58 protein-coding genes (2 of these 58 running past the window's edge) are annotated in these 57,671 nt (G+C 44.7%); 18 read left to right on the top strand and 40 right to left on the bottom strand.

Features of this window, described 5'->3' with window-relative positions:
• From FFM70_RS07300 to FFM70_RS07380, 17 genes are all read right to left on the bottom strand, one after another.
• Positions 1-659, bottom strand: the 5' portion of a protein-coding gene (locus FFM70_RS07300) for a sulfite exporter TauE/SafE family protein (protein ID WP_137616194.1). The gene continues 58 nt to the left of window position 1, outside the view; the window shows 659 of its 717 coding nt (coding positions 1-659); it begins with the start codon at positions 657-659; its stop codon lies beyond the left edge, outside the window.
• Positions 660-957: 298 nt separating this feature from the next.
• A complete protein-coding gene (locus FFM70_RS07305; protein ID WP_137616195.1) occupies positions 958-1,308 on the bottom strand; it encodes an AzlD domain-containing protein in 351 nt (116 codons plus the stop codon).
• A 20-nt stretch (positions 1,309-1,328) separates the two neighbouring features.
• On the bottom strand, positions 1,329-2,141 hold the full coding sequence (locus FFM70_RS07310) for an AzlC family ABC transporter permease (protein WP_137616196.1): 813 nt from the start codon (positions 2,139-2,141) through the stop codon (positions 1,329-1,331).
• A 122-nt stretch (positions 2,142-2,263) separates the two neighbouring features.
• Positions 2,264-2,761: a GNAT family N-acetyltransferase gene (locus FFM70_RS07315; RefSeq protein ID WP_137616197.1), complete on the bottom strand. Its 498-nt coding sequence runs from the start codon at positions 2,759-2,761 to the stop codon at positions 2,264-2,266.
• 159 nt (positions 2,762-2,920) lie between these two features.
• Positions 2,921-4,255: a D-alanyl-D-alanine carboxypeptidase family protein gene (locus FFM70_RS07320; RefSeq protein ID WP_137616198.1), complete on the bottom strand. Its 1,335-nt coding sequence runs from the start codon at positions 4,253-4,255 to the stop codon at positions 2,921-2,923.
• A 64-nt stretch (positions 4,256-4,319) separates the two neighbouring features.
• Positions 4,320-5,480 carry a sensor histidine kinase gene (locus FFM70_RS07325; RefSeq protein ID WP_137616199.1) on the bottom strand — a complete coding sequence of 387 codons (1,161 nt, stop codon included), beginning with the start codon at positions 5,478-5,480 and terminating at the stop codon, positions 4,320-4,322.
• 15 nt (positions 5,481-5,495) lie between these two features.
• Positions 5,496-6,185, bottom strand: coding sequence for a response regulator transcription factor CroR (gene croR, locus FFM70_RS07330; RefSeq protein ID WP_137616200.1), 690 nt, complete (start codon positions 6,183-6,185; stop codon positions 5,496-5,498).
• A gap of 241 nt (positions 6,186-6,426) precedes the next feature.
• Positions 6,427-7,578: an IMP dehydrogenase gene (guaB, locus tag FFM70_RS07335; protein WP_137616201.1), complete on the bottom strand. Its 1,152-nt coding sequence runs from the start codon at positions 7,576-7,578 to the stop codon at positions 6,427-6,429.
• A gap of 575 nt (positions 7,579-8,153) precedes the next feature.
• Positions 8,154-8,873: a DUF1129 domain-containing protein gene (locus FFM70_RS07340; protein ID WP_137616202.1), complete on the bottom strand. Its 720-nt coding sequence runs from the start codon at positions 8,871-8,873 to the stop codon at positions 8,154-8,156.
• 21 nt (positions 8,874-8,894) lie between these two features.
• Complete coding sequence (ychF, locus tag FFM70_RS07345; RefSeq protein ID WP_137616203.1) at positions 8,895-9,995, bottom strand: redox-regulated ATPase YchF; 1,101 nt, start codon at positions 9,993-9,995, stop codon at positions 8,895-8,897.
• A 29-nt stretch (positions 9,996-10,024) separates the two neighbouring features.
• On the bottom strand, positions 10,025-10,216 hold the full coding sequence (locus FFM70_RS07350; protein ID WP_137616204.1) for a DUF951 domain-containing protein: 192 nt from the start codon (positions 10,214-10,216) through the stop codon (positions 10,025-10,027).
• Positions 10,217-10,236: 20 nt separating this feature from the next.
• Complete coding sequence (locus FFM70_RS07355) at positions 10,237-11,124, bottom strand: ParB/RepB/Spo0J family partition protein (RefSeq protein ID WP_137616205.1); 888 nt, start codon at positions 11,122-11,124, stop codon at positions 10,237-10,239.
• A complete protein-coding gene (locus FFM70_RS07360) occupies positions 11,114-11,881 on the bottom strand; it encodes a ParA family protein (protein ID WP_137616206.1) in 768 nt (255 codons plus the stop codon). Before FFM70_RS07360 ends, FFM70_RS07355 begins: the two co-directional genes overlap by 11 nt.
• 2 nt (positions 11,882-11,883) lie before the next feature.
• Positions 11,884-12,735 carry a nucleoid occlusion protein gene (gene noc, locus FFM70_RS07365; RefSeq protein WP_137616207.1) on the bottom strand — a complete coding sequence of 284 codons (852 nt, stop codon included), beginning with the start codon at positions 12,733-12,735 and terminating at the stop codon, positions 11,884-11,886.
• A 17-nt stretch (positions 12,736-12,752) separates the two neighbouring features.
• Positions 12,753-13,487 (bottom strand): 16S rRNA (guanine(527)-N(7))-methyltransferase RsmG, encoded by a 735-nt coding sequence (gene rsmG / locus FFM70_RS07370; protein WP_137616208.1) that lies wholly within the window; start codon positions 13,485-13,487, stop codon positions 12,753-12,755.
• Positions 13,488-13,884: 397 nt separating this feature from the next.
• A complete protein-coding gene (locus tag FFM70_RS07375; RefSeq protein WP_137616209.1) occupies positions 13,885-14,169 on the bottom strand; it encodes a HigA family addiction module antitoxin in 285 nt (94 codons plus the stop codon).
• Between the two features lie 357 nt (positions 14,170-14,526).
• Positions 14,527-15,810, bottom strand: a complete 1,284-nt coding sequence (locus FFM70_RS07380; protein ID WP_137616210.1) for a NupC/NupG family nucleoside CNT transporter — start codon at positions 15,808-15,810, stop codon at positions 14,527-14,529.
• Positions 15,811-16,341: 531 nt separating this feature from the next.
• Between FFM70_RS07380 and FFM70_RS07385 the strand changes: the two genes are divergently transcribed.
• Positions 16,342-17,190, top strand: coding sequence for an alpha/beta hydrolase (locus tag FFM70_RS07385; RefSeq protein ID WP_137616211.1), 849 nt, complete (start codon positions 16,342-16,344; stop codon positions 17,188-17,190).
• A gap of 125 nt (positions 17,191-17,315) precedes the next feature.
• On the opposite strand, the gene FFM70_RS07390 is transcribed toward FFM70_RS07385, so the two are convergent.
• Together FFM70_RS07390 and FFM70_RS07395 are read right to left on the bottom strand one after the other, a co-directional pair.
• A complete protein-coding gene (locus FFM70_RS07390) occupies positions 17,316-17,780 on the bottom strand; it encodes a GNAT family N-acetyltransferase (RefSeq protein ID WP_137616212.1) in 465 nt (154 codons plus the stop codon).
• Positions 17,781-17,798: 18 nt separating this feature from the next.
• Positions 17,799-18,695 (bottom strand): LysR family transcriptional regulator, encoded by an 897-nt coding sequence (locus FFM70_RS07395; RefSeq protein WP_137616213.1) that lies wholly within the window; start codon positions 18,693-18,695, stop codon positions 17,799-17,801.
• A gap of 139 nt (positions 18,696-18,834) precedes the next feature.
• Here FFM70_RS07395 and FFM70_RS07400 point away from each other — a divergent pair, with 139 nt between their 5' ends.
• The 10 genes from FFM70_RS07400 to FFM70_RS07445 all read left to right on the top strand — a co-directional run bounded on the left by FFM70_RS07400 (position 18,835) and on the right by FFM70_RS07445 (position 27,406).
• The gene (locus tag FFM70_RS07400) at positions 18,835-20,067 is read left to right on the top strand and encodes an aminotransferase-like domain-containing protein (protein WP_137616214.1); all 1,233 of its coding nucleotides are present in this window, start codon (positions 18,835-18,837) and stop codon (positions 20,065-20,067) included.
• Between the two features lie 470 nt (positions 20,068-20,537).
• Entirely contained in the window at positions 20,538-21,356 is an 819-nt protein-coding gene (locus FFM70_RS07405; protein ID WP_137616215.1) for a transporter substrate-binding domain-containing protein, read from the top strand.
• Positions 21,357-21,494: 138 nt separating this feature from the next.
• Positions 21,495-22,307, top strand: a complete 813-nt coding sequence (locus FFM70_RS07410; protein ID WP_137616216.1) for a transporter substrate-binding domain-containing protein — start codon at positions 21,495-21,497, stop codon at positions 22,305-22,307.
• Between the two features lie 76 nt (positions 22,308-22,383).
• On the top strand, positions 22,384-23,091 hold the full coding sequence (locus tag FFM70_RS07415; RefSeq protein WP_137616217.1) for an amino acid ABC transporter permease: 708 nt from the start codon (positions 22,384-22,386) through the stop codon (positions 23,089-23,091).
• Between the two features lie 11 nt (positions 23,092-23,102).
• Complete coding sequence (locus FFM70_RS07420) at positions 23,103-23,864, top strand: amino acid ABC transporter ATP-binding protein (RefSeq protein WP_137616218.1); 762 nt, start codon at positions 23,103-23,105, stop codon at positions 23,862-23,864.
• An 884-nt stretch (positions 23,865-24,748) separates the two neighbouring features.
• The gene (locus FFM70_RS07425; protein ID WP_137616219.1) at positions 24,749-25,066 is read left to right on the top strand and encodes a PadR family transcriptional regulator; all 318 of its coding nucleotides are present in this window, start codon (positions 24,749-24,751) and stop codon (positions 25,064-25,066) included.
• Entirely contained in the window at positions 25,063-25,701 is a 639-nt protein-coding gene (locus tag FFM70_RS07430) for a DUF1700 domain-containing protein (RefSeq protein ID WP_137616220.1), read from the top strand. The genes FFM70_RS07425 and FFM70_RS07430 overlap by 4 nt, the downstream gene beginning before the upstream one ends.
• Positions 25,685-26,611 carry a DUF4097 family beta strand repeat-containing protein gene (locus FFM70_RS07435; protein ID WP_137616221.1) on the top strand — a complete coding sequence of 309 codons (927 nt, stop codon included), beginning with the start codon at positions 25,685-25,687 and terminating at the stop codon, positions 26,609-26,611. Before FFM70_RS07430 ends, FFM70_RS07435 begins: the two co-directional genes overlap by 17 nt.
• A gap of 115 nt (positions 26,612-26,726) precedes the next feature.
• The gene (locus tag FFM70_RS07440; protein WP_137616222.1) at positions 26,727-27,197 is read left to right on the top strand and encodes a DUF2975 domain-containing protein; all 471 of its coding nucleotides are present in this window, start codon (positions 26,727-26,729) and stop codon (positions 27,195-27,197) included.
• Positions 27,194-27,406 (top strand): helix-turn-helix domain-containing protein, encoded by a 213-nt coding sequence (locus tag FFM70_RS07445; RefSeq protein WP_137616223.1) that lies wholly within the window; start codon positions 27,194-27,196, stop codon positions 27,404-27,406. Before FFM70_RS07440 ends, FFM70_RS07445 begins: the two co-directional genes overlap by 4 nt.
• Before the next feature lie 74 nt (positions 27,407-27,480).
• Here FFM70_RS07445 and FFM70_RS07450 read toward each other — a convergent pair whose 3' ends face one another.
• From FFM70_RS07450 to FFM70_RS07465, 4 genes are all read right to left on the bottom strand, one after another.
• A complete protein-coding gene (locus FFM70_RS07450) occupies positions 27,481-28,674 on the bottom strand; it encodes a GGDEF domain-containing protein (protein WP_223877453.1) in 1,194 nt (397 codons plus the stop codon).
• Positions 28,675-28,904: 230 nt separating this feature from the next.
• Positions 28,905-29,990, bottom strand: a complete 1,086-nt coding sequence (locus FFM70_RS07455; RefSeq protein ID WP_137616269.1) for a YdcF family protein — start codon at positions 29,988-29,990, stop codon at positions 28,905-28,907.
• A gap of 75 nt (positions 29,991-30,065) precedes the next feature.
• A complete protein-coding gene (locus FFM70_RS07460) occupies positions 30,066-30,821 on the bottom strand; it encodes an ABC transporter permease (RefSeq protein ID WP_137616224.1) in 756 nt (251 codons plus the stop codon).
• Complete coding sequence (locus FFM70_RS07465; RefSeq protein WP_137616225.1) at positions 30,818-31,468, bottom strand: ABC transporter ATP-binding protein; 651 nt, start codon at positions 31,466-31,468, stop codon at positions 30,818-30,820. The genes FFM70_RS07460 and FFM70_RS07465 overlap by 4 nt, the downstream gene beginning before the upstream one ends.
• A gap of 245 nt (positions 31,469-31,713) precedes the next feature.
• Between FFM70_RS07465 and rlmD the strand changes: the two genes are divergently transcribed.
• Both rlmD and FFM70_RS07475 read left to right on the top strand, forming a co-directional pair.
• Positions 31,714-33,156 carry a 23S rRNA (uracil(1939)-C(5))-methyltransferase RlmD gene (gene rlmD / locus FFM70_RS07470; RefSeq protein ID WP_137616226.1) on the top strand — a complete coding sequence of 481 codons (1,443 nt, stop codon included), beginning with the start codon at positions 31,714-31,716 and terminating at the stop codon, positions 33,154-33,156.
• Positions 33,157-33,180: 24 nt separating this feature from the next.
• The gene (locus tag FFM70_RS07475; protein WP_137616227.1) at positions 33,181-33,621 is read left to right on the top strand and encodes a hypothetical protein; all 441 of its coding nucleotides are present in this window, start codon (positions 33,181-33,183) and stop codon (positions 33,619-33,621) included.
• Between the two features lie 39 nt (positions 33,622-33,660).
• On the opposite strand, the gene FFM70_RS07480 is transcribed toward FFM70_RS07475, so the two are convergent.
• The 8 genes from FFM70_RS07480 to FFM70_RS07515 all read right to left on the bottom strand — a co-directional run bounded on the left by FFM70_RS07480 (position 33,661) and on the right by FFM70_RS07515 (position 42,233).
• The gene (locus FFM70_RS07480; protein ID WP_137616228.1) at positions 33,661-34,395 is read right to left on the bottom strand and encodes a Cof-type HAD-IIB family hydrolase; all 735 of its coding nucleotides are present in this window, start codon (positions 34,393-34,395) and stop codon (positions 33,661-33,663) included.
• A 150-nt stretch (positions 34,396-34,545) separates the two neighbouring features.
• Positions 34,546-34,992, bottom strand: a complete 447-nt coding sequence (locus tag FFM70_RS07485) for a MerR family transcriptional regulator (protein ID WP_137616229.1) — start codon at positions 34,990-34,992, stop codon at positions 34,546-34,548.
• An 83-nt stretch (positions 34,993-35,075) separates the two neighbouring features.
• A complete protein-coding gene (locus tag FFM70_RS07490; protein WP_137616230.1) occupies positions 35,076-35,951 on the bottom strand; it encodes an SDR family oxidoreductase in 876 nt (291 codons plus the stop codon).
• An 830-nt stretch (positions 35,952-36,781) separates the two neighbouring features.
• Positions 36,782-38,782: a PTS sugar transporter subunit IIABC gene (locus FFM70_RS07495; RefSeq protein WP_137616231.1), complete on the bottom strand. Its 2,001-nt coding sequence runs from the start codon at positions 38,780-38,782 to the stop codon at positions 36,782-36,784.
• Positions 38,779-40,449 (bottom strand): alpha,alpha-phosphotrehalase, encoded by a 1,671-nt coding sequence (gene treC, locus FFM70_RS07500; protein WP_137616232.1) that lies wholly within the window; start codon positions 40,447-40,449, stop codon positions 38,779-38,781. Before treC ends, FFM70_RS07495 begins: the two co-directional genes overlap by 4 nt.
• A 173-nt stretch (positions 40,450-40,622) precedes the next feature.
• Positions 40,623-41,273 (bottom strand): endonuclease III domain-containing protein, encoded by a 651-nt coding sequence (locus FFM70_RS07505; RefSeq protein WP_137616233.1) that lies wholly within the window; start codon positions 41,271-41,273, stop codon positions 40,623-40,625.
• 108 nt (positions 41,274-41,381) lie between these two features.
• Entirely contained in the window at positions 41,382-41,639 is a 258-nt protein-coding gene (locus tag FFM70_RS07510) for a hypothetical protein (RefSeq protein ID WP_137616234.1), read from the bottom strand.
• 33 nt (positions 41,640-41,672) lie between these two features.
• Entirely contained in the window at positions 41,673-42,233 is a 561-nt protein-coding gene (locus FFM70_RS07515) for an NADPH-dependent FMN reductase (protein WP_137616235.1), read from the bottom strand.
• 1,150 nt (positions 42,234-43,383) lie between these two features.
• On the opposite strand from FFM70_RS07515, the gene FFM70_RS07520 reads away from it, so the two are divergent.
• Both FFM70_RS07520 and FFM70_RS07525 read left to right on the top strand, forming a co-directional pair.
• A complete protein-coding gene (locus tag FFM70_RS07520; protein WP_223877455.1) occupies positions 43,384-44,628 on the top strand; it encodes a hypothetical protein in 1,245 nt (414 codons plus the stop codon).
• 150 nt (positions 44,629-44,778) lie between these two features.
• The gene (locus tag FFM70_RS07525; protein WP_137616237.1) at positions 44,779-45,261 is read left to right on the top strand and encodes a Fur family transcriptional regulator; all 483 of its coding nucleotides are present in this window, start codon (positions 44,779-44,781) and stop codon (positions 45,259-45,261) included.
• A gap of 31 nt (positions 45,262-45,292) precedes the next feature.
• On the opposite strand, the gene FFM70_RS07530 is transcribed toward FFM70_RS07525, so the two are convergent.
• From FFM70_RS07530 to FFM70_RS07540, 3 genes are all read right to left on the bottom strand, one after another.
• Positions 45,293-45,886 carry an NADPH-dependent FMN reductase gene (locus tag FFM70_RS07530; protein WP_137616238.1) on the bottom strand — a complete coding sequence of 198 codons (594 nt, stop codon included), beginning with the start codon at positions 45,884-45,886 and terminating at the stop codon, positions 45,293-45,295.
• Positions 45,887-46,015: 129 nt separating this feature from the next.
• On the bottom strand, positions 46,016-46,249 hold the full coding sequence (locus tag FFM70_RS07535) for a PLD nuclease N-terminal domain-containing protein (RefSeq protein ID WP_137616239.1): 234 nt from the start codon (positions 46,247-46,249) through the stop codon (positions 46,016-46,018).
• A 64-nt stretch (positions 46,250-46,313) separates the two neighbouring features.
• Positions 46,314-47,159 (bottom strand): metallophosphoesterase family protein, encoded by an 846-nt coding sequence (locus tag FFM70_RS07540; protein ID WP_137616240.1) that lies wholly within the window; start codon positions 47,157-47,159, stop codon positions 46,314-46,316.
• 171 nt (positions 47,160-47,330) lie between these two features.
• On the opposite strand from FFM70_RS07540, the gene FFM70_RS07545 reads away from it, so the two are divergent.
• Positions 47,331-47,882: a GNAT family N-acetyltransferase gene (locus FFM70_RS07545; protein WP_137616241.1), complete on the top strand. Its 552-nt coding sequence runs from the start codon at positions 47,331-47,333 to the stop codon at positions 47,880-47,882.
• A gap of 717 nt (positions 47,883-48,599) precedes the next feature.
• Here the strand turns inward: FFM70_RS07545 and FFM70_RS07550 are convergent.
• The 3 genes from FFM70_RS07550 to FFM70_RS07560 all read right to left on the bottom strand — a co-directional run bounded on the left by FFM70_RS07550 (position 48,600) and on the right by FFM70_RS07560 (position 50,777).
• Positions 48,600-49,019 (bottom strand): CidA/LrgA family protein, encoded by a 420-nt coding sequence (locus FFM70_RS07550; protein ID WP_137616242.1) that lies wholly within the window; start codon positions 49,017-49,019, stop codon positions 48,600-48,602.
• A 9-nt stretch (positions 49,020-49,028) separates the two neighbouring features.
• The gene (locus tag FFM70_RS07555; protein ID WP_137616243.1) at positions 49,029-49,757 is read right to left on the bottom strand and encodes an LrgB family protein; all 729 of its coding nucleotides are present in this window, start codon (positions 49,755-49,757) and stop codon (positions 49,029-49,031) included.
• A 180-nt stretch (positions 49,758-49,937) separates the two neighbouring features.
• Positions 49,938-50,777, bottom strand: a complete 840-nt coding sequence (locus tag FFM70_RS07560) for a DegV family protein (protein ID WP_137616244.1) — start codon at positions 50,775-50,777, stop codon at positions 49,938-49,940.
• An 865-nt stretch (positions 50,778-51,642) separates the two neighbouring features.
• Between FFM70_RS07560 and FFM70_RS07565 the strand changes: the two genes are divergently transcribed.
• Together FFM70_RS07565 and FFM70_RS07570 are read left to right on the top strand one after the other, a co-directional pair.
• The gene (locus FFM70_RS07565; protein WP_137616245.1) at positions 51,643-52,341 is read left to right on the top strand and encodes a zinc metallopeptidase; all 699 of its coding nucleotides are present in this window, start codon (positions 51,643-51,645) and stop codon (positions 52,339-52,341) included.
• Between the two features lie 742 nt (positions 52,342-53,083).
• The gene (locus FFM70_RS07570) at positions 53,084-54,022 is read left to right on the top strand and encodes an alpha/beta hydrolase (RefSeq protein WP_137616246.1); all 939 of its coding nucleotides are present in this window, start codon (positions 53,084-53,086) and stop codon (positions 54,020-54,022) included.
• 46 nt (positions 54,023-54,068) lie between these two features.
• Here FFM70_RS07570 and FFM70_RS07575 read toward each other — a convergent pair whose 3' ends face one another.
• From FFM70_RS07575 to FFM70_RS07585, 3 genes are all read right to left on the bottom strand, one after another.
• Positions 54,069-55,184 (bottom strand): glycerate kinase, encoded by a 1,116-nt coding sequence (locus tag FFM70_RS07575; RefSeq protein ID WP_137616247.1) that lies wholly within the window; start codon positions 55,182-55,184, stop codon positions 54,069-54,071.
• Between the two features lie 12 nt (positions 55,185-55,196).
• Positions 55,197-55,559, bottom strand: coding sequence for a hypothetical protein (locus FFM70_RS07580; RefSeq protein WP_137616248.1), 363 nt, complete (start codon positions 55,557-55,559; stop codon positions 55,197-55,199).
• Positions 55,560-55,689: 130 nt separating this feature from the next.
• Positions 55,690-57,671 carry the 3' portion of a glycoside hydrolase family 38 N-terminal domain-containing protein gene (locus FFM70_RS07585; RefSeq protein ID WP_137616249.1) on the bottom strand. Its footprint extends 622 nt past the window's final position, so only the last 1,982 of its 2,604 coding nucleotides appear in the window; its start codon lies beyond the right edge, outside the window — the gene reads right to left on this strand; it ends in the stop codon at positions 55,690-55,692.

Genomic DNA, 57,671 nt, shown 5'->3' on the forward strand with positions numbered 1-57,671 from the left:
ACCATCAACATATTCATATGTGGCAAAATCCGTCCAGCCAAAGCGGTCCCAAGGATTGCCCCCACCATCCCAACTAAAACGATTGGAATATCAGCTGAAGTCAAAATACCATTTGCGACTCGTATGGTCGTGATATAAATCACATCGATTAGGAAAAAGGCCTGTAAATTTGCAATATAGTCTTCAGTTTCTTTGGACAGTGATAAGAAATATAGTGCCATCAGCGGGCCACCAATTCCGAACAGGCCGTTAAAGAAGCCGGAAATAATCATGAACGCGCCAGCAATATAAAATGGGTAGCGTTGCGTCCCCGCTTGTTTAGAAACGGTGAAATAGATTGCCAAGCCAATCAATAGCCCACCGAGTAACATTCTGAGCAACTGTACATCCAATACCTTACCCAGATGAACTGACCAAGCCGCCACACTGGCATAAATGATAAATGGCATAATAATCCGTTTTAACTGAATATGTCGCCGATAACGAATGACCATCGTTAGCACACTAGCCGCCATAATCATGCCAGCCACACCAGCACTTTGCGCAATCGGTAGTAATTGCGGCAGAAAAATCATCATGATAATGGCTGCGCCAAAGCCAGTTAAGCCTTGAACTAAGCCAGCTAGGAAGCCGGGTAAAATTACGAGTAACCACGTCAATTTTAAAACTCCTTTGAAATCAGGTTGATGGGACTGATGCTACCTTGATTGCTGAAACGTGCTCGATGGCACTGCGGGCTCCGCTTATCCCGGCTAGACAACAACTCGGAAAAACACCTGCTACCTTGATTGCTGAAACGTGCTCAGACCAACTGCCACTTCCGCTTGCTACGCTAAAGCCAGAATGCCAAAACCGCATTATGGCTTTAGCTAGGCAATGCTCAGTGGCAACCCGTTGGCCTGACCACTCTACAAAAAAAGAACCAGCATCCGCTAGTTCCATCGTTAACTTCAATTTTCAAATATGCAGCACTAACACAAATATCATGACCGACACTAACCCAATGACCACGGATAACGTCATTGAACGGGTTCGAAAGGCAATTACCCCAACAATGATTGCTGAAATAATCATCCCTAAATTTCCTGAGGTCATAATTTGATATTTGCTATCAATAAAAACGCTCTTAACGACTAGCGCCGTGAATAACGATACCGGCACAAATCGCATCCATTCGTTGAACCATTCTGGAATTTTGCGCTTCGTAAAGAATAATAGTGGAAAAAAACGTGGAATAAACGCCACGATGGCACAAAAGATGACCAACCAAAAGTGGTCCAAACTACTCATTGAACTGACTGATTGCATAATTAAAACCTCTCTGTGCCCTACTTGTCGGTATCCTCTTCCATAGCCGTTTGACCGGTTGGATCATGGACTTTATACAGTAAATGACTTTCTGGCTTGTGTGCTAATAAATGGCGTTCGATAAAGTAGCCAGTCAACGATGCTAACAACGTTGCCACAACTAACCCTAACGTACTCTTCATCAATACCAAGAAGAAGATTGTTAAAACCCCAGATAAAGCACAGACTAAAATGGTTAAACGACTCTTCGTTTGCATAATTGCCATATAAATAAACAGAGCAGTTAACGCAAAATCGACGACGCTTAAATTAATGGTCAACGCGCTCCCAATTAGACTACCAATAATGTTGCTGACAGTCCAAAATAGTAACGAATAGTGTTCAACTAACATTGCCTGACTCGGTTTCCAGTGCTTGTCCGTCGCAAACTTCAAATAGTTCACGGCATAATTTTCGTCGTTCATTGAGAACGCGAAAAATAAGATAAATGGCAACCGCTGTCCCTTTAAATAACGAGACAAACTAGATCCAAGTAATGCATAGCGTAGTTCCAAGAAAAACATCATCAAAATAATTGTTGTCATTGGTGCATTGATAGTCAACATCGATGCAATCAAAAATTGGGCGCCACCGGAAAAGACCATCACTGAAATTAACGCCGTCAGTAAATGGTTGAACCCGGCCGCATGCAATAAAACCCCACAAGCAAGACCAATGGGAATATAGCTAAGCCCAAGTGGCATCACAGTCCGTAATACCACTAACCAATTTGGCTCGTTCTTTTTCACCAAGAATGCCTCCAGTACCTTACCAGTAAAGAATTCTAGCAACATTGTCTGATGTCTATTTGTTTAGACATTCGGGTTTAATTTTAACATGTTTCACCTGTCAATCCTACCTCTAACGTTAGATTGTTCGCTTATTCACCACTTGATATCGCTTACATCAACGCATTTTAGTCGAAATGCTTGCCGAGAATCACCAAATCATTCGGTCGTTGATCCAATTCAGCGACAGCTGGCAAAAAACCCCACTGGTCATAACCAAATTTCTTAAATAATTTAATACTTGGGAGATTGCTCGAAAAGACATACGCTAGTAACACTTTTAACCCTGCTAAAGTCACTTTCGTTGGCACCATTTCTAAAACTTGGCTCCCAATGCCCTGCCCCTGAACGCTCCGATCTAAATAGATCGAAATTTCAGCCGTTTTCGCATACGCGGCCCGACCGTAAAAGGCTGAAAAGCTTAACCAGCCAACAATCAAATCGCCGTTAACGATGACCCATAATGGATAATGATCCGCTGAATGGGCTAAAAACCAATCCCGCCGCTGATCAACAGTTACTGGCTTCAAATCCGCCGTCACTTGATGGCCGGGAATGACTTGGTTATAAATATCTACAATAATTGGTAAATCTGACATGGTCGCTGTCCGTAATGTTATCCCCATGACTATGACGCCTCCATTTTTATATAAAAGCCCTTTCTTATTATACAATTAATTGCCCAAACCGATATTTCTTTTTGATGTCACTTTTTCTGACAAACTACTAATTGCGCAAAAAAAGCACCCAAGACCGTAGTCTCAGATGCTTCAAAATTTAACGATTTAATTGAACCAGCTCTTAATTCCACGCCACATCCGGACGAAGATATTTGCCTTTTCAATTGACTTCTTAGGCGTGACATTAACCGTCATTTGCTTGCTCTTAGTCCCATCAACGACGCTAACCGCAGTCTTATTGAGCTTCAAGCTAGCCGTCCCAACGGTTTTACCATGCTTAACTGGTGCTTGCAACTTACCGGCAGTCATCGCTGCTTTATTCAAGCTGACCGTCCCTTTGAGTTGTGACGCATCCGTGCCAGTTGGCAAGTAAACTTTCGTTGTCGCAGTATTTGAAACTAAACCAGACGTCAAAACTTTCCCATCTTGCACATTGACCGTTTTGACACCATTAACGGCGTTGTTCTTAGTCACATTGGTCGTCGTGAAGTTATGGTAGACGTACGACATGATCTGGGCCGTTTGCGTGAAACGCTCCGTTCCATTGTCGTTCGCGGAACCGGCATGCATAACAACCGTGATAATCCGATTACCATTGCTAAACTTAACCGTCCCAGTGAAGGCATTCCCAGCCTTAGTTGAGGTCCCAGTCTTCAGCCCATCAACAGGTAAAGCTGAATAATGCTTGACTAAGCCTTTCAACATGTAGTTCCGGTTATCCATCTTAGTCGCAGAACTCGTGCCCTTTTCAAACCAGGCATGCGCGATGCTGGAAGTCTCCAATACTTCTGGATATTTGGCTAATAATTTTTGAGCAACGGTGGCAACGTCTTGCGCTGACATTTCGTTTTCGGCAGAAGCAGCTTCATCGCTGTAGCCAATTTCGCTCCCAACTTCTTTGTTCGTCAGCCCAGAAGCATTGATGATCGTCGCATCGGTAATGCCAAACGACTTGGCCGTCGCACGCATCTTTTCTACGAATTTATGTGGCGTGCCGGCAACCGCATCTCCCAACGCGGTAATGGCCGCATTCGCTGAATAAATTTCAGTAGCGTTGTACAATTCCTTCACAGAATAAGTCTTCGTTGATAGTAATGGCACATTGGCGTAATCCCGATTTTGACTCATCTTGGCAACAGCCTTGCTGACGCTGATCTTTTGGTCCCAAGACAATTTACCTTGATGAATTGCCTGCAGCACTAAATAGGTACTCAGCATCTTGGTCATTGACGCAATCGCCATTGGCTTGGTACTATTTTTGTCATATAAAATCTGACCAGTTCCCGCATCGACCGCAATCGCAGCCTTCGCCGAAATTGATGGCGCAGACGCGGCTTGCGCCGTAATACCGGCCCCCGCAATGCCTAAACCAGCTGTCGTAAACGTCACTGCTGCGACCAGACTGATCATAACTTTCTTTAACTTTCCCGCAACTCTCATTTCTCAATTATCCCTTTCCTGAATGCTAAATCTAAGTTTAATTAATAACCAACCGTGACACAAGCTAATTTAAAACTTTTTGTTTATTTTTCGTCAGTGGATGGTCATGCTTAACTGGCAAATGAATCACAAAGCTAGTGAGCGCATCATCACTCTGCGCGTAAATGTAGCCGCCATGATGCTGGACAATACTTTGCGCAATCGCGAGCCCCAACCCGGAGCCACCAGTAGCTTTAGAACGCGACTCTTCCACACGGTAAAAACGTTCAAACAACATGCCTAACGAATCGGCCGGAATCCGTTGGCCATCATTAGTCACATGGATGACGACCTCATCACCTTGTTGTTCAGCCTGCAGAATCACTTTGTGAGCACCCGTTCCATATTTAAAGGCGTTCGTAATCAAATTATTGAAGACCCGACCTAATTTTTCAGCGTCCGCCTCTAAATAAATCGGCTTAGTTCCACTTTCGACTTCCAACGAGAGATGCTTCTTATTCGCTTCCAATTCAAAACTAGCCGCTAACTGTTCGAGCATCGCGGTTAAATTCAAGCGATTGATATCCAGCGGCGTTTCCGTCTGCCGAACCTTAGTATACTCGAATAAATCTTCAACCAGCGACTTCATCTGGGTCGCTTTCAAATAAGCAATGTGAGCATACTTCACCAAATCTTCTTCGGACTGGTACTGTTGATTCTCAATTAGACCTAGATAGCCAATAATTGACGTCAGTGGCGTTCGGATGTCGTGGCTCACATTAGTGATCAGGGCATCCTTAGAATGCTCAATTTCGCGTTCCTCGTCCATTGAGTGAATGGCTGAATCAACTAATGCATTGACACTTTCGACAACCCGTTGCGTATCCCCGGTCAAATTAAAATTGATTCGATGGTCAAAATGACCCGCCGCAATATAATGGAGCTCACTAATAATATGGCGCAATTGCATCTGTTTGTAACGACGAATTAAGCGCCAATACAACACAAACCCATCTGCAACGACCATTAGCGCAATGAAGAGATTTTCATAACTCCACAGCTGGTAATTATTCGGCCCAATTTTAATCGACCGTTTAATTTGAAAGATCCCGCTTTGCAGTCCTGGGTTGTGCGCAATCGCACTGTTGATCAAAACCACGATCGACAAGTTTAAAAGGAGTAGCAAAATAACGGTTACTACTCCTTCAAAAAATAATTCACTTTTTTCGCGTCCTGTTAATTTCAAAAGCTGACCTCGCTATTAACGTGCTTCGATCTTATAGCCGACGCCCCAAACCGTTTGGATCACTTTTTCGCCATCAGTAGCTTCTTCGATTTTATCCCGTAAATGACTCACATGCACCATGACCGTCTTAGCGGAAACAATGCTTTCTTGTTGCCAAACACGTTCAAAAATATCGTCTGCGGAAAAGACTCGGTTAGGATGACTTGCCAACAAATAAAGGATGCCAAATTCCAAAGCCGTCAACTGGATATCCTTACCCGTCAACGTCTTAACTTCATGTGAATCCTTATTGATGGTCAATGGTCCGATATCCAAAATATCTGGTTCCGTGGTCGTCACATTGTTTTCTGAGCGTCGTAATAAAGACTTCACGCGCGCCATAATTTCTAATGGATTGAAAGGCTTCGTAACATAGTCGTCGGCCCCTGTAATCAAGCCTTGAATCTTGTCCATATCGCCAGTTTTCGCTGATAAGACTAAGATTGGCAATTGGGAATCTTTCCGAACTTCCTTGATGACTTCGATCCCATCCATTTCAGGCATCATGATGTCCAAAATCATCAAAGCAATGTCTGGATTCGTATTTAATTTTGTTAAGGCTTCTTTACCATTATAAGCACTAATTGGTTCGTAGCCTTCGTTTTTGATATAAATTTCTAATAATTGGGCAATTTCTTTGTCGTCGTCGACTACTAAAATTTTCATATTAAATTTTCTCCTTAAGTAATTCTGATTACATTCTACCAAAAAGCACGCCATTAATGGCGGTCAACGGCTTTTTTTAGGGAAAACGCAAAGAATTTACTTGGTGCTTAAAACAATGTCGATTCTACGAAGATTAGTCACGTGAGCGCCTTAGTGAAATCTGTGTCTAATCGTCTCAAATTTGGCCTAAAAAAGGACTGCGAAACAAATTTAGTTTCGCAGTCCCCTTCATAACAGCTAATTACCCGTTAACAGAGTAGTTAGGCGCATTTTTAGTGATTTGAATTTCATGTGGATGCGATTCCTTTAACCCAGCACCAGAAATTTCAACGAATTGAGCGTCTTCGATCAAGGCATGGATATCCTTGGCGCCAACGTAGCCCATCCCAGAGCGTAAACCACCGAGCATTTGGAAGATAATGTCATCGACACTCCCCTTAAATGGCACGCGGCCTTCAACACCTTCTGGCACTAACTTGTTGGCTTCATTAACGCCACCTTGGAAGTAACGGTCAGATGAGCCATGGGCTTGTGACATTGCGCCAACTGAACCCATGCCACGGTAGAACTTGTATTGACGACCATCGTCAAAGACCGTTTCACCAGGTGCTTCAGTCGTCCCAGCTAACATACTCCCAAGCATAACGGCGTTCCCACCAGCAGCTAAGGCCTTGACGATATCACCCGAATACTTGATTCCACCATCGGCGATGATTGGCTTGCCGTATTCACGAGCAACTTCAGCTGAATCATAAACAGCGGTTAATTGAGGGACTCCAACACCGGCAACAATCCGAGTCGTACAGATTGAACCAGGGCCAATGCCGACTTTAACAACATCAACACCAGCATCGAATAAGGCTCGCGTCCCGCCAGCGGTTGCAACGTTCCCAGCAATCAACGTTTGCTTAGGGAAGTGTTCGCGGATTTCTTTAACTTTCCGTAAAACACCCGCTGAATGGCCATGCGCGGTATCAATGACAATGGCATCGGCACCAGCAGCAAAGAGGGCTTCGGCACGTTCAAAGGTATCACTCGTGACCCCAACGGCAGCGACAGCTAACAAATGGTTGTTCGCGTCAACAGCAGCGTGTGGATGATCGGCATCTTTTTCAACAGCTTTGACCTTGCTGACTTCTTCAGCTTGGGCTTTAATGCTAAGGTTCTTATGAATAACTGCTAACCCGCCTTGGTTCGCCATTGCGATCCCCATGGCAGATTCGGAAACGGTATCCATCCCGGCACTGATAATCGGAATATTTAGCTTCAAATTATCGGCGAGTTGCACACCTAAATCAACTTCATTCGGTAATACATGACTTTCAGCTGGAATTAATAGGACATCGTCAAACGTGTAACCTTTTTTTCCAAACTTTGATTCCCAATTAGACATAGAACGTTAGCTCCTTATGATTTTATTTTATCTGTAAAGGTAACAAAACATCGTGATAAATGCAAGGCATCCGACGAATTTTCAGTGACTTTTCATTTAAGCCATTTCCTAAAGAAACTAGACCACTTGATTGTAATCGGCTCAGTCAGTCGTGAGCGGTTGGCAGTTGCTACGCCGTTCCGCCAGCGATGGAACCCGCTGTGTGCGTAAGCCTATAAGAGTAGTGCAAGCCAAGTACGGCCTTGCTGACGCAACATACCGATTCTGACTGATATTGTTAAATCTAACCACTTAACTAATCATTCAAAACAGTTAACTAGCTGTAGGTTGTTGTTGATGGCATCGGCCGTGATGGTGGCGTTTGACCGGCGATTTTCCGGTCTTACACCACGGACCGGCCGGGAGACTTGCGGTTTAGGCAAGGCTTCCGGGCGAGGAGCAAGACGTTCCTAAGGCTTGCTCAGGTCCCTCGGCCGCATGCACTCAACAACAACCGGAAGCGGCAATTACCAACTATCTTTCATATGCTTGTAAAAAAGAAACCTAAGCTCAAGCCTAGATTTCTTTTTTTAACACTAAAACATGCTAGAAGTAATATTAAATTTACGTTTGAGCCATAACCGTGCAAAGAAGACAATGGCAGCAATGACTAAGTAAGCCGCTGCTGGCAAGGCTGGATTCAAGGCTGATGGCAACATTGCGGCCGTCGTAAAGATTAACATCCAAACGACCACGGCTAAAATTGACCATAGAATTTTACGCCACATTGGCACCTTAGGCTTATTCTTGTCTGGTGCTAAATATTCGAATAACTTAGCGACCCCAAGACCACCGACGATGGAAGTCAGCAAGATTGCGGTAATCCCATTGGCGCCTTGTGAATTTTGTGAGGCCTTGGAAATGAAACCCATGACCCCATACATCAAGCAAAAGATCATGAATAACATTAAACCGTTATCCAATGACGTGACCCAATAGTTCGCTTGGGCTTGTTCCCGTGGTGATTTCTTGGGACCTTCGATGATGGCTTGGGTCCGTTCTTGAACCGTACCATACAATTGGCGTGCAGTCGTCCCTTTATGTTGTTCTGCTAACAACGTCGCAGTCATTTCATCGAGAGCTGCTTTTTTCTTTTCGCCCGATAAAGCTGTTGCATTTAATGACTTACGCATTTGGCGCATGTATTCATCATTACGCTTCGTTAGTTCGGTATCATCACGTAATGGCTTTTCCGACGCCTGAATCTGCTTTGCGCCCGCTTGCGCATTGCGTGGCTTGTTTGGCCCTTCACTCATGAGCAGTTCCCCCTTTTTTAATTAGACGTTGAATCGGAATTCAACGATATCGCCATCTTGCATGACGTAGTCTTTACCTTCGAGTCGTAATTTACCGTTTTCCTTAACCTTGGCTTCACTACCAGCCGCATCCAAGTCCGCATATGACATGACTTCAGCCCGAATGAACCCACGTTCAAAGTCAGAGTGAATGATTCCGGCTGCTTGAGGTGCCTTAGTGCCGCGTTTAAACGTCCAGGCACGGGTTTCCTTACCACCAGCTGTAAAGAACGTTTCAAGCCCTAATAGCTTGTAAGAAGCCCGAATAAGCTTATTCAAGCCGGGTTCTTCAACGCCTTCCGCAGCCAAGAAATCGGCTTTATCAGCATCGTCGAGTTCTGCAATTTCTTCTTCGGTTTCAGCAGCGACCCCAATGGCTTGGGCGCCTTCCTTTTTCGCGTAGTCGGCAACGATTTGATAATATTTCGAATTTTCAGGATCCGCCATATCATCTTCCGCAATATTGGCCACGTAAAGGACTGGTTTCGAGGTGAGTAAGAAAAGTCCCCGAACGATAGCTTGGTCATCCTCGTTGAATGTCAATGAACGTACTGGTTGGCCGGCTTCCAAAGCTGGCTTGATCTTTTCCAAGACTGCTAATTCAGCTTTAGCTTCCTTATCGCTCCCTTTAGCTGCCCGTTGGACCTTCGCCAAACGCTTGTCGACAGCTTCCAAGTCGGATAAGACCAATTCCAAATTAATGGTTTCGATATCATCTTGAGGGTCAACTTTACCAGTCACATGGGTGATGTTGTCGTCATCAAAGGCCCGGACAACGTGTACAATTGCGTCAACTTGGCGAATGTTTTCCAAGAACTTGTTGCCAAGTCCTTCACCCTTGCTAGCGCCCTTAACGATCCCGGCAATATCAGTAAATTCGAACGTCGTTGACACGACTTTTTTAGCGGGAATCAATTCTTGAATCCGGTCTAAACGCTTGTCAGGGACTTCAACCATCCCAACGTTTGGATCGATCGTCGCAAATGGATAATTGGCCATTTCGGCGCCCGCCTTCGTAATTGCGTTAAACAATGTGGATTTACCAACGTTTGGTAACCCAACGATACCTGCTGTAAGTGCCATATCGGTTATTCACTCTTCCTTTTAAATAATTAAGCTTGATCGGCTTTCTTTTCCAAAATCTTTTTCATCTTTTTATTGAATTCACGACGCGGCAGCATGACGATGTGGTCGCAGCCGGTACATTTGATCTTAATGTCCGCACCCATCCGAGTAATCTCCCAACGATTGACCCCACACGGATGCGCTTTCTTCATTTCGACAATATCACCTAAATCATACATGCGCAACGCTCCTTCTCAAATTAGTCTAAATTAATGTTTAAAATTTCAAGGATGCGGCTAAGGTCGTCATTCGATAAATAAGGAATTTCAATCTTGCCGGCATCTTTTTTGTTGGCTTTCGCTGAAATCGACACTTGGGTGCCAAATTTCTCTTGCAACTGTTCTTCGCTCGCCCGAATATAAGGTGACTTCTTGACAGCTTTCTTCACTGGTTGCTTTGCGTCGCCATTGATTCGTGCCACAATTTGTTCCAATTGGCGCACCGTCAAGTTATCCTTAACTGCCCGTTTGGCTAATGGTGCCAACTTGGTTTTATCTTTCAAAGATAGCAGTGTCCGGGCTTGTCCCATTGACAGTTGGCCTTTTTGAATCATCGTTTTAACGGCTGTTGGTAAACCCAATAGGCGTAAATAGTTCGCGATATACGGCCGACTCTTGCCGAGGCGCTTGGAAACTTCGGCTTGAGTTAGCTTCAACTTCTTCATCAAAGAGTCGTAGGCTTCGGCTTCTTCTAAGGCGGTCAAGTCTTCGCGTTGCAAGTTTTCCAACACGGCAACTTCCATCATCTGTTCTTCGGTCACATCACGGACAATGGCTGGAATCGTCGTTTGTTTAGCGAGCTTTGAAGCCCGAAAACGCCGTTCACCAGCGATAATTTCATACTTTTTAACTTCGGCATCCGGCTGCCGCACAATAATCGGCTGAAAAACACCGGATTTTTCAATTGAGCTGGCCAATTCTTTCAAGGCGACTTGGTCAAACTTACGCCGTGGTTGATACGGGTTCGCGCGCACATCCGTTAACGCTAAATCCACAACGGCTTCTTCACTGGCTGGTTCATCAACATCGGCAAATAAAGCCCCAATGCCACGCCCCAACGCTTTATTTTGATCTTTTTTACTTGCCATGAGCAGCCAACACTTCCTTTGCTAATGCTAAGTAGACTTGTGCACCCTTGGAACGGGCGTCGTAATCGATAATTGACAGACCATGACTAGGGGCTTCCGACAGCCGCACATTTCGTGGAATAATTGTGGTATAAACAGCATCCTTGAAATACTTGCGAACTTCTTCGTTAACTTGTTGACCCAGATTGGTTCTGGCGTCATACATCGTTAACAAGACCCCTTCAATTTTCAATTCTTTATTAAAATGCTTTTGAACTAACTTGATCGTATTTAATAATTGGCTCAAGCCTTCCAACGCATAATATTCACTCTGCACAGGAATCAAGATCGAATCACATGCCGTGAAGGCATTGATGGTCAAAAGACCAAGCGAAGGCGGACAATCGATCAGAATAAAATCGTAATCCTCACGCACGTCATCGATGGCATCCCGTAACCGGGTTTCCCGCGCCATCATCGGAGTTAATTCGATTTCTGCCCCTGAGAGTTGAATCGTGGCTGGCACGATATCTAACCCTTTGTGACTTGTCGGAATAATTGTTTCTTTAATCGGGGTATCATTGATCAAAACATCATAAATTTCATTTTCAATCGCTGATTTTTGAATCCCCAACCCGCTCGTGGCATTTCCTTGAGCGTCCGTATCAATTAATAGTACTTTTTGACCTTGAGCGACGAGACTGGCACCTAAATTAATACTAGTCGTCGTCTTGCCAACGCCACCTTTTTGGTTAGCGAGTGCAATTACGGATCCCATAATTATTGACCACTCCTTGGTTGATTTTTTGGAATTTCAATCGTGATCCGATAGCTGTCTGCCGTTTGTTCCTCATGGGTTTTTACGGGCAGGCCGGCATCGGTCACCATTTTTATTGATTGTTTAATCGTATTGACCGCGATGCGGGTATCACCAGATAGCCCGCGTGGCCGTTTCTTTTTCGGTTTAGGCGGCAAAGTGGCTTGTTGAACCAACTTTTCAGTCTCTTTGACCGTCAACTGTTGATCCAGCACTTTGACTAAAATCGCGGCTTGCTGGTCAGTTGGGACATTTAGTAACGCCCGTCCATGCCGCTCACTGATCTGACGTTTGAGCAACGCGGTTTGCACCGGCTGCGCGAGCTTCAATAGCCGCAACTTATTGGCGACAAAGGACTGGCTCTTACCGAGTTCTTTCGCCAAAGCCGCCTGCGTTAAGGAATTGAGCTTCATCAATTCTTGATAAGCAGTCGCTTCTTCAATGACCGTCAAATCTTGACGCTGCAAGTTTTCAATGAGCGCCATCGACGCCGTCTCACCATCATCCATTTTCTGGATGATCGCCGGCGCATCCGCCCAATGTAAGGACGTAATGGCACGAAATCGGCGTTCACCGGCAATAATTTCGTATTTTTTCGGCTCGTACTCCCGCAAAACGATCGGTTGTAACAGGCCATGTTCCGCAATCGTTGCCGCTAATTCGTCAATCCCAGCTTCATCAAACACCTGACGTGGTTGGAAACGGTTCGGAATGATTGCTGTCACCGGGATACGCACGATTTGCTGCGTGTGATCCGCCGGTGACTCTTTATTTTTATCTTTATCACGATTAGACCCAAATAAAGAAAATGCCATCTAATTACCTCCCAACCTTATTCAGGTGCCGTTAACGGCTGCTTTGCTGGTGTCCCGGGTTTGCGGGGATACCGCTTCGGCGTTGGCCGCTTCTTATCGATCACGATAATGTGCCGAGGGTCACCAGTTTCAGGTAACTTAAAGGCTTCATCAGTGACCAATTGGCCGCCAAGCTGCTTCACAGCATAATCCCCTTCAGCCGTTTCCGTTCGTGCATTCGAGGCTTTGAGAGCCACCATTTGACCACCAATTTTAACCAATGGCAAGCAAAATTCACTCAACACGGATAAACGGGCGACCGCTCTGGCAGTCACTAAATCGTAGCTTTCACGATGTGGTGACTTTTTACCAGCAAACGTTTCGGCACGGTCGTGGAAAGTTTGGACGCCAGTTAGACCAAGCGCTGAAATCAACTCTTGCAAAAAGTTGATGCGCTTGTTTAACGAATCCACGATCGTAACTTGCAGTTGTGGAAAAGCAATCTTAAGCGGAATCGACGGAAACCCGGCGCCCGCCCCCACATCACATAATGTCAACGGTTGGTCGCGTAACGCCGCCACATAAAAAGCCGGGGTCAATGAATCATAGAAATGCTTCAAATACACTTCCGGCTCGTCGGTGATCGTTGTTAAGTTAAATTGGCGGTTCGTCTCAACTAGCAATTGATAGTAAGTTGCAAATTGGGCCATTTGATGGTCATCAAGTTCGATGCCATGTTTCGCCAAAGCTTGTTTAAATTCAGTTGGATTCATGAATGAACTCCTTAATTAAGGTCGCATTACCCTTACAGTTGTGAAACAACTTGAATGTTTCACGTCACCTCATAACTTTAACTTAAATTCTAGCTAAAATCAATGCTCCGGTTTGGATAATTGTCTGGTGAGAAGCCTTGTTAATAAGCTGTTTTGCGTCGTTTATGGTCGTGACTGTTTTCAGCAAAAAGTTAGCAAGTTTTCAACCAATTTACGACAAGTGCTGATGCCTTGTTCTAACAATCTAGAAATTCCGGTTTATGACCTCAAAACAAACTGGATACCATGTAAATACAACATTAGCAACGTATATGATTTTTATCGTTATAAATATAACTGCTTACGGCAATAATGATTGTTAGGTCAATTAACATTAGTACCCGACAAACACCGCATTCTAACTTTGGTATCGGCGTATTTGATCATCATCAATTTTCCTTGCGGTATTACGAAAATCAATATCTATCTGTAAATTCATAAAATAACGATCAGATACACCAAAGAATCGCCCCAACTTATTAGCGATATCTGGAGTAATTGGCTGATGATCATTTAAAATGGCTTGAACAGTTGCAAGCGAAAGATGACTATTTTTTGCTAACGTATCAGCAGAGAGGTTCAAAGGAATCATAAACTCCGCTTCCAAAATCTCGCTAATTTTTGGCGTCAATATTTTTTTCATTAGTTTTGCTCCTGTCAATGTTAATCAACGACAATTTTAACTTCACTAAAATCATTGCGAGTCTTTTTAAAATCATCCTAACTATACGCGCAAACAGGCGACACACAAACTAACCACAACTTTTTAATTAGGCTATTTTGACTGCCCACGCTCACTTAGCTGGCGGTGTTTTTCCGACGGCTTAGTCAAAGCGCGGCTTTCGAGACCGCCCTTTGGCTCGGAAACGGGCCACCACGTTCCAGCGCTAAACTTTTCCAACCGGCAGGCGGCAAGCAACCACCTACTATACAACCGAAAAAACGACCTTTCAGCCAATCAGCCAAAAGATCGTTTCAATAATTTCAATTTAAATCAGATTTACCAAACGAATAAACCGACGACCCCAGCTGATAAGAGGGAAACTAAAATCCCAGATAACAACATGTAGCCAACGTTCCGTGAAATCACATCGTTCTTTTCACGGTTAACAATCCCTTTGAACGCCCCAATGATCATACCGACCGTTGAGAAGTTCGCGAAGGAAGTTAAGAACACCGTCAAGACGGCTTTGAAATGGGGTGCGAAGGTATCAACCTTGCTAGTCACTTCACCCATGACAACAAATTCGTTAGTCACTAACTTGGTCCCCATGTATGATGCCATTTGGAACGCATCGTGTGGGTTGAAACCAAGTAACCAAGCAAATGGGAACATGATAATCCCAAAGATATTTTCAAGTGACAAGTTAGAATTGATCAAGCCTAACAGCTTATCGATCAACTTAGCTAACGCCACAAAGGCAATAACGTTGGCAGCAATGATCAAGATCAGCTTACCAGCACCTAAAATTGAATCGCCCAAGAATGAGAAGAATGGTTCGCGAGTTGGTTTAGCAGCTTTAACTTGTGCATCTGCTAAATCTTCTGAGCCACTAGTTTCGGTCGTTTCAGTGGTTTCTTCAACCGCTGCGCTACCGCTAACTTTGGCAATCGTATCTTCTTCAGGTGAAACTTCCACAGGGTTCAAAATGGCTGCAATGATCGCCGCATTTAAGACGTTCATTGGGACCGCGGTCAAAATAAATTGACCGGGCATCATTTGAATATAAGCCCCTAAGATTGAAGCCGTGACACAACTCATCGACATCATCGCGATGGTTAAGTTACGCCGGGCATTCATTTGTTTTAATTGTAATTGTGAAACGGCGAGCGCTTCAGTATTACCTAAAAACATCATTTCAACAACAAAGAATGATTCGAACTTTGGTTGACCGGTAATGTAAGCTAAGCCCCGGCCGACCCATTTGATAATCCATGGTAAAACGCCGATATATGTCAAAATATCAAATAATGGCACAATCAATAAAATTGGTAATAATGAACTTGTAACGAAGTCCATTTGTTTAACATTGACCCAGCTGGCTAACGCGAAGGCAATCCCATCATATGAGACATCAACGAGCCAAGTGAATCCATCGGCAGCAGCCTTAACTGCGTCGACACCGACTTGTGAACCTGTCAAGAACCATGCTAATAAGATTTCTAAGACCAGCATGATACCAACTGAACGCCAATGAATGGCGTGCTTTTGCTTGGAGAATAAGTAGGCGATCGCGATGAACACCACAATCCCAATAATATTAACCACCAAGTTAAAGACCATGTGAATAATCCCTCTTCCCTATAAATGTTGACAATCCAATAAGTGACCAAAAAAAGTTCCTTTATTAATTTACCATTTTAATAACATTTATGATAGGCATATTTTAAGGAATTCTTAAGTGAAAAAAGTGGAAATAAACAAAAAAAGCGACCTAACCAATAAAAGTTAAGTCGTCGAAAAATAATCAAGCTCGAAGTCGTTAAACTTCGGCCCCTGCCAAGGAACTTTATTATACCGTGTTTGGCACCTGAGCGAACTAATTATTTGACCCAGACGACCAATCGACGTAGACTACAAGCAATAAATCGAAAGGGGGTGATGCTTTTTGAGTACCAATCGAAATCTTAAAGCATCAGTCTCTGCACTAAAGGGTGCACTGAACTGATTGCATTTAAGGAGACCCAGTCAAATCATTGGCTGGGTCTTTTGCTGTCTTAAAGCGACTGATCACTGGCTAACTGAAAACCAGTTGCAACTCATGACCATTTACGCTAAGTTTAGTAGCGAACTGATAAGGATGGCGGGAACTGGATGAAAACAACGACAAAACAAGGCTTAGTGGCTGCAGCTTGGCTACTCACACTATTTGGTGTTATTGGTGGCGCCCTACTCTGGCAACGCCAGGTTCGACGACCAAAGCAACCAATTGCGGCAATCACAGTTGGCTCAACCACGCGCCTACCAACGGTACTTTTATTGGATGCTAAAACCACATCTGAGCAACGCCGTCAATTCGCAGCGGGACTACAACGTAATAATGGGAGTCAATCCATTCTCAATGCCAAAGTCACGACTCACGGTCACGTCAGTTTTAGTGGTCAATTTAAGGACTATGATACTCGGCCCTGCTTACAACTGATCCTGCCGACCAAAACAGCTAGCCTTAAACAACAGGCGGTTTGGCTTAAAAAAGGCTTAGAACAGGCTCAAAAAGCGTTGAAATTTAAACAGTTCAATCTGGTCAGTTATGGAACTGGCGGGCTAGTTGCGACAACTTACCTTGAAGAACCAACTGGTGCCCCCCAACCGAAACACTTAGTCGCTATTGCGACACCATTTAACGGGACTAGTCTTCGACTTAATAATAATGAGACCACGCCAGTCAAACGGGCCAATCAAACTAACGGCTTAGAAAGCCTAATCGCCAAGCAGCTCAACATTAAAACGAAAATCCGGGTGATGCTCATTGCCGGCCAAGCTAAAGGTCAATCCAATGGCGACGGCGTGGTTCCCATCCAAAGTGCCCTCGCTGGTCAAACCATTTACCGTCCAATCGTCAAGGACTACCAGCAAGCCGTTCTAAATACGTGGCGTGCTAGTCATACCGGCATGTACGACAGCTGGAAGCTTGCGAACCTTATTCAGAATTTCATTAACTAAAAACAATAAATAATGTCACAAATAGTTTGTAACGCTATAAGTGTAAAAACCAGTGATCATTCCGGCTTGGGATAATCACTGGTTTTTGAGTTAAAGGAAAGTAAACAGCTTTTAGACGCTCACTGTCAGTCAATCGTTTTTGCCATCCAAACAAACGGATACCGCTTACCCATATCATCAACCTGCTCGTAGGTCTTCACAATTTCAAATCCGGATCGTTGATAAACCTTTTGGGCTCGTCGATTGAATTGAGCCACATTCATCAACAGTTTCCGAGGGTGTTCCACCTCGATCACATGAGCAACCAACAACCGAACAAAGCTTAAGCCATAGCCCTTGCCAGTCCAGTCGGGAGCTAACCCCAATCCAATCTCAATGACGCCAGTCTGAGCCGTATTTTCTGTACAGAAATATCCTAGCAAATGATTATCCTCAATCACTTGATAAAATCGGTTGGCGCGGCGACTCGGTGACAACAATTCTGCACAATCATCTGGATCAGCATCCGTATCGTAGAAAGCATATTCAGCGGGATAGTGCCACTGTACGATCTGTTCCGCATTAGCTTGCGTTAAAGTCATTACTTCCATGGTCTCACCTCCAAAATATTATTTCCAGAGCATCCGCTCCGCATACTCATCCGTCAAAAATTGTTTGATGGCACGAATCATCATCACGGTGGACGGCGCTGTCGCTTGCGTTTTGTTCGCAACTAACGCAATTTCACGGTTGTAGGGTTCCGCGAAGGGATACGTGTTCACATCCCCAGTTAATTTTTTCAAAGCCAATTGTGGCAAAATCCCCATTCCTAAGCCAGACTCAACCATTGAAATAATCGACTGGTCATCAATTGAGAACCGCAAGAAGTTATTTGTAACATGGTAGTGATCCAACGCGAGTTTCGTATCTCGATCGTAGTCACTTTGTTGCAAAATAAAATTCTGGTCAGCCACGTCATCCGTTGTCATGTATTTCCCATTTTCCGGCACGAAGCCAGCGGGCGTCACACAGTAAATTGGATCATTGACGAGCGCATGAACCAATAAATTATCATTGACTGGCATCGACGTGAACCCAATATCAATCGTGCCAATCTTGGCCCATTTAGTAATTTCATTAAAATCACCTTGCACGACCGAAATCTCGATATCTGGATAAGCGTGATTGAAACGACGAATAATCCGTGGTAACCAATTGATACAAACACTACTAAATCCCCCGATTCGAACCGAACCGGAATGGAGCCCTTGAATATTATCCGCGACTTGGCGCAGATTACTTTCGGTATTCAAAATTTCTTGCACATATGGCAAGACTTGCCGACCATCACTGGTAAGTTCAACGCCCGAACGGTTGCGGATGAACAGCGGAAAGCCCAGTTCTTTCTCCAACTGGTTAACAGAATGACTGACTGCACTTGGGGTGACATTCAGGGTCGCAGCCGCTTGATAAAAGGTTTTCTGGGCCACGACCGTCGCAAAAACTTCGTATGAAAAATTCGCCATGGTGTGTTTTGCTCCTTAGATGAATGAATTTCATTTATAATTGAAAAAGTTGAGCTTTACTAAATTACTCTCCCATTTTATCATACTAACAATCAATAAATTAATAACGAGTTAGAAAAAATTAAGTGGGGGAATCATCATGAAAAATCTATTTGCGAACCGCGTCTTAAACAACGATAATTCTGACCTTGATAACATTTTCAAAAATAGTGCTAATCCAGCTAATATTTCTTTTGCTGGTGGCTTTCCAGATGTCGCCTTATTCCCAGACACCGACTTAAAACACGCTTACCAGACCGCCATTGATCAAGATGGCCCAGCTATTTTTCAATATTCATCAACTCAAGGTCTACCCGCACTCCGGCAAAAATTAGCCCAACGAATGGCTAGCCACGCGGGCGTTATGACGACCGCTGACAACGTGATGTTAACGCAAGGTGGCCAACAAGCCATCGACTTAGTAGCAAAACTACTATTGAATCGGGGGGATTCAATGGTCGTTGAAGGCCCAACTTACATGGGCGCGCTTGCAGCGTTTGACACTTACGAACCAACTTATTACGAAATTCCAGTTGATGATCATGGGATGAACATTAATCAACTACGTCAAACCTTACAAGCTCATCCTGAAATCAAATTAATCTACACCGTTCCTGATTTTCATAACCCAACTGGGACGACCTTGTCGGCAAAACGTCGGCAAGCCATGGTCGCCTTGGCAAATCAATACGATGTCATGATTTTGGAAGACAGCCCTTACCGGGACCTCCGTTACAGTGGCAAGGCAATTCCAGCCATCAAACACTACGATACCGAGGGTCGAGTCATCTTCATTTCCAGTTTCTCGAAGATTCTCTCCCCCGCTTTACGGACTGGTTGGATCGTGGCCGATGATGACGTCATGCACGAATTGATTGGGCTAAAATCAGCCATCGACGTACAATCACCAAACATTACATTAGCCGCCATCAATGCCTACTTGGATACCCATGACATTGACGACCACATTGCCACGATCAACCAAGCTTATCGGATCAAACGCGACGCCATGCTCAAAGCGCTCGACCGCTACATGCCGGCAAACGTCCAATACACCCGACCGGCTGGCGGTTTCTTCATCTGGGTCACGCTTCCCGCTGGCATTGATGCCAAGCAACTCTTAAACGACGTCGTCTTACCACAAGCCCATGTTGCTTATGTGCCAGCTTCCTGCCAGTTTGCTAGTCGCCAAGTTAAAAATGCCTTCCGGCTAAACTTCACGAGCTTGACTCCGGAAACGATTACGACCGGGATCAAACGCCTAGGGAACATCTTACAAACTAGTACTGCAGCGGTCCCAGCTAAGGCATTAATGCCCGCAATCCAATTCTAACTACCTGCAACGACGCCCGACCGCAAAGTCTGGCGTCGTTTTTTTGCCACTAGCTACAACCAGCTCAGACTAGTTTAAAAAATTAATTAAAACTGATAAAAATAACAATATCATGAGTTAATTATGGCAAAACGATTTGACAGCTGCTAATTTACGCGCTAAACTAGCTCTAAATAAATGAAACGTCCGGATGAGATGAGTAGTCCGAGTTTTCAGCTAAGAGAGTTGCTAGTACGGGTGCAAGGCAATCTGGAAATACGATGAAGATGGTCTCTAAATGGTTACGGTGAGCTCAAGTGTCAGCCGTAAACGCCCAGTACCCGTTACCGTACTGGAGTTAACTTAACTCCTGGAGCTGAATTATGTGAATGGTTCAGAAACAAAGGTGGTACCGCGATTGCATTCGTCCTTTTTACTGAGGATGAATGCTTTTTTATTGGCAAAATTTAAGACATGGGAGTGGACGAAAAATGAAAAAGTGGCTTAAAAAATTAGGTGTAGCAGTCTTAGGGGTAGCGTTGGCAGTGACTTTAACGGCTTGTGGGCAATCTTCAAACAAAACCAGCAGTGCATCGAGTGCCGCCAGTTCAAGCTTAGGCTTGCAAAAATCTGGAACGCTGACGATTGGCCTCGAAGGCACGTTCAAGCCTTACAGTTATCGTGAGAATGGTAACTTGACTGGTTTTGAAGTGGACCTTGGCAAAGCAGTGGCTAAGAAATTAGGGGTTAAGGCAAAATTCGTTCCAACCAAGTTCGATTCCTTGATTGCCGGTTTGGACGTGAATAAATATGATGTCGTGATTAATGATATCGCTGAAACACCTGCTCGTGAAAACAAGTACCTCTTCTCGACGCCGTATATTTATTCGAAATCACAGCTTGCCGTTAAGAAGTCTTCATCAATTAAAAAAATCACTGAGATCAAAGGCGCTAAGATTGCGCAAACAACGACCAGCAACAATGCAGCGGATGCGAAACGCTTAGGCGCCACCGTGACCCCAACGGACGGGTTCCAACAATCCATTGACTTAGTCTCACAAGGCCGCGTTGCCGGGACGATCAATTCTCGGGAAGCTTTCTACGCTTTCTTTAAGCAAAACAAACACAGCGATATCCGCTTAATCGATGCGGGCAGTTCAATTGCCACTTCCAAGATTGGGGCTATTTTCACGAAAAAGCACGCTAAGTTACAGAAGCAAGTTTCCAAAGCCATCCAGGAACTTCGTCAAGACGGCACCCTCACTAAACTTTCCAAAAAGTATTTCGGTGGCGACGTCACTAAAAAATAATTGCGCCGAAGCGTTTATAACTACCATGAATCGGCTTCCTTCGCTATAATGAAAACACGGTACTTATTTTTTGTCAGTTGTTTCACTTTCAACTATGATGAAATAGTGTCAAAAAAATTAAGGAGTGTTTTTAGACTTATGAAACGATTCATGAAAAAGCTCGGTCTCGCGGTCTTCGGGATTGCCTTAGCAGTGACCTTAACTGCTTGTGGTAACAGCAGTTCGAGCAAATCCAGCGCCGCCGGTTCTGACTTAGGGTTACAACAATCCGGCACGTTAACGGTTGGTTTGGAAGGCACTTTCAAACCATACAGTTATCGTAAAGATGGCAAATTGACCGGCTTCGAAGTTGACTTAGCGCGGGATATCGCTAAGAAGATGGGCGTCAAAGTTAAGTTTGTGCCAACCAAGTTCAACTCATTAGTGGCTGGCTTAGATACAAACAAATTTGACGTGGTCATTAACAACATGGCTGAAAATAAGGAACGGAAACAGAAGTACCTCTTCTCAACACCGTATATTTATTCGAAGTCTAAGTTAGCCGTTAAAAAGAACAACAAGTCGATCAAATCGATTACCGATATCAAGGGTAAGAAAGTCGCCGAAACCACGACCAGTAATAACGCTGCCGATGCCAAACGTCTCGGTGCCACGATTACACCAGTCGATGGCTTTCAACAATCAATCGACTTGGTTTCACAAGGTCGCGTTGATGGGACGATCAATTCCGGTGAATCTTTCTACTCCTATCTGAAGCAACAACCTAACGCCAATATTCGTTTGATTGATGCTGGTGATGCGATTGCGGCACAAAAGATCGGCGCAATCTTTACTAAGAAACACACAAAATTACAAAAACAAGTTAACAAGGCCATTCAGGAATTACGCAAGGATGGCACCTTAACGAAACTTTCCAAGAAATATTTTGGTGCAGATGTGACTAACAAGTAGTCGCTGCCCAACGAGTCGCCAGATCACTGGCGACTTTTACATAGCGCCACAATTTTAGCTTTACAGGAGGATTTTCATGGCAGCCATTTGGCACATTATCGTGACCGCGACCCCACAAATTGTCGCAGCCGGACTTAAATATACAATTCCAATTGCAATTATTTCATTTATTATCGGGTTAATTCTGGCCGTTTTAACGGCTTTGACCAAGCTTTCCCCACGCCACGGCTGGTTCTCGATTGTGAAGGCAATCGCCTACTTTTACGTGTGGTTGTTCCGGAGTACCCCGTTACTAGTCCAATTATTCATCGTTTACTTTGGCCTGCCCTATCTCAAAGTTAAGGGCATTTGGCCCAATGGGATTCAACTTGATCCTTGGACAGCTGGGATTGCGACGTTCTCACTGAACACCGGTGCCTACTGTGCCGAAACGATCCGCGCTTCAATTTTGTCGATTCCAGAGGGTCAATGGGAAGCCGCCTATTCGATTGGGATGACCAAACCCCAAGTGTTACGGCGTATCATTTTGCCACAAGCCGCACGGGTTTCGTTGCCACCCCTTTCCAACAGCTTCATTAGTTTAGTCAAAGATACTTCTTTAGCCGCTTCGATCACGATTATTGAAATGTTCGAAGTGAGCCAACAAATCGCTGCGGAGAATTACCAACCACTCGTGATGTATTCGTTGGTCGCCGCACTGTATGCGGTCCTTTGCTCGATTTTAAGTTGGTTGCAAGGTTACCTTGAAAAACGGACCTCGCGTTACATTAGCCCAATTAATTAGGAGGAACAACTTTGATTAAATTTGAACACGTCAATAAAACGTTCGGTGACCATCCAGCGTTGATCGACATCAATACTGGATTTAAAGAACATCAAACAACTGTCATCGTTGGCCCTTCTGGTTCAGGGAAGTCAACGCTATTACGCTCATTAAACTTATTGGAACGCCCAGAATCTGGCCAATATCATTTCAACGATTTAGCCATTGATTTTGCCAAGCCACTCAACAACAAAACGATTTTAACGTTGCGTCGCAAAACTGGGATGGTCTTTCAAGGCTACAACCTCTTTCCACATTTGACAGTCGTTAAAAACGTGATGGAAGGTCCCGTTCAAGTCTTGAAGCAATCTAACGCCGACGCTAAAAAAACGGCCCTAGATTTACTCGCCAAAGTTGGCTTAGCAGATAAAGCCGACGCCTATCCCAGCCAACTCTCTGGTGGTCAGCAACAACGGGTCGCCATTGCGCGGTCATTAGCGATGAATCCAGAATTTATCTTACTCGATGAACCAACTAGCGCCCTTGACCCCGAGCTTGAAGCCGGCGTCTTGCGTGTCTTATTGGAACTCGCTGAAGAAAAAGATTCGATGATCATCGTCACCCATAACTTGGAATTTGCGCGCGCTGTCGCCGACAAGATTCTATTCGTTGAAAACGGGAAGATCTTATTCGATGGCACCCCCGCCGAATTCTTCAAGCAACCTACGCAACGGATTGCGGACTTCTTAGCCGCCATGACGTTTACAGCAATTTCAGATAAAGCCAATCAATAGTCTTAACTAAGCCTGACAGTTTTTGTCGGGCTTTTTTGTTGCGCAAATTCAGGAATAGCTTAGTTAAAGGATTCAAGATAATTGCCGCTTCCGGTCGTTGTTGAGTACATGCGGCCGAGGGACCAGGTCAAGCCTGAAAAACGTCTTGCCCCTCGCCCGGAAGCTTTGCCTAAACCGCAAATCTCCCGGACGGTCCGTGGTGTAAGACCGGAAAAGCCGCCGGTCAAACGCCACCCACACGGCCGATGCACGCAACAAAAACCTACAGCTAGCCAACTGTTCTGAATACTTAGTCAGTTGGTTTGATTTAGAAAATCAATTCAAAGATACCGCTCTCTGGCTTGAAAATAAGCTATAAGACCGTACCTTAGCTGGCACAGTCACCCAATAACACACAGACCCTGACTGCTGAAGCGATAATCTACATGCGGCCATTTAATCAATACGAGTATTATGGAGTCTACGACATTGCTACTTTCAATCTTTAGTTCTTGAGATAAAACGTGACGCTCTCTTCACTCATCCTCCGCCATCGATTAAAAAACAAGTATCCTACTCACGTATACCCACGAGCTAGCCGGAGGTGGTCGCTGATGGCATCGGGCGTGTTGGTGGCGTTTGGTCGACGGGGCTTGTCGGCCTTATGCCACGGACCGTCCGGGGCAGTTGCGACTTTGGCAACTGTTCCGGGCGAGGGCCGAGACCGTTTTTCAGGCTCGGCCCGGTCCCACGACCGCATGTCATCAGCGGCGACCGAAGGCGGCAATGAGCAACCAACATCAATTTTCTTAATATCATTATTTTTATTGACGGATATTATAATTCTAGTTATACTGTTAGTCGAGTAATACTATACGACGTATAATATGATAGGAGGACTAGTGATGGCGATTCAAATTAGTTCGGAACTCCTCGATGGCTGTGTCTTAGCCTTATTGAGCACCGAAGATTATTACGGTTATGCCTTAACGCAGCGGTTGCAAGCTTCCGTTGCCGTTTCGGAGTCAACCTTATACCCGGTTTTACGCCGTTTAAAGAAAAACAGTTGGGTCACAACTTACGACCAAGCCTTTCAAGGACGTAATCGCCGCTACTATCAAATTACTGCGGCGGGCCAACAACAACTAACACTGATTCAAAAGGATTGGGACACTTATCAAAATGCAATTAGTAACTTATTAAAGGGGGCAGCGGCATCATGACGGACTACTTAGACAAATTCGCAGCATTACTCATCCAGCTGAATGATGACGAACGCGACGAAGTACTCGAGTTTTACCGCGAATATTTACTCGATGCCAATATTCAAGACTATGACGACTGTGTGGCAGAACTCGGAACGCCCAAACAGCTCGCCCGGAAAATTTTGGCAGACTATTCCATTCGTTTCAATGAAAATCTCACTGGCAACTCAACGAAGCGCCAAAAAGGCCGCGCTGGCGTGCGCACCATTTGGCTGATCGTGCTGGCCTTGCTTTCAACACCTATTACCATTCCGGCGTTGATCGTCATCTTGGCTGTACTCTTTGCTTTGGCCGCCATCGTCTTTGCCGTGGCAGTTGCCATCGTCGCAATCGTGGTCGGGCTGACATTCCTCAGCCTTTCCATGATTACCGCAGGGGTCGGGGTCTTCACACAATCGCTATGGACCGCGTGTTTCTACATCGGTAGCGGGCTCGCCGCGATTGGGGTCGAATTACTCGTGTTACCACTCTTCTTGTGGTTTATCGGTCTAATTATCCAAGGTGTTTCAACGATTGTACAACGCTTATACCATCGTTTCGTTAAAAAGAATCGCGCTGAGAGAGGAGGTCGTCATCATGAAAAAAACCGTTAAAATCGGCTTTCTATTATTAATTTTAGGGCTTATTTTGGCCATTCTAGGTATCGCCAATAACGGTATTAAAACAATTTACTGGCATGACGGCTTTCATATTGCCAAACGCTATACAGCGTCAGCTCAGCCAACCAAAATCAAAAGCATCACGCTTAAAACTGGCAGTAATGTGATCGTGCGTTCCGGTGACCATAACAGTATCCGCGTCACTAGTTCGATTGACCAGCCACAAATCACCGACAATGATGGTCGCATTACCGTGACCTCATCCGTTAAAAGCTATCAATCTTTTAACTTTCAATTCACGACTCCCGTCAACGAAGCCACAGTCATTACCGTTGCCAAGGGAACTAAACTAGATCAATTGACCGCTGGACGTGCACAAAATGGTGACGTTAGCCTAAATAGTCTCAACATTGGGAAACTCACTGCTCAGCCCCAAGGCGATTTGACCTTACGTGAAGTTAACGTGACCCAGCCGTTGACTGATATCACTGCCTACAATACCCGTTTCAATAAGGTCACTGCCCCCAGTCTGACACTTAAAAGTACTGGCGATATCACTATTGACCATAGCCAGTTTGAGAAATCGACCTCTTCGATTACAGGCAACGACGATGTGACCATTCGTCAAACCAAATTGAGGAGCGGCCAAATCAATGGTAGCGATAGTGATATCAGCTTATTAGATAATCAGCTAGCCCAACAGTTGGCAGTTAAAACAACTGACGGCGATATCCACGTTACTACCGCACCAAGTAGTGGGATCAACGCCCACACCGATGATGGTGATCTCACCGTTTTCAGCTGGCACCATGATAATCAAAAGAGCTATCAGTATCAACCAAAAGCCAATCAACAATATCAACTGACGACAACTGACGGTGATATTACCGTTACTGCTTCGTAATGACCACCGAGTCCAATTTAATGGGCTCGGTTTTATTTTATTGATAATCATTAACTATTTATTGATTATCGATAAACAATGCGTATAATTAACTTAAAAAGTTGAGGTGTTAGTCATGAAAAAACAGACACTATTACTCAAAGTAGCCTTGATCGTCATCAGCCTAATGATGATTTTAGCCGCAGTGATTGTCGTACCAACAATTCTCCGGAACACTCACGCCGATTTAGATGGCCTAGTTTGGCCACTGGGAATCGGCCTCTACGCCATGATCGCCCTAGTGTTCCTAGCCGTCTTTCAGTCATGGCAGTTACTCACCCTAATCGACCAACGGAAAGTTTTTACAACGCCATCCGTTACAGCGCTGACTTGGATCAAGCGAGCGGCTTATAGTGTGACCGTCATCTTTGCCGCCCTACTGCCAATTTTTTACGTGTGGGTCCAGGCTGAAGATGCGCCTGGCTTACTCCTATTAGCCTCAATTTTAACGGGTATTGCTTTCGTCATCGGCCTATTCGCTAATATTTTAACCCAATTATTAACCAGTGCTATTCAGCTCAAAAAAGAAAACGAGTTGACGATATGATTACAATAAACCTCGATATCATGCTCGCCAAACGTAAAATGAGTCTGACCGAACTCTCCCAAGCCGTTGGGATCACAATGGCCAACCTATCAATCCTCAAAAATGGCAAGGCCAAAGCGGTCCGTTTTTCGACTCTAGCCGCGATCTGTCGTGTTTTGGATTGCCAGCCTGGTGACTTATTAGCTTATCAAAAGGACGACCAGCTTTAACACAAAAATACCGCTAATAAAAGAACGTCCTCGGCAATTCCAATTAAGAATTGCCGAGGACGTTCTTTTATCAACTAACTCAATACTAGCGTTGTCCCTTCTACTGTGATCCGATTACGCCCAGCTTCCTTTGATAAATAAAGATAATGGTCGACGCGATTAAACCAGTCATCGAATGTCACGTCACTCGGCTGTAATTGTGAAATCCCAAATGAGACCGTCACTCGCAATTTTTGACCATTGAAGTCAACGGTTTCTTTTTGAAGGTCATCGCGAATCGCTGTAATAGTTGTACGGGCTTGTTCGGCCGGAATCCCACGGAAAATCACGACAAATTCCTCGCCACCATATCGAAACAGCTGACCATGCGTGGTCTGTTTGAAAAGCGCCGTCTCAAAATGAGTGGCCACATGTTTCAATACGGCATCCCCAGTCATGTGCCCATAAGTATCGTTAAATTTTTTAAAATGATCGATATCAAACATCGCCATCGTCACTGCCGCATTCGGCCGTTTTTTATAAGCGTCAAAGACCTCATTTTTAATCGTATCAAAATTGGCACGATTACGTACGCCCGTTAACTCATCGTAATTGACACGCTGATCCAATTGCGTAAATTTCGTAATTAAAGCACTGATCCGCGTGACAAAGAAACGGATGATCCACATATACACAATAAAAATAATTAAAACGTTGATCGTATAAGCCAAATTGAAGCGATGGACCGACCAAATAATAAACCACCAAGTTCCACCATACACTAACTGTAGCGCCAGATAGCGCCACTGTGACCCCATGACACTAGAACGATGTCGTGAAAAGTAAATGATTGTCCCAGAAAGCAAGACCGTCATAATAATAAACGTCGCCACAAAATGGGCGCCTTTCCCAAGGTACATCCCCTGACCATAGAAAAAAATCGGCATCAAAATATTAATAATTTCGACTGCCAAATTTCGCATGGTGTATAGGCCGAATAGTAAAACTGTCAATTGCGCGGTGGCATATGACCAACTCAACATGTTTTCCGGATCAATCGTGACACAAATCGACCGTAATAAAATCATACTAACGACTAAACTAGCCGCTTCATAACCATGTGCTAGGATCGTAAACCGACGCTGCCGTAACCGTAGCGCCCGTTGCTCAAGAAAATAGGTCAAAATAGTCATCAGGGTAATCAAGCCGATGGTAATTAGGGCAATGATCACCGTATTAATATTAAAAAAATCAACATTAATCATCTGAACCAATTGGTCTAATCGCACCTTAATCACCCCTAACTATTATGTTCAAATCAATTGTCTTACTAGATGATACCATGAAGTGCCTTTAATCGTTAGCACCTGACGCAAACTATTTTGCCCTTACAATAAGCTAATGACGCGACTTTTTCGGTTACTTGCCACATAAAAAGCCCGTTAACCGGGCTTTAGAATAAGCAATATTCAACTTGTTTTAAGCAAATGTTACCGTTAACTTTTTTGCGTCAGCCAGCTTAAAATTGACCATTATACAAATCTAGCAAGACCATCGCTAACGATAATAACAACATTCCCACTGCGGCGGCCGCATGCCACCATTTATGGCGAGCAAAAATCGCAATATATTCTCGGATAATCGCATCCGGTAAAAAGAAATGCGCCGTACGCGCGCCAATGCCATCCGCTTTCAAACCAGCTTGCTTCGCAAACATCCCAGCTCGAAACGTGTGATAGTTGTTCGTGACAAAAATCGTTTGCGGATTTTGAACACCACCTTGGTCGATCAAACGCTTACTAAACTGCATATTTTCCAAAGTAGTTGTCGACTTGGTCTCGGCTAGCCCATCCGCTGCCGGTAACCCCTGCGCAATGGCGTAATCTAGCATCGCCTGACCTTCTGGCACCGTTTCATCCGCGCCTTGACCACCAGAGAAAATCATTACGGCTGGATGTTTCGTGCGACGTTGCTGTTTTTGATAAAAAGCTAACCCGCGTTTAATTCGTTGACCCAGTAGTGGCGAAACTTCATCACCGTTTAACAAACCAGCCCCGAGCACAATAATATAGTCTTGGCGCAAGCGTGGCCGGTTGAACTGATAGATGACGAGCATCGTCAAATAGTTATAAAACCAAAAAGCCACGTAAAAAATCAGTAGCCCCGAGAAAACCGTCATAAACGTATTCACGGGCTGTGGCACCCGATTACTAATGGCACTGCTGATAAACGGCAAAATTAGAATCGCTAACCCTAAAAACAAGGTCAGCATATTGGCCAGCGTGTGACTTTCATGGCGCCACACGATCCAGGCATTCCATAATAATAAGAACGCTTGTAAAAAGAACAACACGCCAAGTAATAAAATAAAGCCCACAAAAATCGTCCCACAAACGATAATCAAAGGATGATTATTCGTCCCTAGAATCGTAATCGCCAAGACGATCAAAAATGAATAGAAAAATAGCGAAAACCAAATACCATTGCTCAAACGCACCTTATCCCGACGATACTGCCAGCTGAAAAACAGGCCTAAAACCAGTGGAATCAACCATGACCAATAAAATTCAGCTGGTACTGGTAACCAAACACTCGTGTCACTAATTACGCACACCCCCTACAAAATCTCATCTATCATAGCATAACTAAAACGGCACAGCCTAGCCACGACGTACCATAATTATTTCAATTGTTTTTGTTCATTATAAAAGTTTCGATAAGCTAAATAACAAGCAATAATCGAGCCCAAACTTGTCGCTGACAACAACATAAAAGTCACCATAATTTGGTATTTAATCGCGCGAACCGGATCGACGCCCGCGAAAATCAACCCAGACATCATGCCGGGCAAACTAACTAATCCCACCGTTTTTGCCGAATCAATGGTCGGTGACATTCCCGTGCGGATGGCTTCGCGGACAATTGCAATCGAGGCATCCATGAGTCCGGCACCGAGCGCTAACCGTTCTAGCACCCTTTGTCGCTGATCATGGAATTGGCTATTCAAGCTGCGATAAGCCAGCCCAATCGCCACCATTGAGTTCGACGCAATCATCCCAGAAATCGGAATCATTTGTGACGGAATAAATTTAATCGCACCCGCTAAAACTAGGACGCCTAGTGTCACACCTGTACTGATGAAAATAGCTAAAAATGAAATTGGCAACGCATGTGCAATCCCCGCTCCCCGTTTTTGCGCATTCCACGCCGCATTAAAAATAATGAATAAAATCATCGCCGTCGTTAACCAGAAATTATTCACGCGGAAGATATATTTCAATAAATAACCCACAATAAACAATTGAATCACCGCGCGGACGACCCCAATGATAATATCCTTATCCAGCCCTAATTTTTGCCACAAACTAATAGCTAGCGCGACTAGAACTAGCATTGCCGCTAAAAACAATGAGGTATTATTGACCACTAAATTCATGCCCCCACCTCCAAACGACCATCAACGACCCGCAACAGTTGATCCGCCGAAGCAATCTCCGTCGTGTCGTGCGTAATCATCAGCGTTGTCACGTGTCGATCTTCATTTAAATGACGTAACCACTCATGAATAATGTCCTTGTTCGCCGTATCCAGCCCCGCCGTTACTTCATCTAAAAGTAATATTTTCGGCAAAAACAGTATATTGCGAATCAGCGCGACACGCTGACGTTCACCACCGGACAAGTCTTCAATTTTCTGGTTCAACATTTTAGCTGACAACCCGACGTATTCCAAAGCGGCTGTGACGTGTGGCAGATCGATCACCTGTTTTCGAATTTGATACGGAAACGCTAAATTGTCCGCAACCGTCGTACCAAATAGCGTTGGTTGTTGAAAGCAGTAGGAAACTTCTCGCCGATACATGATTGGATCATAACTTTCAATAGGTTTACCAGCAAAAATCAACTCACCACTCGTTTTTGAAATCATTGCCGCCATCAATCTGAGTAACATACTCTTACCACTCCCTGATGGCCCAGTAATTGTATAGTTCGCACCAGCCGGAACCGTTAAGTTGATCTCCTGCAAAATCAACTTATCTTTGACCTGATAATTAACATTCTGCAAACTCATTAAAGCCGTCATGAAACATCCCTCCACCCCAAATTCTAGTTGGCCTAAGTTTAGCATAAACCGTTTACACTTTAGACCTATTAAGCGCTGGAAGATGACCACTTCAGATAGCTAATGATGCTTCTTAATTTAGCTAACCAAATTAGTCGGCGGCGAAACAATTCAGCCTTAAAATCCTAAGCCGCCCCGTACCGCCAGCCAGCATGCTATAATGATTTGAACGCAGTTAACAGAAAACGAGGTTAGTTAAAACTAATATGACACAATCGAATCATTATCCAAATCGGCGGCCAGCCCGGCCTTCACAAGCCCGCCGCCAGCCAACTGAAAAAGTCCAAACCGACGTCACACTAGGTCAGCGCTTCCCATTGACCATCAAACGCCTAGGAATTAATGGTGAAGGTATTGGCTACTATAAGCATGTCATTACTTTCGTCAAAGGGGCCTTACCGGGTGAAGTCATTGTCGCTGAAGTCACGGTTGTTCATCCACGCTACTTAGAAGCAAAAATTCGTAAGTTGCGTAAAATCAGTCCAGATCGGGTCGATCCCCGTGACGAGTACGCTGATGAAGTCGGTGGCTTCGAACTCGAACATTTAGACTACCCGGCTCAATTAAGATTCAAACAAGATTTAATTCGCCAAGCTTTAGAAAAATACCAACCAGCAGGCTTCCGGCAATATGACATCCGCCCAACCATTGGCATGGACGATCCTTATGAATACCGTAACAAGGCCCAATTCCAAGTTCGGATGATCGATGGCCACGTCGCAGCAGGACTTTATAAGGAAAATAGTCACGACCTGGTCGACCTCCCGACTTGTTCCGTTCAAATGCCGGTCACGATGACTGTCATGCGCGCGGTAGTCGGTTGGCTGGAAGAATTGGCTGTGCCAATCTATGATGAGGAACACAATTCTGGCATCGTCAAAACCGTGGTCGTTCGGGCCGCGGCGGCAACGGGTGAAGTTCAACTTGTCTTTGTCACCAATACGCCAAAGTTCCCTAAGAAACATCAATTGCTCATGAAAATTGCCGACAAGTTACCAATGGTCGTTTCCGTGATGCAAAATGTCAATATCGGTAAAACTTCTCTAATTTGGGGCGACCAAACGACTTTATTAGCTGGGAAACCAACCATCACTGAAGAACTCGATGGACTGGCCTTTGATTTGTCAGCGCGGGCTTTCTTCCAATTGAATCCTGAACAGACTAAGAAACTCTATCAACTGGCTCGGACCGCGTTAGACTTAGCGCCACACGAGACCTTGGTCGATGCTTATTCTGGGGTTGGGACGATTGGCTTGTCATTGGCCGACGTTGCCCAAGAAGTTCGCGGGATGGATACCATTCCAGCCGCCGTTGCGGACGCCAATGAAAATGCCAAACGCAATGGTATCACCAACGCTAAGTACGAAATTGGCGAAGCTGAAACGTTGTTACCACAATGGTTAGCCAGCGGTTTCGCACCCGACGCTATCGTGGTCGATCCACCACGTACCGGCCTTGATGATGTCTTAATCGACGCCATTTTACAAAGTGCACCTGAAAAATTAGTCTATATTTCATGTAATCCATCGACGTTAGCCCAAGATTTACGTCAATTAACACGCGGTTATCAAGTCGATTACATTCAATCGATTGATATGTTTCCACAAACTGCCCGTTGCGAAGCGGTGGTCCGTTTCACCAAGCGGTAATAATCAGTAAGGGAGTTTTTGCTTATGGCAGAATCTGATAGTCAAATTACTTTAACGATGACCTTTAGCTTGCGGCCACCGTTTAAGACCCATTTCTTATTATTAAAAGATTATATTGCCGACGTCCGCATTCCGGAACGTGAGGGCATGTTGACGACCATGATTGCGAAAAACATTCCGCTGTCACCGGCCTTAGAACAGCTTAAAACGATTTTTGACGATGTGAAGAATCCCGTTTATTGGCAGCTTCATGATCAGGCGGTGCAAGAATATTTCACGGCCCATCCTGACAAACGTCCCATTTTGCCATTGGACCTCTTACAAGTCGTCATCAATACATTGGCTGACCAAGGTCTGACGGACGCGCAATTACGCCAGATCATGCAAGAAATCTACACCCGCCTGCAAACGAACCAGTTTAGCGGCGCTGCGACCCAGTCGCTCTTAACGGAATTTACAAAATAGTTGTTAACAAAAAGACCAGCGTTGGCTGGTCTTTTTTGATTACTCAAAATATTGCGCTAAAACTTGTTGAATCCCGTTATGATTATTATCAGTCGTCACTAAATTAGCACCTTGTTTTACGGCGGCCGGTGCATTGCCCATCGCAACCCCGATGCCGACTAACTTTAATAAGTCTAAATCATTAAAGTTATCCCCAAAAGCAATCGCTTGTGCTGGGGATATCTGTTCATCCGCGATCAATGTTTCCAGTGCGGCCGCCTTAGAAACGCCGGTCGCGACAATTTCCAAATAAGTCGGTTTCGAACGATAAGCTGAAATAGCCTGCGTTGGTTTGGCCAACCACGTCGCCGGCACCACAACTTCTGGTTGATACCCGATGCCAGCCGCTTCTTGCTGCTCCCACGGGCCCAATTCACGCACCAACCATTGATTAGCCGCATAAATATTGAATGACGCTTGCGGCCAATTCTCACGTACTAGTTGTTCAACTTTCGCCGCCACTGCTGACGCAATCGGTCGCTCTTCAAGTACCGTCAAACTCGTCGCGGTCATTTTGGCGGTCAGTGCGCCATTGTAAGCAATCATAGTGGACGTAATCCCCAATTGCTGCGCTAACCCAAACATGCCTTTGGGGGAACGTGCTGACGCCAAGACCATCGTGGCCCCTTGTGCGACTGCTTGCTTGACCCCAGTCACGGTTGCCGGCAAGATTTCAGCAGCATCAGTTAAAAGCGTCCCATCAATATCGCTTAAAATCAGTTTTGGTTTAGTCATTGTATTACTCCTCCTTAGTTTCATAAATATCAACTAAAACCATTGTAACGTAATTAAACCGTTTTCAAGCCTTCAATTTAACAAAAAAGCCCTTGTCACATTGGCCGCCAACATTCGGCGACCCATGGACAAGGACCTTTTTAAACGACACTATTCTTTTGGTTTTAAAATAAACTTTGGTCGTTCATCCACTAACTTCGCAAAAAGTTCTTGGGTTGGATCTGGATCAAATGTCCCTAAGTCAACCAATAACTGGCCGTCTTCCGCCACTTCAAAGCCTTGATACCGATCAAATAAAACGTGATACATCGTTTGAGCGGGCCGCATACGTTCATCCACTTGGGCGGCGGCCGCTTTCAAAGTATAACCGGTCTGCAACAAATTGCTCATGGCGGCGGCTTTAATGACCATTTTCATGGTGTAAATCCGCGCGCGCCCCGGTTCATCCTCATTTTTAGGAATAATGTACCCCTTTTTTTGCCAATAACGCAGCTGGCGTGGCGAGACACCAGTCATTTTGCTTAGCTCACTGATACCGATCGTCAATTGTCCCCGATGAAACATTTCCCGAAAATCCGATGTCATCCCCGTAGCCATGCTAGTGCCCCCCTTTCCATATGCTTTCGTCAACCTAAATTATAGCATGGAAAATGGCATCGCTAGCGTACGAGCCATGAATTTTAAAGCTTTTTCGGTGCGGACTGATAAGTTGTTTGTAAGAAATCAAGCAGTGTTTGTGCGGGGCGGCCCATAATCGTGGCATAATCCGAACTAACTTCTCCCAGTAACCCTTTTGCCCCACCGGCATACATTGACGCCAACATATGGCCCTCGTTACCTTGGTTATACATCGTGGCAAACTGTTGCAACGTCACTGGTTGATAGCCAATCGGTTGCCCAGAAACTTGGCTTAGCACTTCAGCTAAAGCTGGCATGGTGTATGACTTCTCTTGCGTCAAAGTATAGATTCGGCCAGAAACCAACATTGCTGGCGTCGTCGCCACTTTTGCAAATGCCGCCGCGCTATCAGCCTGGCTAATAAAGCTCAAAGCTTGGTCAGCCATTGGATAAATCACATTTTTTCGCTCAATAAGTTCTGGTAAATAAGGTACCAATGGATCAGCGTACAAGCTATTACGAATAATCGTATATTGTAGGCTAGAAGCCGCTAACCGCCGGGGCACATACCCATAAAATGCCGACAATGCAAAGGGGTTATTCACTTGATCCGCAATAAAGCCCATGACCAACATGTGCTTCACCTGACTAGCTTCCGCGGCCTGAATGACATTTTCAAACTCACTCACGCGCGAATAACTATCATGGCTCTTACTAGGCACATAAATAAAGACGTCACTGCCTGCCAACACTGGTTTCAAGCTTTCAACATCGTGATAATCCATCGCGGTTACCGTCATTCCTTGCGCGGCAAAATCCGCCGCCTTGCTAACAGTATGCACGCCCAAATTCAGTTCTGTCGCTGGGACTAATTTGTGCAACGCCTTGACAATTTGAGTGCCTAAATGGCCAGTTGCGCCCGTAATTGTGATTTTCATTTTAAATTTCCTACTTCCCTGTAACTTTATTAGTTACATTAAACCAGCTTTTGTTAAAAGTGTCAACTAGTTGCATCAGATTTGTGCTTCATTGCCGCCTACCGGTCGGTTCGTTTAGGGCTGGAACGCTGTGAACCGATTTTGAGCCAAAGTGCGGTCTCAAAAGTCGGTTTTTGACTAACCGCGGCAGCCCACCGCGCTAAGTCAAATGCCACGGCTGAGCCCTAAACGAACCGACCTCACGGCTAGATCAGGTCCTAAAACCTGAAGTTCTTCCTATTTTGAGAATCTTCGCTAAACTTCAAAAGCTAGTACTTATTACTGTATCAACACAAACCTAACCCGACGTCATCGACTGCCTGTTTTTACAGTTTTTGAACTCAGCACGTAGAACCAGCCGGAACTTGAATTGACTCATTTCAAATCTAGTCACTCAAAAAACAGGTCATACTTAAACCGAATCATTCACTCAAATTCACGAATTAGCGTCAATTCGACTTATAATACTATTCCACATCCGCCGAGTTCAGCTTTAAAATCACCCGAATATAGCCGGAGGTTGCCACTGATGGCATCGGTCGTGATGGTGGCGTTTGGTCGGCTGATTTTCGCCGATCTTACGCCACGGACCGGCCGGGACAATTGCGGGCTTAGCAACTGTTCCGGGCGAGGGGGCAGACCGCTCCTCAGGCTGGCCCCGGTCCCACGACCGCATGTCATCAGTGGCAACCGGAGGCGGCAACTCAGCAGCCAAATAAAAAGTCCGCTGCATTCATCTGCAACGAACTTTTAAGACGTGATCGACTTTTAAAGCCTAATTGAGGGGTTAACTAAGCGGCTTGTTCACCTAAATGCTTCTTCTTAGGTGCCGTTTTAACATTCTTAACATCTGCATCTGAGAAACCAAACATGTAAGTCAACGTGAAGGCCACGATGATGTCAGCGATGGAAGCAATCCAGAAGCCCCAGAAACTGAAGTCCAAGCCTTTCGGGTTAACGAAGGAAGTGAACCCAATTAAGGAACCAGCGAAGCCCCACATATTAACATGCATCAAGCCGGTTAAGAACCCACCAACGGCCCCACCAATGCTGGCAGTGACGAAGGCCCGACCATATTTCAAGTTAATCCCGTACATTGCGGGTTCAGTGACACCAGAGAATGCTGAAATCGTTGCGGGCCATGCTAATTCTTTAATGCTTGCAACCTTTGATTTCATGGCAATGGCTAAGACCGCGCCACCTTGAGCGACCATCGTTGCAGAAACGATCGCGTTCAAGTAACTGTGACCAGTCGTGGCAATATCGTTGGCCACAATTGGAATAATCGCCCAGTGTAAACCGAAGATAACCAAGACTTGATAGAACCCACCAATAATCAATCCTGAAATTGCTGGACTGAGTTCGTAAATCTTCACGATCCCGGCAGCTAAAGCACCTGAGAAGGCGGTAATGATTGGGCCGAGGAATAAGATAATGGCCCCTGAGATAATAATAACTTCAAGTAATGGGACAAAAATCATCCGTAAGACCGTTGGAATCACACGCTTGAGCCATGGTTCCAATTTGCTAGCTAACCAAGCGCCGGCAATCATTGGGAAGATGGAATAACTGTATGAAGCAACGTGAACTGGTAATCCAAAGAAGTCAGCGTTGATGCCCATTCCTAATAAATGACTAGTGACTTTACCGGTGCTGGCAATTGCCACAATCGTTGGATAAGTCAGCACCCCACCAATGATTCCCATGATAACTGGGTCAGAGCCTAACTTCTTGGCGGCCGTAAACCCAACGAAAATTGGTAGGAAGTAGAAGACTGAGTCGCCCATGGCATTGATAATCACATAAGTCGACGTGGTGGCGGAAACGATCTTGAAGGAAGTCAGTAACGCCAAGACCCCTTTTAAGATACCGGATGCCGCCAACAAACCGATAACCGGAATCATGGAACCCGTAATAACCCCAATTAAAGCGCTAAAACTGTGCTTAACTTTTTGCCAAGGCGTCATCTTTTTCCATGCGGCCTTGTTAGCTTCTTTTTCACTGGCTAAAGCGGATGCATCGTCATCGCCAAAGCCGGGGCCAAGTTGCGCGACAACTGCATCGTAGACGTCGTTGACTGCGGGGCCGATGACAACTTGATATTGCCCGCCAGCCTTTGCCACGTCAATGACACCCTTTAGATTACGAATGACATCATCGTTAGCAATGCCTTCATCCTTTAAATAAAACCGAACTCGGGTAATACAATGAATGACGCTCTTGACGTTCTCAGCACCACCGATATTAGTGATGATCTGGCTCGCCAACTCATCATACTTGCCGCCATTACCTTTGGCTGGCGCTGAGGTTGTGCTTGCTGCGGATGCCGCTTGCAATTCAACTTGAGCACCGACTGCACCAGCTTTAACTTGGCCTATATTTGGCACTAATTTGGCAACTTTATCCGCAGTGTTAGTCACGGCTAAGATCACAGTGGTCTGTTTGCCAGCTGCCTTGACCGCTGCTAAATCCATCGTCCCAATCTTGTCACCGGCTTTAACTTCATCGGCAACGTTAATGTTTAATTTGAATGGTGGATTATCCTTCAATTCAACGGTATCAATCCCCAAATGGACCAAAACTTCCAACCCATTATCAGCAGCAAAGCCAATGGCATGTAATGTTGAGGCCACCATCGTAATTTTCCCGCTAACGGGCGCGACGACTTGGCCCGAAGTTGGTTCGATACCGAAGCCTTCACCCATCATACCTTGTGAAAATACCGGATCTTTAACGTCACTTAAAGGCATCAGCTGCCCCGTGATTGGTGATAATAATTGCACTTGTTTCATCGCGAGTCTCCCCCTTTGTTTAAATCGCGTAATAAGGCAATTGATTCATATGGTTGCAAAATCACCGCATTGCCAGCGACCGTCGTCCCATAATTCGAAATTAAAACGGTCGCCCCCACAAATTCAGGTGGCAATTCAACGGTCGTTTTGCGGCCAAAGAAATTATTCAAAACGGCCACCTGCTGTTGTGATGTGGTTCGCAGATAGGCCAACACTTGAGGATGATCTAAGAATAATGGCTGATAATCCCCATCTGAAATAACTGTAAGCTGTTTCCTTAACTGAATTAACCGTTGATAGTAGCTAAATATTTCCCCATGCGCTAGCTCATCCGTCACGTTGATCGTTGCTTGATTCGTCGGCTTCAGCCACGGCGTCCCGGTCGTAAACCCGGCCGTCTTCGGCGACTCATCCCATTGCATCGGCGTACGCGCATTGTCTCGCGACTTCACATGAACTAAATGAAATGCCGCGCGATCGCCATGACCTTGGGCACGTAATTGGCGATAAGCGTTGTGACTCTCAATATCAACATAATCTTCAATCTGATGATATTGCGGATCCGTCATCCCAATTTCTTCACCCATATAAATAAACGGCGTACCGCGTAATAAATGCATCACAGTGGCGAGCATTTCGGCAGATTTTTCACGGTAATGCACGACATCACCAAATCGATTCACCGCCCGTGGCTGATCATGGTTGTTCCAAAATAGGGCTTGCCAACCACCGGCGGCAGCCATCCCTTGTGCCCAGTCATTGATGATCTTTTTGAGCGCCATGAAATCAAATTGGCGGTCCGTCCACTTATTACCGTGGTCGTAATCCACTTTGAGATGGTGGAAATTAAACACCATTGACAGCTCATGCCGATCTGGCTGAGTATAGGCGATACTGTTGGCTAATGTTGCAGACGAGAGCTCACCAACCGTAATGTCATGCGGATGGCGACCAAAACTGGCAGCATTTAATTCCTGCAAGTAATCATGCACGATTGGCCGGTCCGTATACAAGACCTTACTGCTCATGGCCGGTGGTGCATCTAACAGTTCGACATCTTTACCGATGACATTGATCACATCAAAGCGAAATCCACGTACACCTTTGCTTTGCCAGTAATTAATGATATTGGCACAAGCTTGACGAACAGCGGGACAATGCCAATCTAAATCAGCTTGAGACTGGTCATATAAATGTAAATAATATTGACCCGTCTCACCAAAAGGCGCCCAGGCAGAGCCGCCAAACTTGGATTGCCAATTCGTTGGTGGTGTACCATCAGCCTTTGCCGGTCGGATATAATAATATTGCTGAAACTCAGGATCACCCGCCAAGGCTTTCTGGAACCATTCGTGTTGCGTCGAAGTATGGTTGAAAACCATATCCAACATGACATCGATACCCACTGCTTTTAAGTCTTGAACCAACTCATCAAAATCCGCCATCGTCCCAAATAAGGGATCGATTTGATAATAGTCTTCAATATCGTAACCATTATCGCGTTGCGGCGAAACAAAGAATGGATTGAACCAAATCATATCGATATTTAATCGTGACAGATACGGCACTTTGGCAATGATTCCCCGTAAATCGCCAATCCCATCACCATTACTGTCATAAAACGACTTGGGATAGATTTGATAAATCACTTTCTGTGAAAAGCGCACCAATATCCCCTCCAAACCTAACTCAGATTTAAATAAAAACCGGTTAAAAAAGAAACCGCTTTCATTTACTTGTACTTATCATAACCACCTCAAACTGGATGGTCAAATATAATCCGATGATTTGTTCGATTATATGTCATTTGAACGAACGACTTTATTAGTTAACTTACTTTCTAATGCAAGTGCAATTGCTGGTCAGCGAGGAAAGACTGCTGAAATGCAGGTACTGCCTTAACTTGCTTGCCAAATTCAACGATCAGCGCATGAAATTCTCGTGCCATCGGAAAATCATAATCCCAATTAGCAGCAATCAGGGCTTGCGCTTTAACATACGAACTCGGTAAGGCTAATCCTAGCCAACCAAAAAGACGCCGCAAATAGGTATCCACAATAATCGTTGGCTTGTTAAAAACATACATCGTAAAATAGTCAGCCGTTTCATCGCCAATTCCTTTGAGTGCCTTCAATTCACGGCGAATTTGTGGCGCTGGCAAGGCGCGAATTCTGGCTAAATCAAAGTCGTACTGGCTACTCCAGTTCGCCAAGCCTTGTAACGTTGGGACTTTGCGCGTGTAGAAGCCCGCGGGTTTAACCAAAGTCGTTAATTCCGCTGACGACAATTCAAGTAAGCGTTGCGGCTCAAACTGCGTGGCCTGTTTTAGATTTTCAAGCGCATAGTCGACGTTGCGCCAATTCGTATTTTGGACTAAGACACCGCCCCATAAAATTTCCCAGGGGGTCTCTGCTGGCGCGACACCTGATTCCAACCAATGCTGAGGACCCATCGTGGTCAACATTAAGTGATAAAGTTCATCGATCGTCATGCTTTTTCCTCCAATATAAAAAAGCGCCCGGAAAATTCTTCCAAGCGCTCGATTTAAGTTTCATGATAATTGAAACTGCCCATAAATGACAGTCAACGGTTCTAATCACTAGTCGTCAGTAACACTAGTCCGCTTAACGGTTAAAACAATGTCAGCCTTATGATTGGCTGGTTTGACTTTTTCAGCAAAGTCCAAGCCGGCATCCTTAAACAAGTTTTGAACTTCAGTATTTACTAACGGTAAGTCGCGTGGATCTCCGGCTTGCTGGCGAATATAAACAACATATTCATCTGGCAATTCTTCCAAATCATATTCAACATCTTCATCATTTAAAATGACATAAATCAACTTACGTTCTCTGTTCATCTGAAATTACCCCTCAACTCTTATTTTTGGTTCTTAGTCAGTGACTTTCGTCAGATTAACTTGATGCACAAATTTGAGATAGTCTTGCATACAGTGATCCAACCAATCGATGCTGGCTTGATCGGTCAAATGACCCGCATTGTCAAACTTATTTTGGACGGTGCCCATCAAAAATTCATCGCCGGGCATCGTTAATGCAGCGACACCAGGTGAGTCCAAGATTTGACGTAAATGACCTTGAGCCCGCACCGTGCCTAATGGTCCCATGGTGGCGCCCAGAATCATAACTGGCTTTCCCTTTAAAGGATGTTCAACACGTGATAGCCAATCAATGGCATTCTCAAGCACCCCTGAAATACTATGGTTATATTCTGGGGTGACAAAAATGACGCCGTCCGCGTCGAGCACGGCTTTTTTGAAAGCCTTAACATTATCGGGTGCTTCTAACTCAATATCTTGATCATAATACGGTAACTCTTGTAATGCTGGGATGGCCACATCCATCTGTTCAGCATACTGCTTTTTCACAAATTCAGCTAACTTTCGGTTGTATGAGGCATGGCGAATGCTACCAACAAGCGCAACAATTTTCATGTTCTGAACACTCCTTTAAGCTTTGGTTATCTTAAGTATACCCCTTTTTAGTGCTACGGGCGGAACCGGTTTCAAGTATTTTCATAAAATTTGTAAAATATTGCACTAACTCGGGTATTCAGTCAAAAACATTCTGGGTGAAAACCACGTATCGTAACTTACCACTTCATTAGTAACTAAAGGTTGAAAGTTGAAAAGCGCTAATCTATCCCACTGTAATTCCTAATCAGGCTATGAAAGATAGTTGATAATTGCCGCTTCCGGTCGTTGTTGATAACATGCGGCCGCGGGACCAGGGCAAGCCTGAAGAACGTCTTGCCCCTCGCCCGGAAACTTTGCCTAAACCGCAAATCTCCCGGCCGGTCCGTGGTGTAAGACCGGAAAAACGCCGGTCAAACGCCACCTTCACGGCCGATGCTATCAACAACAACCTACAGCTAGTCCACTACTCCAAATGATTAGCCAGTAATTTAGATTTAGCGAATTATTCAGAATCGGTATCCTGTGTCAGCAGGGTTAGCTAGCATAGCGTCGAGGCAAAAAGCTGGATTCTGCATGACAGAGTGACGACCCCGTATGAGACCACATTAGGTATTACCAACACCAGTATCAGTCACGACAATTCTGACACTTTCACCCTTTAAATAATTTGACGATAAAAGATAGTCGGTTGTTTATACTGACGGAGTGATAAGTTATATGCAGTCATTTGGGCTATCAACAATACCGGCATTATTAGATACTTGGCACTTTCAATTTTTAGTTGTTTGACAAGTATTTCGCAGATTTTAGCTTATAGAAGTAGATTGCATTGATTTAGCCGTGAGGTTAGGGCTATTTAGGGCTCAGTGATGAAATTTATCTTAGTCAGAAGTGGGTTGCTTCTGGCTTAGATAAAGGCCGGCTTACGAGACCGCTTTGTGGCTCGGAAACGTGCCCATCACGTTCCAGCCCTAAATAGCGCTAACCGGAAGGCGGCAATTACCCACAAACTGGGTCTGAACTACAGGTTTGAACTACGGGTTTGAAACCGCAAATCAAAAAACAACCAACCGTTTATTAACTTTTTTCAAAACAAAGCATCCCACCCATCCCCCGCATACCCAGTCTGTTATACTGTTTATTAGAGAATTTGATCGGGGGTTTTACTGTGTATTATCGTGGTGAAGTACTAGATTTTGTCAATATGTTACTCACAGATGCCACTGCGCCTTTAATGCGGTCGCGGCTAGTCTTTTCTAGTAAAATCGATGTTGAACACCTCAAAGCTGCCGTCCTGTCGACTGCGCAAATCGTCCCCGAGGTTTTTGCCCACTATCAGGCAGATCACAATCGCTTTGAGGTCACCAACCAACAAGTTAATGATATCGTTATTGAAGCGCAAAGCCCGTACAGTCCCGAAAACTTTGATTTCAATTTCGAAACCGGACCACAACTACGCTTATTTATCATTCATCATGATCAATACGATGTCCTGCAAGCCTTCATGAGTCACCTTTTGACCGATAGTGTCGGTTTCAAGGAATACTTATACTTATTAGCACAAGCCTACAATCATGACGATCTCTCCGCGTTAACTAATGAGCGCCGCTTACGGCCAGTAATGACCCAATTACAGCGCCAATTTCAGCGTCCTAATCGTCATCCTGAATTACCGTTAAACACCGTCAAGTTACCTCATTATCAAGGGATGAATTTACGACATGTTGGGCATATTATGCTCACAAGCAAACAATTCATGCGAATTCGGCGCGTCGCTAAGTCTCAAGATGTTGGAATTAGTGAAGCTATCCTCGCCGCATATGCGAAAGCCTTGCAAGTTCTAACGGGGCACACCACAATCACGCTGCCTTGTCCTATCAACTTTCGCCATTTTGCCGAGGATGAGCCCAATACGACTAGAATCGCCAACTTGACCGGCTTAGTTTATCTTAACGTCAAAGTTGATGTAGACGCACCATTCTCCGCGCTCGTCCAGCACGTGCATGATCTGCTGACGACTGAACGGACGCACGCCGCTTTCCTGTACCGGCTGACTAATCTGCAAAAGATGAATCACACAATGCCAGTCAGTCTGATGCGTAAGTTGACCAATCGTTGGCTCGCGCAACAACCCTTGACTTACACTAACTTTGGGGTTGTCGACCAGCAACGGTTGCAATTTCATGGCTTAACCGTGGTCAATTGTGTCTTTTCCGGCGCCTTTCGGACCACGCCCACCATGGAGATCGCAGCTAGTACCTTTGCCGGCACCTGCACACTGAGTTTTAATAGTATCGGTTCCGAACGGGATTACCAGCTTGGCATGAAGATTTTAGAAAATATCCAAGCCCAACTCCTTGTTTGGTCACAATCAGCAGTTGTTAGTGAACCAATCAGTTCTGAAGAATCTTAATTGCCAGGCCTAAAAAAAGGGACTGGCTTTATTTTTGGCTTAAAGCGATTAACTTTATCAAAAATTTTTGTTAATAACGTTTCTAAATTGGAATCCCACCAATAAGTGTGGTTTAATAGGGGTGAATCTTAGCAAAGGAGGAACCGCGTCGTGGCAGAAGATATGTTAACGCAAGCCTTGCAACAATTAAAGGATCACAAAATTCGGGTAACCCCGCAGCGTCAGATTATTCTGACTTACCTCGTTACTCACCATAACCATCCTTCAGTAGAAACTATTTATCAGGCACTAGAATCTCAACTGCCCAATTTAAGTTTGGCGACGGTTTATAATACCTTAAAGCTATTCGTTGATTTGGGCATCGTGATTGAGTTACAAAACGGTGATGCTGGCACGCACTACGACTTCTTTGGTCGGCCCCACTATCACGTTGTCTGTGAAAACTGTGGTAAGATTACCGATGTTTTTGAACCAGATTTGAGTGGCATCGAAACGACCGCCGCCAGACTTTCTGGTTATTTAGTTACTGGTCACAATATGGAAGTTTATGGGCTCTGTCCTGAATGCCAAGCCAAACTAGGCGTTACGCATAAAACCGATTTACAACGTTTGAATTTAAGTCATGCTGAATAATACAAAAAGTCGACCATCGCTGGCCGACTTTTTATTTTGGCTGATAAGGCTGTTGCTTACCGACCGTTGCATAGTGCACTAATTCATCAAAAGCAGCTTGTAACCGCGTCGCAAAATGATCACTATTTTGAACCGCTGGCAACAAATCACCTTGAGCAGTGAAGTTTTGATCAGCATCCCACAATAAGACCGGTGTTGGTAACACTAACATCTTCAACATTTGTAATATCCCAACCATCGAAGCCGCTGCTAGCATCCCACCATCACTATAATGCGAATAAGTCACGATTTGAACTGGTTTATGATCAACTTCTGGCCCAACAAAGTCCAAGGCATTCTTCAAACTACCGGGCATCGCATGGTCATATTCAGGACTCAAGATGAGATAACCGTCCTGTGCTTTCAAATCCGTCAACCAACGTTGTTCAACGGGGGTTAAGTTCTGAATCGTTGCTGATAACGGTGTCTCAGCGTGATCATAAAATGGTAACGGATAATCCTTTAAGTCTATCCAAGTTAAATCAACTGAGGTTGCCGGTAACACCGTCTTCAAATACGCGAAAATCCGTGAGCCTAATGATGGCGTACGAGTCGTACCTAGGATAATTCCAATCTTCACTGTCATAAATGTAGCCTCCATTTCACCTTACTAGTTAATCATATCACTTTTATATATCAAGTTTTAATCATTTTTTATATAAAAGTACGCCAAAAAAAGCTGCCAGCAACTGGCAGCTCATTATTATTGAAAGATTTAATCACGGGATTGCCCAAACATAAAGTAGAGCCATGGCCCAATCGGTTGAACAAAGGCTAGCAATAACCAACCAATTTTATGTCCGCGCCGAAGCGACTTGGCACGGATAATATCTGTAATCGCAATACTGGATGCCACAAATTCAAACGCTGCAAATGGTGCAATTTGTTGCCGAACCCGCCGCGATAATTTAGGCCGCCGTTCATGGTGCAAGTGACAATGTTTTAACATTTCAAAAGCCCCCTTCTTCGTTTGCCTTTATTATACGCGGCTAAAAATGTAAACGCTAACAGTATTATAAATTTGCAGGTCGTTTCGTTAAAAATCGGGTTGCTGGAATTTGTAAGCTATCGATGACCGTTGGTTGCTGTAATAATTGGCGCACGGTAATTCCGACCTGGCCGTGATCAACCGTAATAATTTGATAGCTACTACTTTCACGAATTTCATGTAATTGTGGATCTGTACAATCAATATCAAATGACGCTGAACTTGCTACCACGTTTAGGATATTATCACCGTTTAAATAGCTGGCTGGAAAATGGACATGGCCAGAGAAGACCCCACCGACATTGTGTCCGCGTAAAACGGACAATAATTCGGGTGTGTTTTGTAAAATTGCGTAATGCATATTCTCCATTGGAGCACCATCTAACGGATGGTGCAAGAATAGAAAGGCCCGTTTGGTTGGAGCTTGTCGTAAATGTTTGCCTAACCATTGGAGCTGTGCGGTTGGCAACCACCCAGCTTCATAACCATCAATTTTAGAATCCAAAAAATAAAAATCGTTATTGCCGATTCGCATCCGATTCGCGTAATACGGCCCGGGATCAGCTGGCAGATAGCCTTCATAAAAAGCTGAACGCGTATCGTGGTTACCTAAGATAACACGCACATGACAATTAAACTCATCTTTCATCATGTGCACAACGCCATGTAGTCGTTGATAATCATCCGCAGCCCCGCTATGAATCAGATCACCGGTAAAGACGATTAAATCTGGTTGATATGGTAAAGACCGAATATCCTGAATGATGGCCGTCAATTTCATCCAGGGATCAATGTTTTGATGATGGGCAGGCAGTTGACCATGGGGCGTCAAATGCGTGTCCGAAATCTGAATTATATGCAACCGTTGCATCCTATCACTTCTTTACACTAATATTCACCAAATGGTTAACCCTAGCATACTGATTGGACGTAAATTTTAGACAAGCTAATCTGTAAAATAAATGTAAACATTTAGTGTGTAGTGCTTTTTTGCTGAGTGAGCTATGATTAAGGTAATCGTTTAACAAGTGAGGGAATTATTTTGAAAAACATTTTAGCCGGGCCACAGCTTAACTTGGTCGTACCACAGCCTGAAGATTTTGATGAAATTAGTGAGTGGTATACCGAGGGCAGCTTCTTACGCAATTTAGATACCGCACCAGCACGCCCACTTTCTGGCGAAGAATTGGAACAGACTTACCGCAATCTTGATCGTCAAACGGAGTTCTATTTCCACATTCGGACTCAGGCCGATGATCGATTAATTGGATTCGTCACGCTCTACAATATTGAATGGACCAACCAAATCGCCCAACTAGCGATTGCCATTGGTGACCCTGCAGACCGCGGACACGGTTACGGGACTGAAGCTTTAAATTTGATGTTAAATTACGGTTTCAACGAACTGAACTTGTATAAAGTGTGTTTGGACGTCATCGCAACTAACCACGCCGCCATCTCAGTTTATCAAAATAGTGGCTTTGAATTCGAAGGGACGAACAAGCTTGCGGTCAAGCGTGACGGGGAACGTTACGACTTGTACAGCATGGGATTATTCGCTGAAGACTTCCAACCACGGATCAAATTAGTCTAATCTCCCAGCGCAATTAGTTGCAGCCGGTAGCGTTTGCAATTATAATAGTCGCAGATTGATAGAAAGTGACTAACTGACTATCGGTCATTAATATTCTTTAGTTTTTAGATTGTTATCGGCGTTGCTGCCATAATGCCGATGAACGATCACTTTCATTCATAGACTCCCCCAAGTCTTATGAATGGGGTTCATCAAAGCCCCCACTTTGATGTTTCCTACTCCTTGACCACTGCATCCATGATGTGGTGGCTTTTTTTGTGCAGAGTGTGAGGACAACCGGGTTGAGTGTGAGCATTGCCTAGCCTAGGCAATTACTCGGTGCATTTCCGAGTTGTTGGCTAGGCGTAGCAAGCGGAACACTCAGGTTGGCCGAGCACGTTTCGGCAAGCCTGTGAGGCGTCACGGGTTGCTGGTGAGCATTATCGTGGGTAAACAATTACTCGGCGACCTTTCCGAGTGGTTGCTTACCCGGGATAAGCGGAGCCCGCAGTGACACCGAACACGTTTCGGCAAGAGTGCGAGGCGTCACGGGTTGCTGGTAAGCATTATCGTGGGTAAGTAATTACTCGGCGACCTTTCCGAGTGGTTGCTTACCCGGGATAAGCGGAGCCCGCAGTGACACCGAACACGTTTCGGCTATCAATACGATTAAATCCGACTGGTGCTCGATCTACCCTCAAGGTAAATCCAACACCACCCGGACCTAACAACTAGGACTTAATCCTCTTCAATCTCAATACCATCACGTTGACGTCGCGTGAGAACCCATTCCTTAATTTGAACAAGCACCCAGGCAATCCCAGCCGTGAAAAGCAATAACATCAACGTTGAGACTACGACGACTAAAATAATCTGGACGCCCTCTGCCTTTAATACATCCAACTTTGTGACCAACGCCACACCTGACGGAATAAAAATCAAACTAATAATCTGAACAAAGAAGTTGCTAACACCTTCCACCTGTTCCAGCTTCACAATTTTCAATGTCAGTAAGAGATATAACAGAATCATCCCAATCAGCGCGGGCGGCATTGGAAAACCTGGCCAAATCTGATTAACCAATTCTGAAATCAAACTACTGACAAGTAAAATCACACCATAGATCATAATTTGTTTAATAAATTTTGCTTTTTTCATATGCGCCTCCTAACCTAAACCAACTAAATGAGCGAAACTTGGAACCATGAAATTCACTAAGATTCCGGCAATCACAAACGCAATCGCGCCAGTGGCACCAGCAGCCTCACTGACTTCAATCGCCTTAGTAGCGCCAACGGCATTCCCGGCGATACCGAAACCTAACCCTGCGCCTAAAGGATTCTTGTGTAACTTGAACCAACGAATAAAATGATCGCCCAAGGCATAAATTAACACTGAATTTAAAATAACGGCAAAGGCGGCAATAGCTTGATCACCACCAACTGATTCTGCAACGGGCAACGCGATTGCCGTGGTAGCGGCTTGAACGAGCATCGCACCGAGGGCGGCATCCGTTAAGCCCATCAATTGGGACACACCATAGATTCCGAATAGTGATAATAACAGGCCCAAAAATAGCGCTACTAAAATGACATCCCAATGTTTTTTGAAAATATCATTACGTTTGTATAATGGGACCGCAAAGGAAACGGTCGCGGGGGCCACGAACCAGAACAGCCAATCGCCGCCAATCTGGTACGCTTCATAAACTTTGTGCAACGGTGCTTGCAGGGCCGACGCAATCAATACCAGCAAACCAATCCCGAGCAGCATTCCAAAAAATAATGGTTGGAATAATACAAAACGATTCGTCTTATGATACAAATACTCGCCAATCCCATAAACTAGCACGGTTAGCCCGATACCAAAAAATGGATTATTGAGAAGATATGCCAAAAAATTTCCTACTTTCTTTTGAGGGAAAAAGTGTCAAAAAAATAGCGCACCCATCCGGGTCTAGTCATCATTAAAATGGTGGTTAGGCTCAGAACAGTGCGCCAACACGGCTCTAAAAATATTATGTTTTAATTATAGCAAGCTAAAGGACAAAATGATAGTATTTTGTTCAATAAGTTTTCAATCCACGACATAAAGCATCAAAGCGTACGCCCCAATTCCTGTATGCGTGGCAATAATAGGACTCGTTCGTTCGACGAGCAAATCCGTTTGGGGCGCGACTTTCATCATTAAGTCACGTGGCGCAGTTGCCACGTCATCATCACCGACATATGAGATACCAGCCGCTTCGACCCGAGTCACATCCGCCAAATCGTTTAAGATTTGAGTTTGGGCCTTGATCAAGGCTTTTTTCCCGCGACCACGCGTATAAAGTTTCAACCTGCCATCAACCAATTCAAAGACAAACTTTAATTTGATCAAATTGGTCACCACGCCCGCAATTTTCGGGACACGGCCTCCTTTAACCAGGTTGTCGAGGGTATCGACAAACAAATAGACATGCGTTTGTTGCCGAATAACTTCAATTTTAGCCAAAATCGTAGCTAAATCAGCCCCAGCATGCGCCATCCGAGCAGCCGTCAGCACTTGAAACGACATGCCACGATCGGCCGACTTAGAATCAACAACTGTGACATCACCGCTCGCCAGTTGAGCCGCTTGACGTGCGGCGTTGACAGTCCCACTCAGCGTTTCCGTAATATGTATCGACAAAACCTGACTTCCATCGGCCGTTAACTGATCGTATAAAGTCACGAAAGACCCAATTGGCGGCTGACTCGTGGTTGGTAACAGCTCACTGTTCGCCATTTGACGATCAAAGTCCGCCCGTGACAGGGTGTTATCTGGAGTCAGTTCACCACCAAAGCCGACTAATAATGGCACGATTTGGATATCATATTGTTCAATTTCGTCAGCGGTCAGCTGAACCGAAGAATCTGTTACAATTTTGATGGTCATTTGAAATCACACTTTCAAGTTGTTTTGCCAGCAATTATAGCATGGCGATACTAGCAGTCCAGCTAGAAGCTTGATACAGCAACGTTTAGGAGCTATCATAACAAATCACCTTATCAAAATCGGTTATAAACTTTGTAAAAAACCAACCAATCACGACTATTCTTCAAACCAAAATCACGGTTTTAGCCTGTTCACATCATATTTTCTTCACTAACCGCCGCTATACTATGTTCATAGTCAATTAAGGAATCCCCGTTCCCGAACGACTCCCAACTTAAAATTCAATTACTCCCCCCTAAAGTAATGAATTCATGTGTGTAAAACTTAATTTCTTCCCTTTTTCCACCGTATTCCTTGATACGGTGGTTTTTGATTGCAAGAGTGTTTGAAACTACGGGTTGCTGGTGAGCATTATCGTGGTTAACCAATTACTCGGCGATCTTCCGAGTAGTTGGCTAACCGGGATAAGCGGAGCCCGCAGTAGTTTCAAGCACGTTTCGACTATCTAGATAGAACCGCCACTTACCCAAGCCCACTGTTCCCGGCACTAAATTATTCAAGTCATCATCACAAATTTAGCTTTTGAGCGTCATACTTTCTTCAAAAATCCCCGTTATACTGTGTTCATAGTCATTAAGGAACTTCCCATTCCACGGTGACAACTAACTTAATTCATTTACCACTCCAAGTAATGAATCTAAAAACACAACCTAACTTAATTTACTTTTCCTTTTCGCCACCGTATTTTCCCCGATACGGTGGTTTTTATTGTACTAATTGACTTGAATGCCAAGCTTATTTCGCAAACTGTCCTAACTCTGGTAAAATACCCCATAACAATTAAACTTTTAAGGAGTGTTCCTATTTGTTCTATTCATTTTTTGATCCAACTTATTTACTGGTCATCATTGGTCTAGTGATTTCCATGGCAGCTTCCGGCTATGTTAATCGGACATTCCGCCATTACGATAGTTATCGTAGTCAGTCCAACACCACTGGTAGTGATGCGGCACGCTTTATCTTATCGCAGTCTGGCATCAACGACGTCGGCGTCCAAGGAATCAGCGGGGATTTAACGGACAACTATAACGGCCAAACGAAAATCTTAAGCTTATCTGAATCAACCGCTAATTCAACCTCAGTCGCGGCCATTGGTGTTGCGGCGCACGAATGCGGGCATGCGGTACAAGATCACGTCAATTATTGGCCGATGCGTTTACGGACGGCTCTAGTCCCTGCCGCTAATTTAGGCTCAACAGCATCGTTACCGATTATCATCGTCGGCGTACTCTTGAGTTACAATCAAGTCTTGATCCATCTCGGGATTCTGCTCTTTTCACTGGCGTTACTCTTTCAATTAGTGACCCTGCCAGTGGAATTCAACGCCTCTCGTCGCGCACTGAAAATCTTGTCAGACGGGCAAGTCTTAACACGTGACGAAGTTCCCATGGTCCGAAAAGTCTTAGTGGCAGCTGCCTTAACCTACGTGGCTGCAGCACTTTCGACCTTCTTACAACTACTCCGATTAGTGCTATTATTTGGCGGCAATCGTGATGATGATTAAGGTCTTAACAAAGGCTTAGTGAATTCTTCATGGCATTGAACGGATTCAGTCACATATTCTTCACACGGTCTGGTTATGATGGCATCATAGCAATTGAGGAACACCTCAACGAGCTATAACACAACCTAAAATTTTTCATTTACTCCTCCAAAGTAATGAAATTCATAGTGGCATGTGACTCCCCATCACATGTCTACCCTACTCCTTTTTCCACCGTATTCCCCGATACGGTGGTTTTTTATCGGCAAGAGTGTGAGGTAAAGCGGGTTGAGGATGAGCATTGCCTAGTATCATCAATTACTCGGTGGATTTCCGAGTGGTTGATGATGCGTAGCAAGCGGAGTCCTCAGCTTTGCCGAACACGTTTCGACTATTTAAATAAGCCCCACACTCCAACGTTAATTAATCAATGACCGAACCATTTCCCAAGAATTTCAATAAATCGCTCAAGTCGCAGTCACGATACTTACCTTTTAACTATCAAACGGGTATACTAATGGCATGGTGATTGAACTTGTCACTCAAACACCATATCTTTTTCATTTACTCCTCCAAAGTTAATGAAAATAATCTCGTTGGGCACTCCAACCTAGCGAAATGAACTACTCCTTTTGCCGTCGCGTAAAGCGATGGTTTTTTTATTTGCAAAAATAATAATTTCACCTAGTTATTTTCAGAAAAGTTGCAATCACAAATCCCAACGTAGTATCATGACCTAGTAAGAAATTAAGGAGTTGATACTATGAAAAAGCGGAGTTGGGTCGCGGCTTTAGGCACCCCCCTCGCCTTATTTTCAGCCACATTAATCGCTAGTGAAAAGTTATATAACTTTGCTTTCAAACGGGTCGATTACGTGCCAGAAACTTCTGCGGATAAGCAAAAGTACGCAGATGCTTATTGGTCATACGTGGACTGGCTACATCGTCAACCTGTTCAGGATTGGCAGCTGACTCTCGATGACGGGACCAGTCACTTGGTGGCAAAATATGTGCCAGCCAAAAATACCAGCCGCCGAACGGTCATTATTTCCCATGGTTATAAAGGTGACGGTGAAACGATGGCGAACTATGCTTATATGTTCCATAACATGGGATATAACGTTTTGTTGCCCGATGACCGTGGCCACGGTAAAAGTTCCGGCAAGTACATCAGCTTCGGTTGGCAAGACCGCCGCGACTATTTGGAATGGGTCAACCAAGTCATTGATCAAACGGGTTCGCAAACTGAAATCGTCCTCTTTGGTGTCAGCATGGGCGGTGCCACGGTTGAAATGATGAGCGGTGAAACGTTACCACCACAAGTCAAAGCCATCATCGCAGATTGTGGCTATACCAGCATTGAAGAGGAACTTGCCTACTTGCTCAAACGACAATTTCATTTGCCAAAATATCCCTTCGTCCCGATCGTTAGTTTTATCAATCGGCATCGCATGGGCTACTTTTTGAGCGACGTCAGTTCTGTGGAACAGTTACGCCACAACAAACTCCCAATTTTCTTCATTCACGGCGAAAAGGATGTTTATGTCCCTAGCTGGATGCTCAAAAAGAATTATCAAGCTGCCGGCGGTCACAAAGAAATGTGGCAAGTACCGAATGCCACCCATGCCGAAAGTTTCTGGATTGACCCAGCAGCCTATGAAAAACACGTTTCTGCTTTCTTAAAACGTGTCTTGTCTGATTAAAAAAATCGTTATTTTCAAGTTAATTCAACCTGAAAATAACGATTTTTTAGTGGTTAGCCACTAATATCCGGGCTAAACGATCAGCCATTTTGGCTAGATTCGCTGGGCCTTGTTGCATCGCTTCGGCTAAAGTCGAAACATGATCGACAATCGGCAACACTGCTGTCACCCCATGCGCCGCAAAAGCCTGATTATCGCCCTTTTGATTACCTACCAATAAATAACAATTTTTATGAGCCGCCTGGGCCAGTTCACTAATCTGAATCGGAACTTTTCCCATGAAGCTCTGATCATCGACCTGTCCCTCACCCGAGATGGCAAAATCAACTTGTTCAACACTGGCAGCAAGTTGACTTAACTCGGCAATTAGTTTGAAGCCCGACTTCACTTGGGCATTCAGAAAATAACGCAATGCAAAGCCAATACCACCAGCAGCGCCATCACCGACATGCGCACTCACCTGACCAGTTGTAACCGTCATATAGTGCTGCATCGCCTGATCGTAGGCGGGCACATCCGCCTGTGCCAGTCCTTTTTGTGGGCCAAAAATCGCAGCCGCGCCTTCGTCACCCGTTAAAGGATTCGTAACATCCGACGCGTTGATAAACGTCACTTCAGCTAAGTTTGGTAATACCGCAGTCGTGTCGACCCGAGCAACGTGCCCTAAGTCCGCGCCAACCATAGCTAAGGCCTGATTCTGATCGTCATAGAATCGATACCCGAGCGCCCGTAAAATCCCGGCACCGCCATCCACCGTGCCACTACCACCTAGACCGATGATAATTTGTCGCGCACCATGTTCAATGGCGGCCTTAATCAATAGTCCCGTCCCATAAGTATTCGCTGCGGCCGGTGTTTGACCGTCGCTGATAAATTGAATGCCAGAAGCGGCCGCTACTTCAATCACGGCTAATTTTTTTGCGGCAAAATAACCATAATTAGCTTGAATCGGTCGCTGGTAAATATCAACGGTCGAGACAGTCACGCGTTCACCGCCAGGCTGATTGGCTAGAAATGCCGCTACCGTCCCTTCGCCACCATCCGCAATGGCAACTTGTTTGGCACTGATGCCATGCTTAGCCAGTGCTTTCGCGACCAGTTGATTAGCTTGAATACTCGTCATTGAGTTTTTAAATGAATCAATTGCGATTAATGCTTTCATTGGAACACCTTCTCATTTTTTCTGTCGTTGAATTTCCAAGGTTTGTGTTGTCCCAGTAATCGGAACCAGTTGGAAATTTTTGCCTTGATTGGCTAACGCGTAAGTACCTGCATAACGCCCGGTTTGAATGACCAAATCATCATCTGAATTAAAGTCATAAGGCCAACTTTCAACACTGCCATTGCACGTCTTAACGACTAATTTTTGCTTGGTAAACTTGGCTTGCCCCACCGTCATCCGCTTTGGTGTCGTCACCAGCAATTGCCAGTGCGCACTTTTTAAGACTTCGGGATTACGCTGGTCACACGCAGCTAGACCCCCCAATAATAGTAACAGTCCCACTAGCAGGCTAAATTTAGTTGAATTTCGTTGCATCTGGTTACTTCCCCCTGTAGCCACAAGTATATGATAAGTGATATTTAAATAAATTAATATGACAAAAAGGCCTTAATTCACGGTTTTACCGTTTAATTAAGGCCCATACTACACTCACTTCATCAAAATACTAATTTGCAATTTCAACAGTTCTAACAGAATTTGGTTTAACTGTTAGCCCAAGGTCAACCGGATCCTCGTTCAAATCAAGGACTTGCTTAACCTTCATTCCTGTCACTTCCAATTGACAGTCCTTGGCAGTTTGATTGTAAACCCGTACGATAATAGCATTTCGGTGTTCAGCGAACTTGACCGTGCTGAGTGTCAGTCCATAATCCACCAAAGCAAATAAGCTGTACGTTGCTGGCAACTCCTGTGTTGGCAAGTTCATATGCATCGCAACGTTTGGAATCTGATTATAGGTCACAACTGGCGTTAAGAAACCCTCTGCCAAGGCACTCAATGGGGTCCCATGACTCTGATTGAATACCAAGCCATATGTTAAACTGAACGTACCATGACACTGCGAATCTGGTGTAGGGGCATTGATTCCGGAAGGTCGACCTGGTCGCCGAACCAAATTAGCCTTGCCCAAAACGCCTACTCCTCTGAACAAAGTAATCGCCAACGTCACATTATCCTCGTCTAATGCTTCATATTCACGTGAAGCAGCCGTAATCACCCCAACTTGCCGTTCATCATCGCTAACACCAACATGTGATAGAAATGGGAAAATTGCATCTGGTCGCTCATCCCATTTTTCTGATTGCCAAATTTTTAAAGCAGTTTCATCAACCACTGGACGTTGAATAACCCCGAATTGATTATCACTAGTTACTAGTTTCGAACTTAATTTGGTTGGAATAAGTAACCGTACGCGTAAATCATCGGCTTGATTCTCAATTGTCACTTTCAGCCCAATCACAGGTTGGTCAGCCGTGAGAGTTAACACTAACGAGACTTTTAAGAAACTTGTCAATTTCAAATCAGCCGTCTTCCACGCATCAAGATTCTGAGGAACTGATACTTGATAACTAAGGACTAATTGACTGCTGTTTTTAGCAATTAATGAATCTACTTTTAAGTTTTTAACAAGCTGGCTTGCAAATAGCTTACGATTATCACCTAACGGTGAAAAGTCATACTCATCACCATCGTCCGCCTGAATCTCTAAATCCAAAACATTATTGTAAGTCGTTTGTGTCCGCTTATCTAAAATGGTCACAGTCCCATTGTCACGGGCAACAACTTGATAATCATTAGTCTCAATGGTCCGATCAAGTGTCGATTGAACGAGTCCAGGTAGCGATTGCGTCGTTGACTTAACCCCCAAGACTTCATATCCCATCGCTGGTAATTGGCGACTAAATTGAAGCTCATATTCATAAAATGGTTCATAATTGCCGTGTGCCACAATTTGGCGGTCAATCAATCCTGGATCAATCTCTTTCTTCGCAACGATTTCAAATGCTAATAGTTTGCCATTGCTATCGCACAATTGAAATTCCGGCAACTTCGTCACAATTTTAGCCGTCACAACGCGTTCACAGGCTTGTGGCACTAAATTAAAAATTGCTAACTTTTCATCGGCACCTTTAATTGTGACTGCCTCAGTAATTTTCCGCTGATAGTATTGAATCAACCGATCCGTACGTTCTTCTGCGCGCCGGTAACGTGCTAGGATTTCTTCATTGACGATGTCTGAGCAACAAGCACCCATACTATCATGCGCATGATTCTTCATAATTTCTTTCCAAATCAATTCAATCAGACCATGCTCATATTGAAATCCAAGCTTAGTCGCGATTGTCGCCAACGGTTCTAATGTATTGGTTAACTTATTTTCAATGCGCGTATTCATCACTTTTAAATCCATCCGGGTACTTTGAATACTCCGATGAACCCGTTCATTTTTGCCATCCAGAAATTCACCACTCACAACATCTAGATTTGTGGCCTGTTCAATTGTCGAAAAGACATCATCATAACTCCCCAGTTGAAAATGACGGTCCGGATAAACTTGATTCAATGTCTTAATAACTGCTTCAATATTACGTTGAATTGGCATTTGATCATGACCATTTGGTAAGACGGCCTGTCCCGTTGATGAAT

This window comes from Lactiplantibacillus nangangensis (genome assembly GCF_005405065.1).
Lineage (GTDB): Bacteria > Bacillota > Bacilli > Lactobacillales > Lactobacillaceae > Lactiplantibacillus > Lactiplantibacillus nangangensis.

Excerpts from the sequence above, each read along its gene's own strand:
- FFM70_RS07305 (WP_137616195.1), bottom strand. The coding sequence starts at position 1,308 with ATGCAATCAGTCAGTTCAATGAGTAGTTTGGACCACTTTTGGTTGGTC.
- FFM70_RS07310 (WP_137616196.1), bottom strand. The coding sequence starts at position 2,141 with ATGTTGCTAGAATTCTTTACTGGTAAGGTACTGGAGGCATTCTTGGTG.
- FFM70_RS07315 (WP_137616197.1), bottom strand. The coding sequence starts at position 2,761 with ATGGGGATAACATTACGGACAGCGACCATGTCAGATTTACCAATTATT.
- FFM70_RS07320 (WP_137616198.1), bottom strand. The coding sequence starts at position 4,255 with ATGAGAGTTGCGGGAAAGTTAAAGAAAGTTATGATCAGTCTGGTCGCA.
- croR (WP_137616200.1), bottom strand. The coding sequence starts at position 6,185 with ATGAAAATTTTAGTAGTCGACGACGACAAAGAAATTGCCCAATTATTA.
- guaB (WP_137616201.1), bottom strand. The coding sequence starts at position 7,578 with ATGTCTAATTGGGAATCAAAGTTTGGAAAAAAAGGTTACACGTTTGAC.
- FFM70_RS07340 (WP_137616202.1), bottom strand. The coding sequence starts at position 8,873 with ATGAGTGAAGGGCCAAACAAGCCACGCAATGCGCAAGCGGGCGCAAAG.
- ychF (WP_137616203.1), bottom strand. The coding sequence starts at position 9,995 with ATGGCACTTACAGCAGGTATCGTTGGGTTACCAAACGTTGGTAAATCC.
- FFM70_RS07350 (WP_137616204.1), bottom strand. The coding sequence starts at position 10,216 with ATGTATGATTTAGGTGATATTGTCGAAATGAAGAAAGCGCATCCGTGT.
- FFM70_RS07355 (WP_137616205.1), bottom strand. The coding sequence starts at position 11,124 with ATGGCAAGTAAAAAAGATCAAAATAAAGCGTTGGGGCGTGGCATTGGG.
- FFM70_RS07360 (WP_137616206.1), bottom strand. The coding sequence starts at position 11,881 with ATGGGATCCGTAATTGCACTCGCTAACCAAAAAGGTGGCGTTGGCAAG.
- noc (WP_137616207.1), bottom strand. The coding sequence starts at position 12,735 with ATGGCATTTTCTTTATTTGGGTCTAATCGTGATAAAGATAAAAATAAA.
- rsmG (WP_137616208.1), bottom strand. The coding sequence starts at position 13,487 with ATGAATCCAACTGAATTTAAACAAGCTTTGGCGAAACATGGCATCGAA.
- FFM70_RS07375 (WP_137616209.1), bottom strand. The coding sequence starts at position 14,169 with ATGAAAAAAATATTGACGCCAAAAATTAGCGAGATTTTGGAAGCGGAG.
- FFM70_RS07380 (WP_137616210.1), bottom strand. The coding sequence starts at position 15,810 with ATGGTCTTTAACTTGGTGGTTAATATTATTGGGATTGTGGTGTTCATC.
- FFM70_RS07385 (WP_137616211.1), top strand. The coding sequence starts at position 16,342 with ATGAAAACAACGACAAAACAAGGCTTAGTGGCTGCAGCTTGGCTACTC.
- FFM70_RS07390 (WP_137616212.1), bottom strand. The coding sequence starts at position 17,780 with ATGGAAGTAATGACTTTAACGCAAGCTAATGCGGAACAGATCGTACAG.
- FFM70_RS07395 (WP_137616213.1), bottom strand. The coding sequence starts at position 18,695 with ATGGCGAATTTTTCATACGAAGTTTTTGCGACGGTCGTGGCCCAGAAA.
- FFM70_RS07400 (WP_137616214.1), top strand. The coding sequence starts at position 18,835 with ATGAAAAATCTATTTGCGAACCGCGTCTTAAACAACGATAATTCTGAC.
- FFM70_RS07405 (WP_137616215.1), top strand. The coding sequence starts at position 20,538 with ATGAAAAAGTGGCTTAAAAAATTAGGTGTAGCAGTCTTAGGGGTAGCG.
- FFM70_RS07410 (WP_137616216.1), top strand. The coding sequence starts at position 21,495 with ATGAAACGATTCATGAAAAAGCTCGGTCTCGCGGTCTTCGGGATTGCC.
- FFM70_RS07415 (WP_137616217.1), top strand. The coding sequence starts at position 22,384 with ATGGCAGCCATTTGGCACATTATCGTGACCGCGACCCCACAAATTGTC.
- FFM70_RS07425 (WP_137616219.1), top strand. The coding sequence starts at position 24,749 with ATGGCGATTCAAATTAGTTCGGAACTCCTCGATGGCTGTGTCTTAGCC.
- FFM70_RS07430 (WP_137616220.1), top strand. The coding sequence starts at position 25,063 with ATGACGGACTACTTAGACAAATTCGCAGCATTACTCATCCAGCTGAAT.
- FFM70_RS07435 (WP_137616221.1), top strand. The coding sequence starts at position 25,685 with ATGAAAAAAACCGTTAAAATCGGCTTTCTATTATTAATTTTAGGGCTT.
- FFM70_RS07440 (WP_137616222.1), top strand. The coding sequence starts at position 26,727 with ATGAAAAAACAGACACTATTACTCAAAGTAGCCTTGATCGTCATCAGC.
- FFM70_RS07445 (WP_137616223.1), top strand. The coding sequence starts at position 27,194 with ATGATTACAATAAACCTCGATATCATGCTCGCCAAACGTAAAATGAGT.
- FFM70_RS07460 (WP_137616224.1), bottom strand. The coding sequence starts at position 30,821 with ATGAATTTAGTGGTCAATAATACCTCATTGTTTTTAGCGGCAATGCTA.
- FFM70_RS07465 (WP_137616225.1), bottom strand. The coding sequence starts at position 31,468 with ATGACGGCTTTAATGAGTTTGCAGAATGTTAATTATCAGGTCAAAGAT.
- rlmD (WP_137616226.1), top strand. The coding sequence starts at position 31,714 with ATGACACAATCGAATCATTATCCAAATCGGCGGCCAGCCCGGCCTTCA.
- FFM70_RS07475 (WP_137616227.1), top strand. The coding sequence starts at position 33,181 with ATGGCAGAATCTGATAGTCAAATTACTTTAACGATGACCTTTAGCTTG.
- FFM70_RS07480 (WP_137616228.1), bottom strand. The coding sequence starts at position 34,395 with ATGACTAAACCAAAACTGATTTTAAGCGATATTGATGGGACGCTTTTA.
- FFM70_RS07485 (WP_137616229.1), bottom strand. The coding sequence starts at position 34,992 with ATGGCTACGGGGATGACATCGGATTTTCGGGAAATGTTTCATCGGGGA.
- FFM70_RS07490 (WP_137616230.1), bottom strand. The coding sequence starts at position 35,951 with ATGAAAATCACAATTACGGGCGCAACTGGCCATTTAGGCACTCAAATT.
- FFM70_RS07495 (WP_137616231.1), bottom strand. The coding sequence starts at position 38,782 with ATGAAACAAGTGCAATTATTATCACCAATCACGGGGCAGCTGATGCCT.
- FFM70_RS07505 (WP_137616233.1), bottom strand. The coding sequence starts at position 41,273 with ATGACGATCGATGAACTTTATCACTTAATGTTGACCACGATGGGTCCT.
- FFM70_RS07510 (WP_137616234.1), bottom strand. The coding sequence starts at position 41,639 with ATGAACAGAGAACGTAAGTTGATTTATGTCATTTTAAATGATGAAGAT.
- FFM70_RS07515 (WP_137616235.1), bottom strand. The coding sequence starts at position 42,233 with ATGAAAATTGTTGCGCTTGTTGGTAGCATTCGCCATGCCTCATACAAC.
- FFM70_RS07530 (WP_137616238.1), bottom strand. The coding sequence starts at position 45,886 with ATGACAGTGAAGATTGGAATTATCCTAGGTACGACTCGTACGCCATCA.
- FFM70_RS07535 (WP_137616239.1), bottom strand. The coding sequence starts at position 46,249 with ATGTTAAAACATTGTCACTTGCACCATGAACGGCGGCCTAAATTATCG.
- FFM70_RS07540 (WP_137616240.1), bottom strand. The coding sequence starts at position 47,159 with ATGCAACGGTTGCATATAATTCAGATTTCGGACACGCATTTGACGCCC.
- FFM70_RS07550 (WP_137616242.1), bottom strand. The coding sequence starts at position 49,019 with ATGAAAAAAGCAAAATTTATTAAACAAATTATGATCTATGGTGTGATT.
- FFM70_RS07560 (WP_137616244.1), bottom strand. The coding sequence starts at position 50,777 with ATGACCATCAAAATTGTAACAGATTCTTCGGTTCAGCTGACCGCTGAC.
- FFM70_RS07570 (WP_137616246.1), top strand. The coding sequence starts at position 53,084 with ATGAAAAAGCGGAGTTGGGTCGCGGCTTTAGGCACCCCCCTCGCCTTA.
- FFM70_RS07575 (WP_137616247.1), bottom strand. The coding sequence starts at position 55,184 with ATGAAAGCATTAATCGCAATTGATTCATTTAAAAACTCAATGACGAGT.
- FFM70_RS07580 (WP_137616248.1), bottom strand. The coding sequence starts at position 55,559 with ATGCAACGAAATTCAACTAAATTTAGCCTGCTAGTGGGACTGTTACTA.